At 63.9% G+C, this 54100-nt stretch carries 63 protein-coding genes (2 of these 63 only partly in view); 38 read left to right on the top strand and 25 right to left on the bottom strand.

The genetic code is table 11. The features are described 5' to 3' along the window. Both ACYJ11_RS06105 and ACYJ11_RS06100 read left to right on the top strand, forming a co-directional pair. On the top strand, positions 1-457 hold the 3' portion of the coding sequence (locus ACYJ11_RS06105; RefSeq protein ID WP_461647092.1) for a hemolysin family protein. Its footprint begins 932 nt before the window's first position; only the last 457 of its 1389 coding nucleotides appear in the window; its start codon lies beyond the left edge, outside the window; it ends in the stop codon at positions 455-457. A 50-nt stretch (positions 458-507) separates the two neighbouring features. Then, positions 508-879, top strand: coding sequence for a cupin domain-containing protein (locus ACYJ11_RS06100; protein WP_461647091.1), 372 nt, complete (start codon positions 508-510; stop codon positions 877-879). 54 nt (positions 880-933) lie between these two features. Here ACYJ11_RS06100 and ACYJ11_RS06095 read toward each other — a convergent pair whose 3' ends face one another. Further along, the gene (locus ACYJ11_RS06095; protein ID WP_050037233.1) at positions 934-1146 is read right to left on the bottom strand and encodes a hypothetical protein; all 213 of its coding nucleotides are present in this window, start codon (positions 1144-1146) and stop codon (positions 934-936) included. A gap of 123 nt (positions 1147-1269) precedes the next feature. Between ACYJ11_RS06095 and ACYJ11_RS06090 the strand changes: the two genes are divergently transcribed. The 3 genes from ACYJ11_RS06090 to ACYJ11_RS06080 all read left to right on the top strand — a co-directional run bounded on the left by ACYJ11_RS06090 (position 1270) and on the right by ACYJ11_RS06080 (position 2335). Continuing rightward, the gene (locus tag ACYJ11_RS06090) at positions 1270-1584 is read left to right on the top strand and encodes a hypothetical protein (RefSeq protein ID WP_188975580.1); all 315 of its coding nucleotides are present in this window, start codon (positions 1270-1272) and stop codon (positions 1582-1584) included. A gap of 30 nt (positions 1585-1614) precedes the next feature. Next, on the top strand, positions 1615-2028 hold the full coding sequence (locus ACYJ11_RS06085) for an SRPBCC family protein (protein WP_461647090.1): 414 nt from the start codon (positions 1615-1617) through the stop codon (positions 2026-2028). 100 nt (positions 2029-2128) lie between these two features. Next, positions 2129-2335: a hypothetical protein gene (locus ACYJ11_RS06080; protein ID WP_170096672.1), complete on the top strand. Its 207-nt coding sequence runs from the start codon at positions 2129-2131 to the stop codon at positions 2333-2335. Here the strand turns inward: ACYJ11_RS06080 and ACYJ11_RS06075 are convergent. Then, positions 2332-3588: a CobW family GTP-binding protein gene (locus ACYJ11_RS06075; protein ID WP_461647089.1), complete on the bottom strand. Its 1257-nt coding sequence runs from the start codon at positions 3586-3588 to the stop codon at positions 2332-2334. The two genes, ACYJ11_RS06080 and ACYJ11_RS06075, sit on opposite strands and share 4 nt — an antisense overlap. A 145-nt stretch (positions 3589-3733) precedes the next feature. Between ACYJ11_RS06075 and ACYJ11_RS06070 the strand changes: the two genes are divergently transcribed. The 3 genes from ACYJ11_RS06070 (at position 3734) to ACYJ11_RS06060 (ending at position 7045) form a co-directional block, all read left to right on the top strand. Then, a complete protein-coding gene (locus tag ACYJ11_RS06070; RefSeq protein WP_004959670.1) occupies positions 3734-4030 on the top strand; it encodes a hypothetical protein in 297 nt (98 codons plus the stop codon). Beyond that, a complete protein-coding gene (locus ACYJ11_RS06065; RefSeq protein WP_188852415.1) occupies positions 4030-5004 on the top strand; it encodes an ArsA family ATPase in 975 nt (324 codons plus the stop codon). The genes ACYJ11_RS06070 and ACYJ11_RS06065 overlap by 1 nt, the downstream gene beginning before the upstream one ends. Positions 5005-5179: 175 nt before the next feature. Beyond that, complete coding sequence (locus ACYJ11_RS06060) at positions 5180-7045, top strand: carbon starvation CstA family protein (protein ID WP_461647088.1); 1866 nt, start codon at positions 5180-5182, stop codon at positions 7043-7045. A 41-nt stretch (positions 7046-7086) separates the two neighbouring features. Here ACYJ11_RS06060 and ACYJ11_RS06055 read toward each other — a convergent pair whose 3' ends face one another. Together ACYJ11_RS06055 and ACYJ11_RS06050 are read right to left on the bottom strand one after the other, a co-directional pair. Continuing rightward, positions 7087-7686, bottom strand: coding sequence for a DUF6517 family protein (locus ACYJ11_RS06055; protein WP_461647087.1), 600 nt, complete (start codon positions 7684-7686; stop codon positions 7087-7089). After that, the gene (locus ACYJ11_RS06050; protein ID WP_461647086.1) at positions 7683-8366 is read right to left on the bottom strand and encodes a hypothetical protein; all 684 of its coding nucleotides are present in this window, start codon (positions 8364-8366) and stop codon (positions 7683-7685) included. Before ACYJ11_RS06050 ends, ACYJ11_RS06055 begins: the two co-directional genes overlap by 4 nt. 176 nt (positions 8367-8542) lie before the next feature. Here ACYJ11_RS06050 and ACYJ11_RS06045 point away from each other — a divergent pair, with 176 nt between their 5' ends. Continuing rightward, the gene (locus ACYJ11_RS06045) at positions 8543-8758 is read left to right on the top strand and encodes a hypothetical protein (RefSeq protein ID WP_170096678.1); all 216 of its coding nucleotides are present in this window, start codon (positions 8543-8545) and stop codon (positions 8756-8758) included. 4 nt (positions 8759-8762) lie between these two features. Here ACYJ11_RS06045 and ACYJ11_RS06040 read toward each other — a convergent pair whose 3' ends face one another. Next, on the bottom strand, positions 8763-9962 hold the full coding sequence (locus ACYJ11_RS06040; protein WP_461647085.1) for an inorganic phosphate transporter: 1200 nt from the start codon (positions 9960-9962) through the stop codon (positions 8763-8765). Between the two features lie 126 nt (positions 9963-10088). On the opposite strand from ACYJ11_RS06040, the gene ACYJ11_RS06035 reads away from it, so the two are divergent. After that, positions 10089-10370 (top strand): hypothetical protein, encoded by a 282-nt coding sequence (locus ACYJ11_RS06035; RefSeq protein ID WP_461647084.1) that lies wholly within the window; start codon positions 10089-10091, stop codon positions 10368-10370. Positions 10371-10449: 79 nt separating this feature from the next. Here ACYJ11_RS06035 and ACYJ11_RS06030 read toward each other — a convergent pair whose 3' ends face one another. Further along, entirely contained in the window at positions 10450-11148 is a 699-nt protein-coding gene (locus tag ACYJ11_RS06030; protein WP_188975560.1) for a DUF5828 family protein, read from the bottom strand. 258 nt (positions 11149-11406) lie between these two features. On the opposite strand from ACYJ11_RS06030, the gene ACYJ11_RS06025 reads away from it, so the two are divergent. From ACYJ11_RS06025 to ACYJ11_RS05990, 8 genes are all read left to right on the top strand, one after another. Further along, positions 11407-12099, top strand: a complete 693-nt coding sequence (locus ACYJ11_RS06025) for a type 1 glutamine amidotransferase domain-containing protein (protein WP_188975559.1) — start codon at positions 11407-11409, stop codon at positions 12097-12099. Positions 12100-12298: 199 nt separating this feature from the next. Next, on the top strand, positions 12299-13348 hold the full coding sequence (locus tag ACYJ11_RS06020) for a TAXI family TRAP transporter solute-binding subunit (protein ID WP_461647083.1): 1050 nt from the start codon (positions 12299-12301) through the stop codon (positions 13346-13348). 61 nt (positions 13349-13409) lie between these two features. Beyond that, positions 13410-13898 carry a DUF1850 domain-containing protein gene (locus ACYJ11_RS06015; protein WP_461647082.1) on the top strand — a complete coding sequence of 163 codons (489 nt, stop codon included), beginning with the start codon at positions 13410-13412 and terminating at the stop codon, positions 13896-13898. After that, entirely contained in the window at positions 13895-16696 is a 2802-nt protein-coding gene (locus tag ACYJ11_RS06010; RefSeq protein WP_461647081.1) for a TRAP transporter permease, read from the top strand. The genes ACYJ11_RS06015 and ACYJ11_RS06010 overlap by 4 nt, the downstream gene beginning before the upstream one ends. Before the next feature lie 40 nt (positions 16697-16736). Then, positions 16737-17414: a uracil phosphoribosyltransferase gene (gene upp, locus ACYJ11_RS06005; protein WP_461647080.1), complete on the top strand. Its 678-nt coding sequence runs from the start codon at positions 16737-16739 to the stop codon at positions 17412-17414. Between the two features lie 262 nt (positions 17415-17676). Further along, positions 17677-18114 (top strand): DUF2391 family protein, encoded by a 438-nt coding sequence (locus ACYJ11_RS06000; protein ID WP_170096686.1) that lies wholly within the window; start codon positions 17677-17679, stop codon positions 18112-18114. A 46-nt stretch (positions 18115-18160) separates the two neighbouring features. Then, the gene (locus ACYJ11_RS05995; protein ID WP_005536954.1) at positions 18161-18745 is read left to right on the top strand and encodes a DUF7090 family protein; all 585 of its coding nucleotides are present in this window, start codon (positions 18161-18163) and stop codon (positions 18743-18745) included. Positions 18746-18951: 206 nt separating this feature from the next. Next, a complete protein-coding gene (locus tag ACYJ11_RS05990; RefSeq protein ID WP_044952319.1) occupies positions 18952-19110 on the top strand; it encodes a DUF7563 family protein in 159 nt (52 codons plus the stop codon). Between the two features lie 104 nt (positions 19111-19214). On the opposite strand, the gene glmM is transcribed toward ACYJ11_RS05990, so the two are convergent. Together glmM and ACYJ11_RS05980 are read right to left on the bottom strand one after the other, a co-directional pair. Further along, a complete protein-coding gene (gene glmM, locus ACYJ11_RS05985; RefSeq protein ID WP_461647079.1) occupies positions 19215-20531 on the bottom strand; it encodes a phosphoglucosamine mutase in 1317 nt (438 codons plus the stop codon). 82 nt (positions 20532-20613) lie between these two features. Next, the gene (locus tag ACYJ11_RS05980; RefSeq protein ID WP_229727287.1) at positions 20614-20790 is read right to left on the bottom strand and encodes a hypothetical protein; all 177 of its coding nucleotides are present in this window, start codon (positions 20788-20790) and stop codon (positions 20614-20616) included. A gap of 58 nt (positions 20791-20848) precedes the next feature. On the opposite strand from ACYJ11_RS05980, the gene rpiA reads away from it, so the two are divergent. Then, positions 20849-21535, top strand: coding sequence for a ribose-5-phosphate isomerase RpiA (rpiA, locus tag ACYJ11_RS05975; protein WP_188975544.1), 687 nt, complete (start codon positions 20849-20851; stop codon positions 21533-21535). A gap of 48 nt (positions 21536-21583) precedes the next feature. On the opposite strand, the gene ACYJ11_RS05970 is transcribed toward rpiA, so the two are convergent. Continuing rightward, complete coding sequence (locus ACYJ11_RS05970) at positions 21584-21751, bottom strand: hypothetical protein (RefSeq protein ID WP_004517708.1); 168 nt, start codon at positions 21749-21751, stop codon at positions 21584-21586. A gap of 289 nt (positions 21752-22040) precedes the next feature. Between ACYJ11_RS05970 and larB the strand changes: the two genes are divergently transcribed. The 6 genes from larB (at position 22041) to ACYJ11_RS05940 (ending at position 27315) form a co-directional block, all read left to right on the top strand. Then, the gene (gene larB / locus ACYJ11_RS05965) at positions 22041-22805 is read left to right on the top strand and encodes a nickel pincer cofactor biosynthesis protein LarB (protein WP_461647078.1); all 765 of its coding nucleotides are present in this window, start codon (positions 22041-22043) and stop codon (positions 22803-22805) included. A 102-nt stretch (positions 22806-22907) separates the two neighbouring features. After that, on the top strand, positions 22908-23057 hold the full coding sequence (locus ACYJ11_RS05960) for a DUF7563 family protein (protein ID WP_420182198.1): 150 nt from the start codon (positions 22908-22910) through the stop codon (positions 23055-23057). A 27-nt stretch (positions 23058-23084) separates the two neighbouring features. Then, entirely contained in the window at positions 23085-23369 is a 285-nt protein-coding gene (locus ACYJ11_RS05955; RefSeq protein ID WP_188975540.1) for a GIY-YIG nuclease family protein, read from the top strand. A gap of 91 nt (positions 23370-23460) precedes the next feature. Then, positions 23461-24858 carry a phosphoglucomutase/phosphomannomutase family protein gene (locus ACYJ11_RS05950; protein WP_461647077.1) on the top strand — a complete coding sequence of 466 codons (1398 nt, stop codon included), beginning with the start codon at positions 23461-23463 and terminating at the stop codon, positions 24856-24858. Positions 24859-24901: 43 nt separating this feature from the next. Beyond that, positions 24902-25666: an ABC transporter ATP-binding protein gene (locus ACYJ11_RS05945; RefSeq protein ID WP_170096692.1), complete on the top strand. Its 765-nt coding sequence runs from the start codon at positions 24902-24904 to the stop codon at positions 25664-25666. A gap of 2 nt (positions 25667-25668) precedes the next feature. Further along, complete coding sequence (locus ACYJ11_RS05940; protein WP_461647076.1) at positions 25669-27315, top strand: hypothetical protein; 1647 nt, start codon at positions 25669-25671, stop codon at positions 27313-27315. A 38-nt stretch (positions 27316-27353) separates the two neighbouring features. On the opposite strand, the gene ACYJ11_RS05935 is transcribed toward ACYJ11_RS05940, so the two are convergent. The 3 genes from ACYJ11_RS05935 to samp2 all read right to left on the bottom strand — a co-directional run bounded on the left by ACYJ11_RS05935 (position 27354) and on the right by samp2 (position 28625). Continuing rightward, entirely contained in the window at positions 27354-27929 is a 576-nt protein-coding gene (locus tag ACYJ11_RS05935; RefSeq protein ID WP_461647075.1) for an RDD family protein, read from the bottom strand. An 84-nt stretch (positions 27930-28013) separates the two neighbouring features. Beyond that, positions 28014-28394, bottom strand: coding sequence for a GNAT family N-acetyltransferase (locus ACYJ11_RS05930; RefSeq protein WP_461647074.1), 381 nt, complete (start codon positions 28392-28394; stop codon positions 28014-28016). A gap of 30 nt (positions 28395-28424) precedes the next feature. After that, positions 28425-28625: a ubiquitin-like small modifier protein SAMP2 gene (gene samp2 / locus ACYJ11_RS05925; protein WP_461647073.1), complete on the bottom strand. Its 201-nt coding sequence runs from the start codon at positions 28623-28625 to the stop codon at positions 28425-28427. 79 nt (positions 28626-28704) lie between these two features. On the opposite strand from samp2, the gene ACYJ11_RS05920 reads away from it, so the two are divergent. The 4 genes from ACYJ11_RS05920 to ACYJ11_RS05905 all read left to right on the top strand — a co-directional run bounded on the left by ACYJ11_RS05920 (position 28705) and on the right by ACYJ11_RS05905 (position 33794). Beyond that, a complete protein-coding gene (locus tag ACYJ11_RS05920; protein ID WP_005536969.1) occupies positions 28705-29682 on the top strand; it encodes a replication factor C small subunit in 978 nt (325 codons plus the stop codon). Between the two features lie 92 nt (positions 29683-29774). Further along, positions 29775-30404: an archaellin/type IV pilin N-terminal domain-containing protein gene (locus ACYJ11_RS05915; protein ID WP_461647072.1), complete on the top strand. Its 630-nt coding sequence runs from the start codon at positions 29775-29777 to the stop codon at positions 30402-30404. A 64-nt stretch (positions 30405-30468) separates the two neighbouring features. Continuing rightward, complete coding sequence (gene alaS, locus ACYJ11_RS05910) at positions 30469-33252, top strand: alanine--tRNA ligase (RefSeq protein ID WP_461647071.1); 2784 nt, start codon at positions 30469-30471, stop codon at positions 33250-33252. 350 nt (positions 33253-33602) lie between these two features. Continuing rightward, the gene (locus ACYJ11_RS05905; RefSeq protein WP_005536973.1) at positions 33603-33794 is read left to right on the top strand and encodes a DUF7511 domain-containing protein; all 192 of its coding nucleotides are present in this window, start codon (positions 33603-33605) and stop codon (positions 33792-33794) included. An 18-nt stretch (positions 33795-33812) separates the two neighbouring features. On the opposite strand, the gene ACYJ11_RS05900 is transcribed toward ACYJ11_RS05905, so the two are convergent. After that, positions 33813-35675, bottom strand: a complete 1863-nt coding sequence (locus ACYJ11_RS05900) for a cation:proton antiporter domain-containing protein (RefSeq protein WP_461647070.1) — start codon at positions 35673-35675, stop codon at positions 33813-33815. Positions 35676-35757: 82 nt separating this feature from the next. Between ACYJ11_RS05900 and ACYJ11_RS05895 the strand changes: the two genes are divergently transcribed. The 5 genes from ACYJ11_RS05895 to ACYJ11_RS05875 all read left to right on the top strand — a co-directional run bounded on the left by ACYJ11_RS05895 (position 35758) and on the right by ACYJ11_RS05875 (position 38728). Then, positions 35758-36519 (top strand): alpha/beta fold hydrolase, encoded by a 762-nt coding sequence (locus tag ACYJ11_RS05895; RefSeq protein WP_461647069.1) that lies wholly within the window; start codon positions 35758-35760, stop codon positions 36517-36519. Between the two features lie 42 nt (positions 36520-36561). Next, positions 36562-37149: an imidazoleglycerol-phosphate dehydratase HisB gene (hisB, locus tag ACYJ11_RS05890; protein WP_461647068.1), complete on the top strand. Its 588-nt coding sequence runs from the start codon at positions 36562-36564 to the stop codon at positions 37147-37149. 74 nt (positions 37150-37223) lie between these two features. Beyond that, positions 37224-37727, top strand: a complete 504-nt coding sequence (locus tag ACYJ11_RS05885) for an ACT domain-containing protein (protein WP_188975520.1) — start codon at positions 37224-37226, stop codon at positions 37725-37727. Next, the gene (locus tag ACYJ11_RS05880) at positions 37727-38062 is read left to right on the top strand and encodes a 2Fe-2S iron-sulfur cluster-binding protein (RefSeq protein ID WP_461647067.1); all 336 of its coding nucleotides are present in this window, start codon (positions 37727-37729) and stop codon (positions 38060-38062) included. The genes ACYJ11_RS05885 and ACYJ11_RS05880 overlap by 1 nt, the downstream gene beginning before the upstream one ends. Before the next feature lie 63 nt (positions 38063-38125). After that, positions 38126-38728, top strand: a complete 603-nt coding sequence (locus tag ACYJ11_RS05875) for an IMPACT family protein (protein WP_461647066.1) — start codon at positions 38126-38128, stop codon at positions 38726-38728. A gap of 6 nt (positions 38729-38734) precedes the next feature. Here ACYJ11_RS05875 and ygfZ read toward each other — a convergent pair whose 3' ends face one another. The 4 genes from ygfZ to mutL form a co-directional block, all read right to left on the bottom strand. Further along, a complete protein-coding gene (gene ygfZ, locus ACYJ11_RS05870) occupies positions 38735-39820 on the bottom strand; it encodes a CAF17-like 4Fe-4S cluster assembly/insertion protein YgfZ (RefSeq protein ID WP_461647065.1) in 1086 nt (361 codons plus the stop codon). Between the two features lie 38 nt (positions 39821-39858). Next, the gene (locus ACYJ11_RS05865; RefSeq protein WP_461647064.1) at positions 39859-41031 is read right to left on the bottom strand and encodes a carboxypeptidase regulatory-like domain-containing protein; all 1173 of its coding nucleotides are present in this window, start codon (positions 41029-41031) and stop codon (positions 39859-39861) included. A 114-nt stretch (positions 41032-41145) separates the two neighbouring features. Continuing rightward, the gene (locus tag ACYJ11_RS05860) at positions 41146-42090 is read right to left on the bottom strand and encodes a sugar kinase (RefSeq protein ID WP_461647063.1); all 945 of its coding nucleotides are present in this window, start codon (positions 42088-42090) and stop codon (positions 41146-41148) included. Between the two features lie 79 nt (positions 42091-42169). Further along, the gene (mutL, locus tag ACYJ11_RS05855) at positions 42170-44323 is read right to left on the bottom strand and encodes a DNA mismatch repair endonuclease MutL (protein WP_461647062.1); all 2154 of its coding nucleotides are present in this window, start codon (positions 44321-44323) and stop codon (positions 42170-42172) included. Between the two features lie 134 nt (positions 44324-44457). Between mutL and ACYJ11_RS05850 the strand changes: the two genes are divergently transcribed. The 4 genes from ACYJ11_RS05850 to ACYJ11_RS05835 all read left to right on the top strand — a co-directional run bounded on the left by ACYJ11_RS05850 (position 44458) and on the right by ACYJ11_RS05835 (position 46872). After that, on the top strand, positions 44458-44601 hold the full coding sequence (locus ACYJ11_RS05850) for a hypothetical protein (protein ID WP_170096710.1): 144 nt from the start codon (positions 44458-44460) through the stop codon (positions 44599-44601). A gap of 138 nt (positions 44602-44739) precedes the next feature. Further along, positions 44740-46008, top strand: a complete 1269-nt coding sequence (locus ACYJ11_RS05845; protein WP_461647061.1) for an HAD family hydrolase — start codon at positions 44740-44742, stop codon at positions 46006-46008. Between the two features lie 92 nt (positions 46009-46100). Further along, the gene (locus ACYJ11_RS05840) at positions 46101-46607 is read left to right on the top strand and encodes a hypothetical protein (RefSeq protein WP_188975502.1); all 507 of its coding nucleotides are present in this window, start codon (positions 46101-46103) and stop codon (positions 46605-46607) included. 64 nt (positions 46608-46671) lie between these two features. After that, positions 46672-46872 carry a hypothetical protein gene (locus ACYJ11_RS05835; protein ID WP_050037213.1) on the top strand — a complete coding sequence of 67 codons (201 nt, stop codon included), beginning with the start codon at positions 46672-46674 and terminating at the stop codon, positions 46870-46872. Positions 46873-46886: 14 nt separating this feature from the next. Here the strand turns inward: ACYJ11_RS05835 and ACYJ11_RS05830 are convergent, their stop codons facing one another. The 8 genes from ACYJ11_RS05830 to ACYJ11_RS05795 form a co-directional block, all read right to left on the bottom strand. Continuing rightward, positions 46887-47336, bottom strand: a complete 450-nt coding sequence (locus ACYJ11_RS05830) for a hypothetical protein (protein ID WP_461647060.1) — start codon at positions 47334-47336, stop codon at positions 46887-46889. Positions 47337-47405: 69 nt separating this feature from the next. After that, positions 47406-47717 (bottom strand): DUF7521 family protein, encoded by a 312-nt coding sequence (locus ACYJ11_RS05825; RefSeq protein WP_005536991.1) that lies wholly within the window; start codon positions 47715-47717, stop codon positions 47406-47408. Position 47718: 1 nt separating this feature from the next. Continuing rightward, on the bottom strand, positions 47719-48090 hold the full coding sequence (locus tag ACYJ11_RS05820) for an ArsR/SmtB family transcription factor (protein WP_044952077.1): 372 nt from the start codon (positions 48088-48090) through the stop codon (positions 47719-47721). 361 nt (positions 48091-48451) lie between these two features. Then, positions 48452-49636, bottom strand: coding sequence for a LolA family protein (locus ACYJ11_RS05815; protein ID WP_461647059.1), 1185 nt, complete (start codon positions 49634-49636; stop codon positions 48452-48454). Positions 49637-49697: 61 nt separating this feature from the next. After that, complete coding sequence (locus ACYJ11_RS05810; protein WP_461647058.1) at positions 49698-50555, bottom strand: LolA family protein; 858 nt, start codon at positions 50553-50555, stop codon at positions 49698-49700. A 90-nt stretch (positions 50556-50645) separates the two neighbouring features. Beyond that, positions 50646-51491, bottom strand: a complete 846-nt coding sequence (locus tag ACYJ11_RS05805; protein ID WP_461647057.1) for an ABC transporter permease — start codon at positions 51489-51491, stop codon at positions 50646-50648. A 19-nt stretch (positions 51492-51510) separates the two neighbouring features. Beyond that, a complete protein-coding gene (locus ACYJ11_RS05800; RefSeq protein WP_461647056.1) occupies positions 51511-52527 on the bottom strand; it encodes an ABC transporter ATP-binding protein in 1017 nt (338 codons plus the stop codon). A gap of 99 nt (positions 52528-52626) precedes the next feature. After that, positions 52627-54100 carry the 3' portion of a sensor histidine kinase gene (locus tag ACYJ11_RS05795; protein WP_461647055.1) on the bottom strand. Its footprint extends 467 nt past the window's final position, so the window shows 1474 of its 1941 coding nt (coding positions 468-1941); its start codon lies beyond the right edge, outside the window — the gene reads right to left on this strand; its stop codon occupies positions 52627-52629.

Genomic DNA, 54100 nt, shown 5'->3' with positions numbered 1-54100 from the left:
CGTCCCCGAGTCGAAGAACGTTGACGACTTGCTGACCGAGATGCGGGCCGAACGCCTGCACATGGTCATCGTCATCGACGAGTTCGGGACCACCGAGGGGCTGGTGACGATGGAGGACCTGACCGAGGAGATCGTCGGCGAGATACTCGAAGGCGAGGAGGAAGAGCCGATCGAGTACGTCGACGACGACACGGTCACGGTCAAAGGCGAGGTCAACATCGAGGAGGTCAACGAGGCGCTGGATCTGGACCTGCCCGAAGGCGAGGAGTTCGAGACCATCGCCGGCTTCATCTTCAACCGCGCCGGCCGGCTGGTTGAGGAAGGTGAGACCATCACCTACGACGGCGTCGAGATCCGCGTCGAACAGGTCGAGAACACCCGTATCATGAAAGCTCGCGTCGTCCGCCTCGAAACCGGCGAAACGGAACCGGTCGATGCGGAAGAAGCCTCGGACTGAGTACTCGCGGGAGCAGTTGTTTTAGGTCGGTCGCTGTCGACAGGGATGACATGGGTTATCACCACCTCGCGGTCGACGACATCGAACCGACACCGGACCGACCGAGTATCCAGCGGTCGATAAGTGACGCAGCCGACCTCAAAAATGCGGCCGTGAACCTTTACGAGGTCGCCCCCGGCGAGGACATTCCGCTCGCGTACCACTATCACGACGACCAGGAAGAACTGTTCTACGTTCTCTCGGGAACGCTGGCTGTCGAGACGCCCGAGAAGACCTACGAGGTCGAGGAAGACGAGGCGTTCGTCGTCGAGCCGGACAGCCCCCAGCGGGCGCACAACCCTGAGCCGGCGACCGAACCAGTGCGGACGCTCGTCGTCGGCGCACCCGCGGTGGATGATGTCCATCCATACGACCCCGAGTGAGCCGAGGGTCGCAGTCGCTCCATCGAACCGCCACAGGAGCGTGACGCCGGACCGCTACTGGAGGGTGATGGCGTAGGTCAGCGCGAACAGGAGTATTGCGCCGGTCGCGACGTTGATCGCCGTGAGTTCCGCTGCGCCGATGACACTCAGCCCCCAGACGATCGTGGCTGCGAATACCGTCGAGAGTACGACGTTCATCGCGATGAGTACCCGCGGGTCGCCCTGTGACCCGCTTGCCCCCTCCTCGAACCCGTTCGCGTCGCTCATGCCCACGAACACGGACGGGACGGCCCTTAGCTCTTTGGCAGTGTTCGGTGGGTTCGACTCGCTCGCCATGGCTGGGCGCGGCCAAGTCGCGCAACTAAACACATTCGGAGCCCAACACAACGTATGAACGTTCCAAATCGTCATGGGGATCCGGTCGACCCGGTCCCGTTTCTCGTCTGCACTGCGATGGCGGTGATGCTGCTGTTTTCGGTCGGCCCGCTATATGGCCTCGCCTACGGGCTTCCCATCTGGGCCGGTCTGATCGTTTCGACAGCCGGGACCGTCGCTGTCGCCGCCGTTTCGTATCACCGACTGGTCTGGACTGCGCCGCCGCCCTCGGTACAGATCGCCCCGGAGCTTCGCTTTCAGCGCCTCATCTACATCGGTGTCGGCTTCGCCGTTTTGCTGGTCGGCATCTCGGCTCCGCTGGCCCTGTGATTTACCACCCCGGTGCGCATGTGGACTGGTATGCGCGAGGTCGAACGCTCTCGGTTCGTGATGGCGCGGCCGCCAGCTGTCCACCGCACGCTCTCGCCGGAAGCGGTCGTCGCGGCGGAAGGGACGTTCACAGTAACGGCCGTCGAAGAGACTGATACGGGAACGCTCGTTACCGCCGCTGGCCCGGGAATGTCTGTCCCGCTTCGTTTCGAATCCCGGGACGATGGGCTCCGGTACACCGCCGAGGGCGAGGTCGGCCCGTTCGACCATCTTGAGACGCAGATTACCGTAACCTCGGAAGAGAACGGGTCCCGGCTCACGATGCGGTCGACCGTCTCGCTGAACCTGCCACTCCCCTTCGCTGACCGCATCGCCGCCTGGAAGCGCGGCAACGAGATAGAGCGAGCGATCGAGGAACTGGCGGCCGACGTACCCGGGGGCTGACCCGGTCGATAGCTCGACCGTTCGGCTGATTCGTCGATGCCCGTGAGACGACTGCGCACAACCACGATACGTTTAGTAGCTGTAATCTAAATATACGATCATGAGCATCCTCGACAGCGTCAAGGAGGCACTCACCTCACAGCCGGAGACGAAGTCCCGCCCCGACGATGGGTCGAAAGGGGCGTACTGGTGTGACGACTGTGGCGTTCGCATCAGAGACGTCGAACTGGAGGGCGAGCCGGTCTGTCCGGACTGTGGCGAGGAGATGCGCTTCGAGCGCGCGGCCGGTCGTGACTGCGCCTGCTAGGGGCTCCGTATCACCGTCTCCTCGCCCTGTTCCGCCGGGAACGGTCCGGTGAGCGACTCGCTGTCCGTCCATTCCCCGTCCGTGACCAGCGCGTCGTCGAGCGCCGTCCGAAGGGATTCCTCGTCGTAGTCGGTTCCGATGAACACCAGTTCCGTCCGTCGGTCGCCGTGTTCGTCGTGCCAGTCGAGCCCCGGCCGGTTCGAGCGGTACATGTCCTGCTCGACTTCGGGGAGACTCGCAATCCAAGGCCCCTGTGCTTCCGCCCGTATCGAGGGGCCGGCCTGCCCGATGACGACCCGTAGCTCTGCACCCGCCAGCCAGACGGTCCCTTTCGAACGAACGACTCCCGACGGCAGACCCCGCAGCACGTCGGCGAGTCGATCGGGGTGGAACGGCTGACGGCGGCGATACGTGAAGGTGGTGACGCCGTACACCTCTTCGGGATGGTGGTGGTGGTCGTCGTGGCCGTGGCCAGTGCCGTCTGTATCGTCCTTGGCATCGTGGTCGTGACTATGCCCACTTTCGGCCAGTGCTCGCTTCCAGCCCGGCAAGTCGTTGATTTCGTTCTGATCGAACAGCGCGCGGTCGAACAGCTGGTCGGGGTCGACCTGTGAGAAGGTCGTTCGGATGGTCTCGGCGTCGGGCTGGAGCGCCCCCACCAGTTCCTCGGCTTCGTCCAGTTCCTCGTCCGTACAGAGGTCCGTCTTGTTCAGCACGACGAGGTTCGAGAGTTCGACCTGTTCGACCATGAGGTCCGACAGCGGGCGGTCGGCGTCGCTGTCTCCATCGGCGTTCGCTTCCACAGTCCCTCGGCGCTCGGGCGTCTCGCCAGCGAACGAGTCGAGAAACAGCCGGGTATCCAGCACCGTCACAAGCGTATCGACGCGATAGAGCGCCGCCACGCGCGATTCGGTTGTGAACAGCCGCGCGACGGGCGCTGGCTCGGAGATGCCAGAGGACTCGACAACGAGCGCGTCGAAGTCACGGTCGTCCGCCAGCCGGACGACTGCGGTTTCGAGGTCGTCCTGCAGTTCACAGCAGATACAGCCGTTCGATAGCTCCGCGACGCCGTCGTCCACGTCGAGTTCGGACCCCTCGGCGATGAGTTCCGCGTCGACGTTGACGGTTCCCATGTCGTTGACGAGGACGGCGATGTCGCGGTCGCCGGCCTCTGTCAACAGGTGATTCAGTAGCGTCGTCTTCCCGGCCCCGAGGCTTCCGGAAAGAATCGTGACGGGAATGGTGTCGCGCATACCTCCCGTTGTGGGCCGGCTCCCTTCAAATCGCGCCTCGTTTCCGGCGCTCAAACACGACCGCTGGCCCATCACCGCGGCTGGGTACTATCGACGGGTAACTGCGACAGCTTTTACTCCATGCCTCTCGCACACATGACCCACGATGGAACTGGCCGACCGAATCGAGCGCTTTCGCCGGACACTGCGGGAGTGGGCCCGCGGACTGTACCATGGTATGATAACGCACCCGGCCTACGAGAAGATCGAGAAGGAGGCCGAAGACATCGAGGACGCGTTCATGCTGGCCTGTTTCCCCGACGCCTTTGGCATCCCGTCGCCGGTGTCGTACTACACCGCCGAACTGCTGCCGTACCTCGAAGACACCTTCGAAGCTTGGGAGCGGCGGCTGTGGGACCGGGGGTCGTACATCGAACGCAAGGGCCAGCAGTACCACTTCTGATGGAGCCGTTCGTCTTCTTCGGCGGCAAGGGCGGTGTCGGCAAGACCACTGTCTCCTGTGCCTACGGCGTCAAATCCGCGCGAGCGGGCCTCGATACGCTCGTCGTCTCGACGGACCCGGCCCACTCCGTCACGGACGTGTTCGACCAGTCGTTCAGCGACGACCCGGAATCCGTCGAGGGCATCGACGGCCTCGATGCGATGGAGATCGACCCCGAAACCGAGACCCAGCGCCACCTCAACGGCATCCGTAACGACCTCTCCGAGCAGGTGTCGGCGGCGATGGTCAACGAAATCAACCAGCAGCTAGAGATGGCCCACCAGACGCCAGGGGCCTACGAGTCGGCGCTGTTCGACCGCTTCGTCGACGTGATGCGCAACGCCGACCCGTACGACCGGGTCGTCTTTGACACCTCGCCGACTGGCAGCACCCTTCGACTGCTCGGCCTGCCGGAGTTCCTCGAAGGATGGATCGACCGACTGATGCACAAACGCGAGAAGAGCATCGACCTCTTCGAGAAGGCCGCTATCGGCAACAACGAACCCCGGCGTGTGATGGACGGCGACCCGGTGCTGGCCCGCCTGCAGGACCGCAAGGAGTTCTTCGAGTTCGCCAGCGGCGCGCTGGAGGCCGACGCCGCCTTCTTCCTCGTGCTCAACCCCGACCAGCTCTCGGTCAACGAGACGCGGCGCGCTATCGCCGAGATGCGGGAGCGCGACCTCTCGGTTCGGGGCCTCGTCGCGAACAAGCTCACGCCCGAACCGGACCCCGACGAGGACGGCCGTGGGGCTCGCTATCTCCGAGACCGCGTCGCCACCGAGAACGAACGGCTACAGGAGGTCCGTGAGACGCTCGACCCGCCGCTAGTCGCGGAAATCACGACCCGCACGGCGGAGGTGAAAGGCGACCTGCTCGACGATGTCGCAGCCGAACTCGACGTCGAGACGGCCGCTGAGGTGCCGACGTTCGTCTGAGCCGGCGGCCAGCCGCTCATGTGTAGGCCGCGCATAACCGATAAGTAATCAGATATTAGATTTTTCGTTGATAGTCGAAGCCGTGTGACCGAGCGTATTCTGACGGACTTAAGATATGTAGGAAATATATAATAACTATTAATAGCTTGATGTTGGTTACCATTCATGCATATACATGACACAGGTAATCTGGATCGTCCTGGCAGTACTGGTGACGTTCAGCGTGGGGTATCTGGGGTATTCGAAGTACCTCGCGCGGTTCCTCGAACTCGACAACGACAACGAGACACCGGCACACAAGTACGAAGACGGGCAAGAATACGTGCCATCGAAGAAACCGGTGTTGCTGGGTCACCACTACTCAAGTATCGCGGGTGGGGCACCGATTGTCGGACCGATTACTGCGGGGGCCATCTGGGGATGGGTTCCCGCACTGCTGTGGATCGCCATCGGCAACCCGCTGATGGGCAGCGTCCACGACTTCGTCTCACTGTCGGGGTCGCTCCGACATGAGGGGAAGTCAATCGGCTACATCGTCGGTGAGTACGTCGGCGAGGGCGGGAAGAACATGCTGCTGTGGTTCGCGTTCCTGACGATTATCCTCGTCGTCGCAGTGTTTGCGCTGGTGGTCGGGATCGTGTTCAACGCCTATCCCGAGGTGGTGACGGCGTCGCTGGTCTACATTGCCCTCGCGCTGGCGTTTGGCGTGTACCTCTACCAGCTCAACGGCCCGTTCATCCTGGGGACAGTCCTGTTCGTTGCAGGCGTTTTCGCCGGCGTCTTCGCCGGGATTCAGTTCCCGATTGCCCTGTTCGAGCCGACGGCCGAACGGACCGCGGAGATGTCCGTCATCGTGTTGCTGGGTGGGAGCGGTTCCTGGGTGCCTGGTGCGGGCGCACTGGGCGGCAACACTGCGGCGTGGATCCCGGTCATCATGGCCTACGCCGCCGTCGCCAGCGCACTCCCGGTGTGGGTGTTGCTCCAGCCACGTGACTACCTTTCGTCGTTCCTGCTGTACACCGGCGTTGGCGGCGCGTTACTCGCTATCATCGTCGGTACCGTCCTCGGAACCTCGACCTCCCCGCTGGTCATCGATAGCTCTATCGGCGCGTTCAATGGGTTCTGGGGTGTCGAAGGTGCGGGCCTGTACCCGCTGTTCCCACTGCTGTTCATTACTATCGCCTGTGGAACGATCAGCGGTTTCCACTCGCTGGTCTCCTCCGGAACGACGGCGAAGCAACTCGATAAGGAGACCGACGCCCGGCTCATCGGCTACGGCGGGATGCTGGGCGAGGGCCTGCTCGCGGCCGTCGCGCTGTCGACGCTCGCAGTCGCCGGCTTCCCCGACCCCGCGGGCGGTATCGGCGCGGCGCTGCCGAACTTCGCGACCGGTGGTGGCATTATCCTGACGAGCCTCGGCCTCCCACAGAGCTTTGGCGCACCGTTCATGGCACTCGTCCTCGTGAGCTTCCTGCTTACGTCTACTGACACGGCTGTCCGACTCGGCCGCTACATGATGGAAGAAATCGTCGGCCTGCCGGCCGGCCAGACGTCGAGCGGGCTCAATGTGGGCGGTGGCATCCGTTCGACGCTGGGTGAAATCGCCCGCGGCCGGTACACGAACCCGATTATCCAGTGTGGCCTCGCGTACGTGATGGTTGTCTCCGGCCAGTGGGTCGTCCTGTGGGCGCTGTTCGGTGGCGCGAACCAGCTACTGGCCGCGCTCGCACTACTGACCGGGACGGTCTGGCTGGCTAACTGGGACAAGAGCAAACAGCTGTACTCCACGGGCGTGCCGATGGCCATCATGGTGGCGATAACCGTGCTCGGCCTCGGCTGGCTCGCGTTCTACCAGAACATCTACCAGACGATTATCGTGGGCGGTGCGAGCGGTGTGCAACTGTTCGCAACGATTATCCAGACGCTTCTGGCACTGACCCTCATCGGCCTCGCTCTGGCGCTGGTCAAGAAGGGATACGACAACATCAGCACCGTCCGCGAGAGCTACGGCGGCGGTGTCGTCGAACCGAGCGACGACTGACAGCGGCTCCTTCTCCGTTTTTTCACCGTCGGAAGCGCAAGCTACGCGTCCCGCGTGACCGCGCCAAACGGCGGTACGGTGTCGTCCGGGGCAGCCGCTATCGCCGTCACCGAGTCCTCACCGGCACGGACACGAACCCGAGCGATGTCCCGCTCGCTGCCGTCGACCGTTGCTGTCGCTGTCATCAGTGTCGTTTCGGTCCCCAGAAGCCTTGCCGAGTCGCTTTCGCGCCACTCCGAAACGGTGTCCACATCGGCATCCATCGCAAGCGAAACGACCCGGACGCTGTCCACTGCCGTCAACGGGTCGCGGACGACCCCGGGCTGGTCGACGACCTGGACAGCTGGGGCCGTCAGGAGGCCAAACAATGCCCCGCCCGCTGACTCGTAGACGCGCCGGAACACGGTCGCAATCACGTCCTGGTGCGAGGTCAACTGCACGTCACCCGAGAAGTCGACTGTCACTGTCGTCTCAATGGTGGGGCTGTCCTCGATAACGAGTGAGTAGTCGCTGGATTCGGGGAGCTTCGCCGGTGAGGTCGCACTGGCTTCGATCGGCTCGCTCTCTTCTGGCAGGACGCTACAGCCGGCCAGCGTCGCCACACAACCGACGACGAAGCCGCGCCGAGTCGGGAGCGTCATTTCCAGAACCGCTTGGCAAGCCGCGACAGCACTCCTTCCTCGGGCTGGGTCACGTCTTCCCAGAGGACGAACGCTTCGACCACGTCGGCGGCTTCGCCGGCGACAGCCTCCTGCTTGTCCGGAACGACGACGCCCAGATTGACCTCGTAGTGACCGTAGTAGCCGTATTTCAGTAGCGTGCGCTCGCGCTGGCCCTCAACGAACGACCGAACCTCGTCGGGTAGCTCGTCGGCGACGAGGACGAACGTGAAGTCAGTTCGGTAGTGCTCTTCGTTCGGCGTGACCCGTTTGTCGGCCAGGTCGTGGCCGAGTTCGACCAGCCGCTTCAGTTCGCCGATTGTCGGCCGGTCGACGCGGCGGGCGTAGAGGTACTCCTCGGACTCGTGGTCGCCGTAGGACAGCGCCGGGTGGAAGAACTGCTTCTGGTTGAGGACCCGCATCTCGCCGTAGAGGTCCCAGCGCTCGCCCCTGAGCTGGTGATCCCGCTCCAGCGTGTAGTTGTACATCAGGCGGTCGCTCACCCGGTCGAAGTACGGGTCATCTGTCCAGTGTGGCACCTCCTCGATAATTTCGTCGGGCAGCTCAGATTTCGGGACCGCCCCAGTGACGGGGTCCTCCCAGTCATCCGCGCCGTAGTCCGGCGGCTCCTCGCCCGACGTGGACTTGGATTCCTCGCTCATCGTCGTGCGTTCCGTGGGCGTTCAGTTCGTACTGCTCGCCTGCCGCGGTAAGTCATATCATGGCGATGCCGTGTCGGCATCTTAAGCCCGTCGGTCAGCCGACGGTCGTTCACGGGCCGTACACGACCGCCGCGGCAGGTTTTTGATGCTGGCCTTTCAATTATCCACTAACAATCATGGCGAAAGACACCGAAGCCTGCGGCCGCTGCTCGATGACCGTCGTCGTCGATGCCGTCGACGAAACCGAGGGCGAGAAACCTCACGACCCGTTCGGCGATGATCGCATCGAGGTCGACCAGCGCGACATCGAGCGCATCTCACCCGAGGCCTGGATGGGCCATCTTTCGACCAGAATGAACGAGGTCGTCAGTCGCTACGTCTGGGGTCGCTGACCGATCAGAGCACCGCGTCGATAACCCAGAACAGCCCGTAGCTCAGCCCGAACGCCAGTGCGAGCGACCCGACCCAGGCCAGCACTGTCTTGCCCATCTTCTCCCGACTGACCTCGCCGCCGCCGGCGGCTGCGCCGGAGCCGACGATGGCGGAGACGATGATCTCGTTGAACGACACCGGAATTCCGAAGAAGACGGCCGCCTGTGCGATAATGAAGCTCGGAATCAGCGCGCCGATGGAGCGCCGCGGCCCGAGCGAGGAGTAGTCCTGTGCCAACGCTTTGATCATCCGCGGCGCGCCTGTCCAGGACCCAATGAGGAGGCCGAGGCCGCCGAACAACAGAACCCCAGTGATGGGGATGGCTGCCGTCGGCCCCTCGCCAAGCAGGGGCACCAGCGGCCCCAGCGCCAGCCCGACCTGGCTCCCGCCGGCGGAGAAGGCCACGAGCCCGCCCATCACTAGCAGGAAGTGCCGCTGCCCGGCGGCCGCGTCCGCCCTGATATCTAGATACAGCAGTCCACCCGCGAGCACCCCGATAAGGAGCGTCACAACGACCATCGACGGGAATACTGGCGTCCCGACCGCCCTCGCGATGGCGCGGGCGACTGACGCCTGCTCGCTACCCGGTGCTAGCAGCACGAACTCGATGTTCGCCAGAATCACACCGACCAGCCCGCCCAGCAGCGGCACAAGCCGTTCCTCGGTCGTGGCCTCGTGTCGGAGCGACCACGCCGTCCCGAAGGCGATACCCCCGCCGATGAAGGGCGTCAAGACCCACAGCGAGACGATTTCGATGTACTTGGCCGTCGCCGGCTGGCCGCCCATCGCCAGTCCGACGCCGACCACCGCACCGGTGACCGTGAACGCCGTCGCGATGGGGTAGCCAGTGAAAATTCCGACGGCGACCAGTACCGCCGCAGTGAGGAGGGCGACGATAGCGGCGATCGCCGAGAGGCCGCCGCCGCTCGGGAACAGGACGAGTTCGCTGCCGACGGCCTCCGTGACGTTGGCCCCCTGCAGGACCGCGCCGGCCAGCCCGAGGATGCCGACGAAAAACCCGGCCCGCATCACCGAGATCGCGTTCGCACCGACGGCCGGCGCGAACGGAGTGGACCCGGACGACCCGGCACCGATAGCCCAGGCCATGAACAGACTCGCGGCTGACGCGATAACAAGCGTCACAATCGTACTCGTCGCGACCATCTGTCACGGCGTTTGCCCCGCCCTGCAATGAGCCTACCGTTCGCGCGCCCTTGTGAGGCCGACTATCAACTCGGAAACGGGCGTCACGGGCAAACGTTCAGGTGGTAGCGCGTGGTTCGGTCCCGTATGTCCGCCACTGAAGAGGGTGTCCGCGTCTGGCTGGTCGAACGAACCTACTCCGACGACGAACAGAACCTCATCATCCTCACGTACGCGACGCCCGACGGCGAACAGTACTTCCGCAAGGAGCGGGCGCTGACCTCGTTCTCTGATGTGCGGGAGACCACGGCCGCCGTCGATGCTGACCCGGACAACCTCGGGTCCGTCGACGACCCGGACCTGCAGGCACAGTACGCGGCCGAGGCGTCGCGGATGGCCGAAAAACACGATCCTGACGACGCTATCTGACCGTCTGTGTGGCCATGCTCGTGCTTCGTTCGCCTTCCCTCTCGGACGCAAAACCGATGCCGGCGGCAGGGACGCCGCCTTAGTTCGTTTTCGCGTCCGTCTCGTCCCCCGTCTCGACCGCATCAACACCCTCAGCGGCCTCGGCGGCCTCGGTGACCTTCTCGGTGTCGACGTGCCAGCGGTCGACGGCTTGCTCGAAGTCGGCGAGCTTGTTCGAGACGCGCATCTTCAGGTCGTCGTCGTTGACGTTGACCTCGAAAACGTACTCGGGGCGGTCGCCGTCACCGACGCGGCGGAGGTTCGCGCTGATGAGGTCGTTGTCGAAGTAGTACGGGGCGATCTGGGTCATCACGTTGCGGTAGACGGTGTCCTCGACCTTCCGCAGGGCCTTCCGGCTGGCGGAGTCAGCCGCGCGGGCGACGTAGTCGACGGACTCGCTCCAGCGCTCCATCGCCTCGTCCGGTTCGTCGAGGTTCTCGTAGGACTCGCTGAGCTTCTCGCCAGCGGTCTGGAGGTCCTCGTCCGGCCCCTTACCGGCCTGTTCTCCCTTGCCCTCGTCGACGCTCGCCTGATCGGCGGTCTTCTCGTTGACGTCCTCGTCCAGTCGCTCGTGGCTCTTGGGTCGCCACTCGTCGAACTCACTGAGGGCGTCCTCGTCGACGGCTTCGCCCGAAGCGATGTCTTTCAGCGCTTGTGTGATGCGCTCGCCGTGCTCGACGATGTCGACCCAGCCGCCTTTCGTCTTGAATCCTGAAACGCTCTCTTCGATGTCTGCCATGGTATAATAGATCGGTCTATGACAGCCGCGGGATCTGCTGCAGTGGGCTGTCCATCTGTACACAGCGGATTGCTGCTCAGTGGGGTTAAACGTTTCCGCCATGACGACAGACGTGATACTCTCCGGCCGTATTCCTCCCCAGCCCTCAATATCGAGACGCAGACGACGTATTTCTACTGCAGAGCCGCCTGCCTGTTGACCCTACTTCGCTCAGCACCGAACGGCCGTTTATAAGGATTGCACGCGAACGTACTTGTGATGACATCCGCACTATTCGTCGTAAGCGAGCACGGCTATTGGGGCGAGGAATGTATAGAGCCGCTGACAACTCTCACAGACGCCGGTCTAGATATCACGGTGGCGACACCGACCGGCGAGCCGCCGGTCCTTGACGAACGCTCCGTCGACCCAGAAGAAGTCGGCGAAGACCTCTCGGAGCACGTTCGAGAGGTCCACGAGACCGACGAGCGCCTGAACAACCCGATCCCACTGGCACAGGCCGACGCCGAGGACTACGACACCGTCGTATTCCCCGGCGGCCACGGCGCGGAGTGGGACGTCACGCAGGATGTCCACGCCCGTGAACTGCTGCGCGAGAGTGTCGCCGGCGACGACGGCAAGGCGCTCGTCGTCTGTCACACAGTCGGGATTCTGGCCTTCACCCGCAATAGGGACGGCGAGTTCCTCGCCGACGGCCGCTCGGTCACCGGTTTCCCGAACGCCTGGGAAGAAGGCATCGTCGACGAGAACGACCTGCTCCCCGATGGCCGGAAGCTCCCGTACTGGGTCGAAGACGAAGTGAAGGCCGTCGGTGCGGACTGGGACGCCGAACTCGATGCCGACACCAGCGTCACGGTCGACGGTGACCTCATCACGGCCCGTGGCCCACCGTCGTCGGCTGCGGCCGCTCGGACGCTGCTGGACGAACTCGGTATCGAGACGTCGGCGTGATGATCGGACGCCCGCCGATCACCGCAACACATCAATTCGGCTGAATTTCTCGGAAGCGAGTACGTCCGGCCTGGGTGCGTTTTCCCACGCAGTCGCCGTCCCGGAGAATACAGTGGCATACGCTATCGCACGATATAGTCAAATAACGACTGTGTACTAGCTAACCTTCTTGAAGCCCCCGTGCAACGTAGACATACGTATGACTAACAACTCCACGCGCAGGCGGTTCCTCAAAACAGCAGGCGTTGCAGGTGTCGCAGCTCTCGCCGGTTGTGGCGGCGGCGACGGTGGCGATGGCGGCGACGGCGAGATGACTGAAGGCGACGGCGAAATGACCGAAGGAGAGATGACCGAAGGGGAGATGACCGAAGGCGAGATGACTGAAGGCGAGACGGAGACTCGCCTCTCCTGGCACGCCGGCGGCACCGGTGGCACCTACTTCCCGCTCTCGAACGAGTTCAAGACGGTCGTAGAGGACAACACGGACTTCACGCTGAACGTCCAGTCGACCGGTGCGAGCGTCGAAAACGTCGGCAGCCTCGCCAACGGCGACGCCGACTTCGCGCTCATCCAGAACGACATCGCCTCGTTCGCGAAGAACGGCGAGGGGATCGATGCGTTCCAGGACAACGCCATCGAGAACCTCCGCGGCGTTGCGACCCTGTACCCGGAGACCATCACGGTCGTCACCCTCGCGGACACGGGCATCACGCAGCTCTCTGACCTCGAAGGGGCGACGATCAACACCGGCGACCTCGGGAGCGGAACCCAGGTCAACGCGAACCAGATTCTGGAATCAGTCGGTATCTCCGATTACAACGAGCAGAACGCCTCGTTCTCCCAGGCTGCCGACCAGCTCCGGAACGGCGACATCGACGCCGCATTCGTCGTCGGTGGCTGGCCGGTCGGCGCTATCGAGGACCTCGCGAACACCAACGACCTCGTCATCGTCCCGATCTCCGGCGACAACCGTACCGCAGCGAAGGAGGACGCCTCCTGGTTCGCTGACGACACCATCCCCGCCGACACCTACACCGGCGTTGACGAGGCTGTCGAAACAATCGCTGTGCAGGCGATGATCGCGACGAACGCCGAACAGCCCGAAGGGACGGTCGAGTCGGTCACCGGCGCTATCTTCGACAACGTTGACGCCCTCTCTATCAAGACGGACTTCATCAGCAAGGACTCCGCACAGGACGGGATGTCCATCGAACTCCATCCCGGCGCAGCGGCATACTTCGACGCGTAACGTCGTCGGCTGACGCTATCCGTATCGTTAACTAACCACCTTCTATTACTCATCAACTGGAATGAGACGACAATACGTCGCTATCGCGGTGTTCGTCGCCCTCCTCGTCATCGGGACAGTAGCAGCGCTCCCCGGCGGACGTGCATTGGTCGTTGAAGACGTCGAGACCGGTGAGCAGTATCTAACGGCTCCGGTCGAAGACGGCACGATCGTCGCGCTTGAATATATGCACAGTGTCGAAAAAACGCGCGTCTACGACGAGTACACGGTCCGTGGCGACCACCTCGAAATGACGCGCATGGAGTTCGAGTCGTTCGGCTGGGGGCTCCCGAGCCGGGCCAACGTCACTCGCGAGGACGGGATGTATGTGTTCGACCCGCCGGGTAACTACACGCGCGTGACAGTCTCTCCCGGTGATGTTGCAGGACATAAACTTCACGTCGGAGCCGAAACCTACGACTTGGTAGCCCGCACCAACGGCCGCTCGGTCCACCTCTACGTGACCCAACGCTCGGCGTTCGGTGCCGCGACAGACCAGCTCAACACATGACTGAAAACGCACAATCTGACGACGGCGGGGAGGCCGTATCGGACGAGGAAGTTGATGAAGTACTGCAGGAGATCGAGCGGAAACGCTCGCTGACAGGCTGGGCCGTTGTCCTCGTCGCGCTCATCGGCATCTCGTTTTCAGTGTTTCAGATGTGGCTCGCGGCGAAAGGATTCGTCCTTTCGATTTCGCTGCCCGGCGTCGGTGACATGGTGTTCGCGTCCCTGCAACTGCTCCAGATCAACGCCGTCCACGTCTCCTTTGGCCTCATCCTGACGTTCTTGCTGTATCCCGGCAGCACCGGCGATGGCCCGCTTTCCCGGCGCTGTATCGCGCTCGGGTCGCTGGTCGACGAGAAACTCGGCGCGGAGCATCCGGTGTCTCGTGTCGTTCACGCTATCGGGAGCGTTCTTGCTTGGGCGTTTCTCGACGCCGAGATGGACCGTGTGACGCCCTCGGATCTCGTTTTTATCGTCCTGTCTGTGCTGTCGGCCGCGTACTTCATTACTGACTTCGACGAGATCCAGCGCATGCGCGCCTTAGGCCTCGAACGCGGCCGTCCCATTCAGGAGGTGTTCACCTTCTTGGAGCCGATAGCGGGCCTACTCGGACCGCTCGCCGATACCTCCTACGCGTTCGTGCTGGGCGTGGTCGGTGTCCTGCTCGTCCTCGAAGCGACCCGCCGGGCGATCAGCCTCTGGCTGATGGTCATTGTCGCAGTGTTCATCGTCTACGCCCGCTTCGGTGTCCTCATCCCACAGGACGCAGCCTACATCGATGTCCTCTCTATCCCGCCACTGTCCTGGCCCTCTATCATCCAGAACCTCTGGTACAACACGGAAAACGGGGTGTTCGGGATTCCGGTCACCGTCTCCGTGCAGTTCATCTACATCTTTATCCTCTTTGGCGCGTTCCTCGAGATGTCCGGCGCGGGGCAGTGGTTCATCGACCTCGCGTACGGCGCGACGGGCACGCGGAAGGGTGGCCCGGCGAAAGCATCCATTCTCGCCAGCGGATTTATGGGGACCATCTCAGGCTCGTCCATCGCCAACACGGTGACGACCGGTGCGTTCACGATTCCGCTGATGAAGCGGTCGGGCTACTCGCCTGAGTTCTCCGGCGGTGTCGAGGCCTCTGCCTCATCGGGTGGTCAGATTCTCCCGCCGGTGATGGGGGCCGCCGCGTTCCTCATCGTCCAGTACACGGCGACGCCGTTCGCCGACGTCATCGTTGTCGCGACGATTCCCGCTATCGTCTTCTTCTTCGGCGTCTGGGTAATGGTCCACTTCGAGGCAGTCAAGGAGAACATCGGCGGCCTCGACTCTTCAGAACTGGTCAACCTCCGGAGCCACTTCAAAAGCGGGTGGTTCTACCTCGTCCCGCTGGGCCTCCTGCTGTACTATCTCATCATCGAGCGACTGTCTGTCGCCCGCTCGGCGTGGTTTACGCTCATCGCAATCGGGGCGCTCATCGCACTTGTGGCGGCCTACAGCGACGAGACGCGTGCCCGACTCGGAGTTACATTTGCGACCCTCTTCGGGCTCACGACGCTCACGCAGTACTTCACCGGCGAAGGTCTTTTCGGATACCTGTTCAATCGGTTCGTACAGGCTACTACAGCGTTCCCGACGCTGTTCGACCGTATCGATGGCCTTGTCGCGGCAGACCTGACAGCAGAGGGTGCGCTTGCACTGCCCGGCCCACAACCACTTGGCTCCGCGTTCTCGGCCGCAGTTGGCAACGTCGGCACGCTGATCATCCTCGCCGGCGTCCTCACCCTGATTACCCGTCCCCGACTCGACTCGCCGATACTGTCGTTCGACAGTGCCGTCGACGACACCGCCAAAACGACCGCTGACGCCGTTGGCCAGCCAGACCTGGCCTCGAACGGGCTGTACAAGCTCGGCGTCTTCCTTGGAAAATCTATGGAGAGCGGGGCCAGAACCGCGGTCCCGGTCGTCATCGCCGTCGCCGCCGCCGGCATCATTCCGGGCGTCATCAGCGTCTCCGGCCTCGGCCCGAACCTCGTCTCGCTTATCACGACCGTCGCCGGCGGCTCGCTGGTCCTGCTGTTGCTCGTCACCGCGTTCTCCTCGATTATCCTCGGAATGGGGATGCCGACGACGGTGACCTACATCATCCTCGTCTCACTGCTCGCGCCGGCGCTGACCGAGTTCGGCGTCCCGCTGCTCGCGGCGCACCTGTTTATCCTCTACTTCGGCGTCATCGCCGACATCACGCCGCCGGTCGCAGTGGCTGCCTACGCCGCCTCCGGCGTCGCGAAGTCCGACGCCTTCGAGACCGGTATCGAGGCGTTCTCGCTGTCGCTCAACAAGGCTATCGTCCCGTTCGCGTTCATTGTCACGCCGGGCATCATTCTGCTCCGGCGCAACCCTGACGCTGCCAGCCTCGACATTGGAGACAAATACCACGTCGTCGGAGTCGCGGACCTCCTCGATGTCGGCTACGCAATTCCCGAGATCCTGATCCCCGTGATCGGCGTCTTCCTTGGCGTCGTCGCGCTGGCCGCGACGGTTATTGGGTTCGCGTACGCGCCGGTCTCCCGAAGCGAGCGCGCGGCGTTTGCGTTCAGTTCGCTACTCCTGATGGCTCCCGGTCTTGCGGTGTCCGGTGTGTACGACCTCCTCGGACTCGTCGGCATCGCCGGCGGCGAGATGACGGTACTGCTCGACGTTGTGCTCCGCGGTGTCGGCCTGGCTTTGTTCCTCTTCCTCATGGCCAAGAACCGCCAGCGTGGCGGTGACCCTGCGGTACGGTCAAGCACGGCTGAGCCGGCGTGAGTGAGAACCGTTTAACCCATCGGGGGTCAACGGGCACGATATGCCAATCGAGCAGCGCGGCGACGCCTCCGTCGTCACGCACGCGCTGGCGCGAGACGAACTGACACGCATACGAAACGTCGAGACTGAACAGGTCGCGTTCCGGAAGGGGCTGGTCCGCCTCGGCCGTATCTGTGGCTACGAGATCATCGACGGCCGGATGGAGACCGAATATACGGAAATCCAGACGCCGCTGACCACGACGATGGGCGAGCGCGTCAAAGGACTCGAAGACGTGGTCATCGTCAACGTCCTTCGCGCTGCGACGCCGTTTGTCGAGGGACTGCTCAAAGCGTTCCCCCGCGCCAGACAGGGCGTCATCTCCGCCAGCCGCGACGAGGAAGCCGGGATGAACGACGACGGCGAGTTCCCGATCTCGGTCGAGTACGTCAAACTGCCCGAAATCACCGAGGACGACACCGTCATCATCGCGGACCCGATGCTTGCAACTGGGTCAACGATGGCCACGGTACTGGACTACATCACCTCAGAGAAGACAGAGCCGGAGAATCTGCTCGTCCTAGCCGCGGTTTCCGCGCCGGAGGGTATCGTCCGGGTCTCTGAAGCCCAGCCGGATGCTGATATCATCAGCGTCGCTATCGACGACGAACTCGATGATGACGGGTTCATCGTTCCGGGGCTCGGCGACGCCGGCGACCGCGCCTTCCGGACGACGTAAGCCGTCCCGGCCCGCTCGACCTGTCGACAGAGGGGCGAAATATTTTTATATCCGGGCCGAATCAGCCGATGATGTCGCGATTTTCCATCCTTCCACAGCTACTGTACCCCCTTACTTCACCTGGAAACCGAGGGACGGCAGCATATTTTCCGTCCAGTTGAAACGAGAACGACGGCCGTGAACCGCCCTGCGGGACTGGACGTGGTCCTGCTGGGCAGTGGCGGACCGGGAGGCTTTCCTGCTGACGGGACAGCAACCCAGTATGGTTCGACGCCGATACCGGGTCGCGGACACCGCCCAGCAACTCGTCGGTGGGTTCCTGCTCGCGGGACCGTTCGTCGTGACCGAGGAGGTGTGGGTGCTGGCCGAGAACATGTCCTGGTATCACGCGGTGCTCGTCGTGGGTATCGTGTTCGCTATCGGTTACGGGGCGCTGTACAAGGCTGACGCGGGCCGGGACGTGGACACCGAGGCGGAGGTGGCCGGTATCCCGATCCGGTTCGTCTCGCTGATGGGTGTCGCGTTCGGGTCGGTTGCCATCCTCGCGGTGGCGCTGACCGCCCCTGACACGTTCCTCGTCAACGGTGGCATTCTCCCGGACCCGACGCCGATGGCCGTCTTCCTGACGACACTGAAGGCCATCACTGTCGGTGCTATCTTCAGCGTCGTCGGGGCTGCGACGGCAGACAGCGTATTCTGACCGTGACCCGCACACTTAATTGGGTGCCACCCCCCTTGATGTGCATATGGAGTACACGCTGGCTATCGACAACGCGCCGGAGACTGTTCCGGGTGGCACAGGGATACTGCTCCTGCACCCGAGTACCGGCGAGACGGACAGACTGGACACGGATTTCCTTGCGACCGACACGGACTCGATGCTCGTCATCTCGACCCGGACCACTGCCCGGGAGGTCAAGCAGAAGCTGGAGTACTACGAAGTCGACGAGTCGAAGGCGACCATCCTCGACACGCTGTCGGTTGAGCGGGGCTATACCCGCCGCCAATCCGAAAGCGTCCGATACGTCTCCGCGCCGGACGACCTCTCCGGTATTGTCTCGGAGGCCGAGACGTTCCTGCAGGAACACGACGGAAAACTCCGTGTGACCTTCGATTCGCTGACGGAACTCATCTACTACGCCGACGAGGACGGCGCGCTGTCGGCCGTCGAAGACATTCTCGACCTGCTGGACGAGTACGACGCCGTCGGGATGTTCCACCTCGCCGACGAGGTCCACGACGAGGAGACGGTCGCGGCGTTCCGGGAACTCTTCGACGGTGTCATCGAACTGTCTGAGGACGGAACCATCACCAGTACCTTCGAGGCGTAGCCCGACACACTCTGTCCGGAATCCACCGCTCCTTCGACCGATTTGTGGCAGCCGATCGACACTACTTCCCCAATCGAGTACCCTGATGGCATTTCGCTCTTTCGAACGAAATGGCGTTTTCACCGGGTAGCGACGCCAACGCCCCGTATGAGAACTCTTACCAAACCAATAACAATTAAGAGGGTATAACCCACATACAGGGTTGTATGCCGGAATGCCAGAACTGCGGTAATTTTGTAACGGCTGACTACGCGCGTGTGTTCACGCCGAACGGGGTCGAAAAGCCCAGAGTCTGTCCGCAGTGCGAAGACAAGATTCGCGACGGGGCAGACGTCCGTGAGGCCCGGTCCACACGTCGCGGATAGAACCGGTCAGGAACTGCCGCCCTGTGACCTGACGGTTGCGGGGACGTTTTCCTCGCCGGCTACACTCGCTACCAACCGCTGTTTTCCCGGTATTCTCGCTTCATCTATACCAGCGCGTCCGTGAGGCGTGTGCGTGCCTCCTCGAACACCGCATCTGCACGGTCTGGGTCGCGGGCTTCGGCGGTAATCCGAACGAGCGGCTGTGTGCCGCTGGCCCGCAAGAGGAACCACGCGTCGCCGAGGTCGACACGGACGCCATCGAGCGTCGTCACGTCGTCGTAGGCATCGGTCACTGTCCCCCGAACGCGGTCCATCACCGCTCCCTTCTCGTCGGTTTCGACGCTGTCCCGGCGGATGGGGTACTCCGGTACGTCGGCGGCGCGGTCGCCTAGCGGGCGCTCGCTGTCCAGTGCCGCGGCGGTACAGGCCGCCAGCGGACCGTCCGGGCACAGCGTTCGCTCGGGCCAGATCCACGCACCGCTTGGTTCGCCACCGAAGACGACCCCGTCCTCGCTCGCGGCCTCGGCGACGTACACGTCCCCGACCGGGGTGTACTCGACAGAGACGTCGATGTCGTCGAGGTAGTCCTCGACGGCGAGGCTCGTATCGACCGGGACGGCGACCCGCTCGCCCGGTGACGCTGCAGTACGGGCGAACACGGCCAGCAACACGTCGCCGGAGAGAAAGGTCCCGTCGGCCGCAACCACCCGCATCCGGTCGGCGTCACCGTCGTGGGCGATGCCGAGGTCGGCGTCGGACTCGGCCACCAGCGTCGAAAGCGACTCGCAGTGCTCGGCTTTCGGTTCCGAGGGGCGACCGGGGAACGCGCCGTCGGGCTGGCCGTTGAGCGTCTCGACGGCACAGCCCAGCTCGGTGAGGGCGTCGACGCTGACCCGGCCCGCGCCGTTGCCGAGGTCCACGACGACGTGGCTGTCGAGGTTCGTCTCATTGACTTCCGTGACCAGCGCGTCGACGTGGCGCTGGCTGGCATCCCAGGATTCGATATCGCCGCCGTCGTCCCAGGCTGCTGGCTCGAACGCATCCTCGGCTAGTCGCTGCTCAATCGTCGCCCGCAGGTCTGAACCGAAGGCTTGTCCGCTGGGCTGCCAGAGCTTGATGCCGTTGTCTTCCGGGGGGTTGTGACTCGCCGTCACTGCGACGCCGGCGTCGGCGTCCTGCCACGTCACTGCTCGTCCAATGGTGGGCGTCGCCGCGCCGCCGAGGTCGACCACGTCGACGCCGCTCTCCCGGAGCCCGGCCACTAGCGCCGCCTGCAGGTACTCGCCGCTCGCTCGCGGGTCCCGGCCGACGACGACTCGCTCGCAGTCGATGCCAAGCGCCCGGCCCACCGAGAGCGCCAACTCGGCCGTGACCGTCTCACCGACGGGACCCCGAATCCCGCTCGTTCCGAACTGTGTCATTACTGGTTTCTGGTCGGGCCGCCCCTAAAACCCATCTGGCATCGGACAGGTGTTGTGGGCCGATGGTTCCGACACCGCGCCGCTACCCCGTCGGCGACCACTCACAGGCCGTCCCGGTCGTCAGGTCTGCGTCGTCGATGTGCGCTGACAGGCAGCCGTAGTTGCAGAACTGCGCCGTCGGTTTCCCGTCCGGCGTCTCGCTGAGGAAAACGGGCTCGTGGGCCTCTACCGGACAGCCGCAGTACGTGCACTCTGCCATACGGACGCTTGCGGCCGGGAGAACAAACGTTTTGTCCGCGTCTGTCGACCCACCGCACATGAAACAGGGTGGCTCCGACGCGGCGAAACAGGCAGCGGGTGAATCGGCGGCCGAAGCAGTCGAGGATGGTATGGTCGTCGGCCTCGGCACGGGGTCGACGGCGGCTCATGCTATCCGCGCTATCGGCCAGGCGGTCGACGCCGGACTCGATGTCGTCGGCGTCCCCACGTCGTTTCAGTCCCGTCAGCTGGCCCGGGACTGTGGCATCCCGCTGGCGGATCTGGACGATGTGTCGGTCGACCTCGCCATCGATGGGGCCGACGAAGTGGCTGGCGGCAATCTCATCAAAGGTGGCGGCGCGGCGCACGCCCGGGAGAAGATCGTCGACGCGAGTGCCGACCGCTTCCTCGTCGTCGCCGACCCGACGAAGGAGGCGGACGTGCTCTCACACCCTGTCCCCATCGAAGTGCTTTCGATGGCCCGCTCGACGGTCGCCGCATCAGTCGAGAGTCTGGGCGGCGATCCGGCACTCCGCCGTGCAGAGCGCAAGGACGGCCCCGTCGTCACCGACAACGGGAACCTCGTGCTCGACTGTAACTTCGGGCCTATCGACGACCCCGCCGCGCTCGCCAGCGATCTCGCCGCACTCCCCGGTGTCGTCGAGCACGGGTTGTTCGTCGACATGGCCGACGAAATCCACGTCGGCACTCCTGACGGCGTCACCGTTCGACCGCTGTCGGAATAGCTGTCGCTAGCCGGCTTGCGTCAAAAAAATATGCTGCCTGAAACGATCTTACAGGTCGCGCGGCTGGACCGTCTTCCGGTCGTTCTCGTCAGCTCGTCGGGCTGCGTCCTGAAGCAGCTCCTCGACTTCCTCGTCGAGTGCGTCGTAGAAGTCGGACGCTACGTTCATGTCGTTGAGCTCTTCCTTAACGGCGGCTTTGACGATTAGGTCTGCCATACAGACGAGGTATCGACGGGGGTTACTTATATACTTTCTCCAATTAGTTCGCTCTAGACCCTATTACCGGCAGTTTGAGGCATTATACGACACATAACCCCTTATAAATCGCCGATTGTGTCCGACTGAATCCATCAGAATACGTCCTTTGGCCTGCCCCAGACGGCTATTGTCGCGTTACGCCGGCCGAGCGTCGCTCACGCGCGCTCCGACAGGACCGACCCTGATTTGGGCACTACGCCTGTCCCGGACCGACGGATAGGAGTGGTCGTATCCCTGAATGAGTCCTATGCGCGATATACTCGATTCGGTTGCGGCGGGCGACCTCTCTCCGGCGGAGGCCGAGGCGGCGCTTGCGGGCTATGCGACCAGCGGGGCCGGTCGGTTCGACGCTGCTCGGGAGGACCGCGCCGGCGTTCCCGAAGCCGTCCTCGCGGACGGGAAGACCCCAGCGGAAGTGGCGGACCTGGCGGCGACAGCTATCGAAACGACAGACCGGGCTATCGTGACGCGGCTCGACACGTCCACTGCAACGGCCGTTCGGGAGCAACTGGACGAGACCGCCCCGGATGCGACAGTTCGCTGGGACGACCGCTCGAACTGGCTGGTGGCGACGACACCCGCGTTCGAACGTCCGTCGCTGGACGCGTCAGTGGGTATCGTCACCGCCGGAACCTCCGACGCCGTGCCGGCCGGTGAGGCCGCGCTCATCGTCGAGGAGATGGGCGCGACCGTGACCCGTATAGACGATGTCGGTGTTGCGAGCCTCGCTCGGACGATCGATGCAGTCGATGGCCTCCGAGACCAGGACGTCCTCATCGTCGCGGCGGGCCGCGAGGGAGCGCTCCCGACGGTCGTCGCCGGTCTCGTCGACGTGCCGATCATCGGTCTGCCCGTTTCGACCGGCTACGGCCACGGCGGCGAGGGCGAGGCGGCCCTTTCGGGGCTGCTCCAGTCCTGCACTGCCCTCTCCGTCGTGAACATCGACGCCGGCTTCACTGCCGGAACGCAGGCCGGCCTAATCGCCAGACAGCTCGACAATGCACGGTCGTAGGAACTCTCCCGAACCGCAGCCATACCCAAGTATTTGGGTAAAGAGCTATGAGAACAACGCGCGTACGCGTATACGTCGGCGGTGGTGTCGCCGACGAACACGATGCCTGAATGTGATCATTGCGGCGCGCACGTCTCAGACCAGTTCGCCCGAGTGTTCGCGGATGAACGTGGACACATCCGGGCGTGTCCCAACTGCTCGGCAAACGCTGGCATTGCCGAGGTATCGAGAGAGCGCGCCCAACAAGTGTGAGGCCCACTGGGCCACCAGCATCGTGCGATGACTACCGCGCGGAGCCCTTACCACGTGTACGTCCTCCGTTGTAGCGACAACACGTTTTACACTGGCTACACGACCGATGTGGAACGCCGCGTCCGCGAGCACGACGCCGGCGACGGCGCGAAGTACACGCGCGGCCGAACCCCGGTCGAACTCATCCACGTCGAGTCATTCGATTCACAGTCCGACGCGATGAGCCGTGAGTACGAGATCAAGCAGTACTCCAGAGCGGAGAAGGAACGGCTCGTCGAATCTAGCGACGCCGAAGCGGAGTTCGATATCTGAACTGCCGCTTGCCGCTCGCCGTTGATGCCGGCAACATGACAGCTTGCCGATGAGGCGTGACTTTTTGTCTGGGGGCCGAGAACCGCGAGATATGGACAACGACGCGGATGTCGACGCAAGTGCAATCGCCTTCGGGACGGACGGCTGGCGGGCAACGCTGGACGTGTTCACGAAGCCGCGGGTCCGGATGGTCGGCCAGGCCGTCGCCACGACGCTCGCCGAGCGCGGGGCGACCGGGACCGTCGCTATCGGGTACGACGCTCGCGAGACATCGCCCGGGTTCGCCGACGAACTCGCACACGTCCTGCGCGCGAACGGGTTCGACGTACTCTTGCCGGACCGGGACACGCCAACACCGATCCTCGCCTGGACAGTAAAAGACCGCGGGCTGGCTGGCGCGCTCCAGATCACAGCCAGCCATAATCCGCCGGAGTACAACGGTGTGAAGTTCATCCCTGGCGACGGGTCGCCGGCGCTGCCCGACTGGACGGCCGCCTTCGAGGAGAACCTCGCCGTCCTCGACCCGCTGCCCGAAGACGAGTGGGGCGACCGGATGGAGGACGACCTCATCAGCCCGTTCCACGACCACGCGCTGGATTTCGTCGACACCGACCTCGATGGCCTGCCGGTCGCCTACGACGCGCTGTACGGCAGCGGCCGCGGCGTTACCGACGCCCTGCTCGAAGCGGCCGGAGCCGACGTGACCCGTCTCAACTGCGAACAGGACCCGGAATTCGGCGGCGGGTCGCCCGAGCCGTCGGCGGAGAACGCTGAGGGGCTCGTCGGCGAAGTCAGCGAGGGCGATGCCGCGCTGGGGATCATCAATGACGGCGACGCCGACCGCATCGGCGTCGTCACACCTGACCGCGGCTATCTGGACCCTAACCTGTTCTTTGCCGCGATGTACGACTTCCTGCTGGAGGACGAGGCGGGCGATGTCGTTCGGACAGTCTCAACCTCTAGCATCGTCGACCGCGTCGCCGAGGCCCACGGCCAGGATGTCCACGAGGTCGCCGTCGGCTTCAAGTGGGTCGCCGAGGCGATGGCCGAGCACGACGCGCTGTTCGGTGGCGAGGAATCGGGCGGGTTCGGCCTGCCGGACCACCTGCGGAACAAGGACGGCGTGCTGGTGGCGCTGGTCGCCGCCGCCGCCGAGCGCGAGGAACCGCTTGACGCTCGTGTCGACCGACTGCTGGACGAACACGGCGAAATCCACCAGGACCGGATTAGCGTCGACTGTCCGGACGGCCGAAAGGAGCCGGTCCTCGACGATCTCGAAACCGCACTGCCAGACGCGCTGGCGGGGGTCGCCGTCGACGGTATCAACACGGTCGACGGGTTCAAGATCAGACTCGAAGACGGGACGTGGGTGCTGGTCCGCCCCTCGGGCACGGAGCCGAAGCTCCGCGTCTACGCCGAAGCGTCGAGTGCGGAACGCGTCGAGGAACTACTGGAAGCGGGTCGGGATCTGGTCGAACCGCTGGTCTGACAGAAGCCAAATCTTTTCGTCGGCGTTATTCAACTGCTACCATATGTGCGAGCCCTCCTCCGCAGTCGTCGCTAAGTCCCTGACAAAGCGCTACGGAACCACAACGGCTGTCAACGAACTCGACCTCAGCATCGAACACGGCGACATATACGGTTTCCTCGGCCCGAACGGCGCCGGGAAGACAACCACCATGCGCATCTTCACCGGCCTCATCGAACCCAGCGGCGGCGAGGCACGCGTCGCAGGCATCTCCTGTGTCGACCGGCGTGCCTTAGTCGAGCATATCGGCCTCATGCCGGAGACACCACCACTGTACGACCAACTGACCGGGCGCGAGCAGTTGCAGTTCGCGGCCGACCTGCGGAACGTCCCCTGGGATGCCGTCGTTGACACCGCTCTGTCACTGTGTGCGTCGCTCGATCTCCGTGCAGACTTGGACCGCCGCATCGACGGCTACTCCAAGGGGATGAGACAGAAACTATCGTTCATTCAGTCCGTCCAGCACGACCCAGCCGTTATCTTTCTCGACGAGCCCACTTCCGGATTAGATCCCCGGGCAGCGAAGACACTCCGGGAACTGATCACTGACCTCGCGGACGGGGACACGACAGTTCTTCTTTCAACGCATATTCTGCCAGTCGTCGAGGACATCGCTGATATGGTCGGGGTCCTCCACGATGGTCAGTTGGCGGCCGAAGGATCGCCGGCAGAACTGCGCTCGGCCGCGGCGCGCACCGAAGGTGGTGGTGCTGATCTGGAAGACGCGTTCCTGGCACTGACTACCGACGACGACACCGCCTGGGCCTGACGATGCGTGACAGTGCTCAGACACCGGAAGAACGCGGTGATCGGTATGTCCGGAGTGACGCACGCGATGCCTGGGTCGTCGTCCGGACCGAACTTCGCGCCCGCGTCCGCCAGACACTGGAGACGCCCCGACAGCTCATCAGCGTCGCGATGCTGCTCCTGCTGGTCGGCATCTTTCTCCCGCTGCTATGTGCTGATATGGCGCTATCCTATGGTGCATCGCTGACGAGCGGATCGCCGCCGGTCGGACGGACCGGGCTGCTCGTCGCCGCAGCCATGGGTGCCGGGCTGTATCTCGGCTTCTCGACCGCGACCCAGCAGCTCCAACTCGGAACACTAAGCCCGCTCGTCAGAACCGCAGTTCCGCCGAGAGCTGTCGTCTTCGGGCGGCTCACGAGTGAATTCACCCAGACGATAGTGTTCGTCATCCTGCCCGCGGTGTTGTTGCTGCCGGCCGTCGCCATTGGTGCCCGGAACCCCATCCCGGCGGTCCTGTTGCCACTGGCGCTCGTGCCTCCGTTGCTTTCGTCGGCGTTTGCTGGCCGTCTGCTGGGCGAGGGGCTCGCGTTCGCAAACCGGTGGCTCGGCGTCAGTACTTGGACCAAGGGAGTGGCGCTTCTCACCGCCACTGCAGCGGCGTATCTCGGGATGCAGCTGTGGCTAGAGTCCGTGTTTCCCGACTCCTCTATGACGGCGACAGAGGGGGGCTTGCAGACGATTGTCCCTGGGGCACCTCTGCAGGCGTACGCGAGTGTCGTCCTCGCGCCCTTTGGCGCACAGGCACGGCCGCTGGGACTCGTCGTCGGGGCCGGGCTGGTCGCCGCTGTCCCGCTCAGTCTCGCCGCGACTGTGCGGTTCGAATCGTGGCTTCTCCAGCGCGAACCCGAAGCGGACCGCGACGAAACCGCACACGCCGACGAAAGCCGATCCGTAGCCGCACCGTTTCGCGCCACGTCATCGACCCGGGTCGCCTGGCGGTACCTGCTCCGGACTCGCCGCGACCCCGCGATGCTGGCCCACCTGTTCCCGGTCTTTGTCGGCAGCCTGGGTATCCTGTCGACGGCTGTTACAGACCCAGATACGGTCCTGTGGTTGGCACCGGGGACGGCCGTCATCGTCGGGGCCGCCCTCGCTGGCGGTGCGTACTGTCTGAACCCGCTGGGTGACGACCGCGACCAGTTACCGCTCGTGCTGACCAGCACCGGGTCGACCGCGGTGTTGCTCCGCGGTCGCGCACTTGCTGGCCTCACGCTCGGGATGCTGTTTGCCTGGGGTCTCGCCGTGCCACTCGAACTGGCCGATGGCTCCGGCAACCACACCGTCGCTCTGGCGCTCTTTGCTCCCGTCCTGCTTCTGGCCGGCGCTGGGACGGCACTCGGGATGGGCGCGTTGTCACCGAAATTTAAACGGAATGAGTACCTCAACGTCGAGCGAGCCCACCCCTCGCTGATAGTCTCGATTGGTTACATGTTTGGGTCGATACCTGTCGGCATCACCGGAATGGTGTTGTTTCCCGCCGCGGTTGGCGACCCGTCAGCTGTCAATCTTACGGCAGTCAGCATCTATATCCTCGTCATCGGAGCTATCAGTTGGGGCGGCTACGCCGCCGCTATCCGTCGGTTCGACCGGCTGACGCTCGATGACATCTGAGAACCAGTGCGGCTGGGTACGAAGTCGCAACTACGGACTTACTCGCCGGCGCTGACGACGTACGTGCCAGCCACGCGGTCACCGAGGCGCTGTGCGTCGTCGCTCACGAACATGACGGCCGCTTCGACGAGGAGCCAACCGGCCATGAGAACGAGCGCGAAAATGAACCCGAACCCGCCGAGAATACCACCGAGCAGGAGCATGATCGGGAACGGGGCGAGCAGCACTGCCGTTCGGAGCAGGCGGTCACGCTGGCTTGGTTGCGACCCGGTCTCATCGACGACGGCGATGTCCTGCGATCGTTTTCCGACCGTCTCGTTGTCCATTGCGTAGTACCCGAAGTAGTAGACGAGTACCGCACCGATCGCAATCCACAGGACGAAGTTGAGAACCATCCCCAAGAGCCCTGCAGCCATCATTGATCCGCTGCCCATCGCGCCCGGATCTCCGGGAGAGGTGGCGGCCATCGCGCCTACCGAGAGGACCGTGTTGAGAACGAACGTGACGAGCCACAACCCGAACGCGACGGCGCTCAGGATGGCGAAATCGATGAGGTATGCGACGAACCGGTCGCTCCTCGCCTCGACCGCGTTTTCAGGGACAGTTGCTGCCATTGTCTTAAAATCGTTCTCAAAACCATCTAAAAAATGTTACGACGCTGTGAGAACAGTTCTGGTCTCTCTGCGGAGTTGCCATTCCTACTCAAGCTCGCCACGATAGCGGCCTGGGTCGTCCAGTGGCTCGGTGTCGAACCCCAGCCTCTCGTAGAACGGCTGCACGTCCGCGTCAAACTCCGCGGTGAGTTGGTCCCGACGGTCGAGTGCCGCCTCGACGAGCGCTGTCCCGATGCCCTGGCCACGGCGACGCCGACGGACAGCGACGGCCTCGATGTGGGTCCCGTCGAGTACGAGTGCACCGAGAACGCGCCCATCCGCCTCATTGTCACCGGACATTGCGACGAGCGTGTTACCGTCTTCAGCACCCGTTCGCACGGTTTCTACGGCTATCGAGAGGACCGCCCCGTCGAGGACGTTCATTACGGCAGGTACTTCGTCAGGGTTCGCTGTTCGGACGTACATAGCTGTGCTAGAGGGCCGTCGCTCAGTGGCTCACCCGCCTTTGATGAGCCTGACGACCCGAACGTAGTCGTGCTCGACGGGCTGGTCTGTCGGCACGTGCTCGCCGTCGACGAGGACTGACACCTCGTGGGGACTCAGGTCGACCGGTGCGAGCAGGTCGCCGTAGGTCGCGTTCGCGTCCACCTCCAGTTCGTGGGTGTCTTCGCCAGCAATCTCGACGGTGACGTGCATGCCCGGCCGTACTCCGCCGACGCACCTGAGACTGTCGACTCTCGCGGGGTTTAAGACCGGCCCACGCCTCCCATCGTCCATGAGTGAGGCCGAGTCCGAGTCGCGGGCGGGACGCGAGGAGGTCTGGATCGAGAAGTACCGCCCGCAGACGCTCGACGACGTGATGGGCCACGAGAACATCGTCGGGCGGCTCAAGAGCTACGTCTCGCGCAACGACCTGAGCCACATGCTGTTTTCCGGCCCGGCAGGGACGGGGAAAACGACGTGTGCGACGGCTATCGCCCGCGAACTGTACGGCGATGACTGGCGCGAACACTTCCTCGAACTGAACGCCTCAGACGAGCGCGGTATCGACGTGGTGCGGGACCGCATCAAGAACTTCGCCCGGACGAGCTTCGGCGGCGTCGAGTACCGTATCATCTTCCTCGACGAGGCCGACGCGCTGACCAGCGACGCCCAGTCAGCGCTGCGCCGGACGATGGAGCAGTTCTCGAACAACGTCCGCTTTATCCTCTCGTGTAACTACTCCAGCCAGATCATCGACCCGATCCAGTCCCGCTGTGCGGTCTTCCGGTTCTCGCCGCTGGCAGACGACGCCGTCGCCGAGGAAATCCGAAACATCGCTGCTGAAGAAGACATTGAACTGACCGAAGACGGACTCGACGCGCTCGTCTACGCCGCCGACGGCGATATGCGGAAAGCCATCAACGGCCTGCAAGCTGCATCGGTCAGCGGCGACACGGTCGACGAGTCAGCGGTGTACGCGATCACTTCGACGGCCCGCCCGGAAGAGATTCGGACGATGGTTCAGTCGGCGCTGGACGGCGACTTCACCGCCTCGCGGGCGACCCTCGATAGACTGCTGACTGAGGAAGGCATCGCTGGCGGTGACATCATCGACCAACTGCACCGTTCAATCTGGGAATTCGATATCGGCGACGACGCAGCCGTCCGGGTGCTCGAACGCATCGGCGAAACCGATTATCGGATCACCCGCGGTGCGAACGAGCGCGTCCAACTGGAAGCGATGCTGGCCTCGCTCGCACAGGACGAGTAAGGTTCGCATACCGCACCACTCCAATTTTTCACACCTGATAACTGGCAGGTGAGGTTTATGATGAAAGCGTTCTAAGAATATCAACAACTGAAATGCAACGTTTACGACCATCTACGGAGGGGACGGGTGAGGACCGCGGACAGGTCGGGATCGGGACACTCATCGTTTTTATCGCGATGGTGCTGGTCGCGGCAATCGCAGCGGGCGTGCTCATCAACACTGCGGGGTTCCTGCAGAGTTCCGCGCAGGCGACGGGCCAGCAGTCCAGCGATTCGACGACGAACCGAATTCAGGTAGTGGGTATCACCGGGGACCACTTCACTGGCGACAGCGAGGTCGGCGTGGTTGATATTGTTGTCAGGCGGGCACCAGGGGCAAGCAACGTCGACCTAGACAAGACAACGATCCAGTGGATCGGCCCGAGCGGCTCGTACTACCAGCTTGCGGCTGGCGGCGCAGACGGCAACCCCGACGGTCGGTTCGCCATCTCCACCGTGCAGGACAATGACGGCTCCCAGCCAGTGCTGAACGACGTTGAAGACCGTTTCAGAATAACGCTTGATCTGGGCGGTGACGACAGTGTTGGTGCCGTGCCGTTCGGCGAACCCTTGCCTGAAGGCGAGACCGCGACACTTCGTATTACCTCGCCAGCGGGCGGGATGACGACCGAGGAAGTCGTCGTTCCGAAGACCCTCTCCGGGGAATCCTCAGTTACGCTCTGACGGTCAGGGAGACCGCCGGCCCCTTCGGAACAGTTTTAGGCGAACGTGGGCCAACTGAACACCAATGAGCGACCTCGACGAGGCCTACCAACTCGACTACTTCGAAGAGGAAGGCTTCCACAGACAGGAGTGTGTCTCCTGTGGCGACATGTTCTGGTCCCGCATCGAGCGCGAGACCTGCGGCGAACCGCCGTGTGCGGAGTACGACTTCATCGACAACCCCGGCTTCGACGAGTCCCACTCGCTGACGGAGATGCGCGAGGCGTTCCTCTCCTTCTTCGAGGACCGTGACCACGAGCGCATCGATCCGTATCCGGTCGCAGCGAACCGCTGGCGCGACGACGTCCTTCTCACGCAGGCGTCGATTTACGACTTCCAGCCGCTGGTCACCTCGGGGACGACGCCGCCGCCGGCGAACCCGCTGTGTATTAGCCAGCCCTGCATCCGGATGCAGGACATCGACAACGTCGGCAAGACGGGCCGGCACACGATGGCCTTCGAGATGATGGCCCACCACGCGTTCAACGCGCGTGAGGACATCGAAGATCCCGAGCAGTACGCCTACGAGGGCGAGGTGTACTGGAAGAACGAGACGGTTCAGTACTGTGACGAACTGTTCGAGGAGATGGGGGCGAACTTGGACGAGATCGTCTACATCGAGGACCCATGGGTGGGCGGCGGCAACGCCGGCCCGGCCATCGAGGTCATCTACCGGGGGGCCGAACTCGCGACGCTCGTGTTCATGTCGATGGAGCAGGACCCCGACGGCGAGTACGAAATGAAAGACGGCAACCGGTACTCGCCGATGGACACCTACATCGTCGACACCGGCTACGGGCTCGAACGCTGGACCTGGATGAGCCAGGGGACGCCGACGGTGTACGAGGCCGTCTACCCCGACATGATCGCCTTCCTCAAGGACAACGCCGGCATCGAACTCACTGACGAGGAGGAGCGAATCGTCCACGAGGCCGCGAAGCTCGCGGGCCGGATGGACATCGACGAGGCCGAAGACATCGAGGCCGAACGCGACACCATCGCCGCCGAGGTCGGCGTCGAGGTCGAGGAGATGCGGGACCTGATGGCACCACTGGAGGACATCTACGCCATCGCCGACCACTGCCGGACGCTCGCGTACATGCTCGGCGACGGTATCGTCCCGTCGAACGTCGGGACGGGCTATCTGGCCCGGATGGTGCTGCGCCGAACGAAGCGGTTGGTCGACGGTGTCGGCGTCGACGCGCCGCTCGACGAACTCGTCGACATGCAGGCCGAGCGCCTCGACTACGAGAACCGCGACACCATCCGCGACATCGTCCGCACCGAGGTCGAGAAGTACCGCGAGACGCTGGACCGGGGTGGCCGGCGCGTCCGTCAGCTGGCCGACGAGTACGCCGAGAAGGGCGAGCCGATCCCGACCGCAGAACTGGTCGAGCTGTACGACTCCCACGGCATCCAGCCAGACATGGTTGAGGAGATCGCCGCCGAGAAAGGCGTCGCGGTCGACGTACCCGACGACTTCTACGCGGTCGTCGCACAGCGCCACGGCGGCGACGACACCGCCACCGAGGAGTCACAGACGCCCTACGAGGACCGACTCGAAGAACTGCCAGAGACCGACCGGCTCTACTACGAGGACCAGCAACGGACCGAGTTCGAGGCTGTCGTTCTTGAGGTGTTTGACCGCGACGACGGGGCCTACGACGTGGTGATCGACCAGACCATGTTCTACCCCGAAGGCGGTGGCCAGCCGCCGGACGAGGGGACGCTGTCGACCGACGACGTCTCTGCCGAGGTATCCGACGTCCAGCAGTACGGCGACGTCATCGTCCACACCTGCGACGACGACCCCGGCAAGGGCGAGTTCGTCCGCGGGCAGGTCGACGCCACCCGCCGCCAGCGGTTGATGCAACACCACACGGCGACACACATCGTCATCCACAGCGCCCGGCAGGTACTCGGCGAGCACGTCAGACAGGCTGGTGCCCAGAAGGGCACCGACTCCGCCCGCATCGACATCCGTCACTACGAGTCGGTGAGCCGCGAGGAGGTCAAAGAGATCGAACGCCTCGCGAACGACATCATACAGGACAACATCGCCGTCTCCCAGGAGTGGCCCGACCGCAACGAGGCCGAGGAACGGTACGGTTTCGACCTCTATCAGGGCGGGATTCCGGCCGGTGAGCAGATCCGGCTCATCACCGTCGGCGACGACGTGCAGGCCTGCGGTGGTACCCACGTCGCCCGAACCGGTGACATCGGGGCTGTCAAGCTCCTGAACACCGAGCGGATTCAGGACGGCGTCATCCGGCTGACGTTCGCGGCGGGCAACGCCGCAATCGAGGCCACCCAGCGCACCGAGGACGCGCTCACCGAGGCCGCGGACATCCTCGATGTCGCGCCCGATGCCGTCCCGGAGACCGCCGAGCGGTTCTTCGACGAGTGGAAGGCCCGCGGCAAGGAGATCGAACAGCTCAAAGAGCAACTCGCCGAGGCTCGCGCCAGCGGTGGTGGTGATAACGAGGAGGTCGAGGTCGGTGAGGCGACCGCCGTTGTCGGGCGTATCGACGCCGACATGGACGAACTCCGCGCACAGGCGAACGCTATCGTCGAGCAAGGCAACATCGCGGTGCTTGGCTCAGGGCTGGACGGCGCGCAGTTCGTCGTCTCTGTGCCCGACGGTGTCGACGTCGACGCCGGTGAAGTCGTCGGCGAACTCGCCGGTCGCGTCGGCGGCGGCGGTGGCGGCCCGACGGACTTCGCACAGGGCGGTGGCCCCGACGCGGATGCGCTGGACGACGCGCTGGACGACGCGCCGGAGATCCTCCGAACTGTCGCAAACGCCTGAACTGTTCCTGTTTTCTCTCGCCGCTGGTCTTGTTTCCCGCGCCGTTGCTTCGCACAGTTGTCCGATTACGGATCGACGTTCTGCCCGAACGATTCGAATGCACCTAATGGATACAATTACATTTAGTTGTATTAGGTATATTTGGATGAGTTTCCAAAAGTGTTTTTAGTAACTGCCCATCTATAGCAGATATGAGCGGAAACCGTGACATCGCACACATTCAGTCCCACACCGAATACGTACGGTCACAACGGACGTGTCGGCGGTGTGGGAGCAGTATTCCCGCTGCCAGCGGTCGTGCCCCCGACGAACTGTGTGAAAACTGCAGTGCTACCCACGCTACCTGACTCATGAGTGCTACCACGTCACCCCTGTCGGACACTGATCTGGACGAAACGCCGGAGTTCGAACTGGACTGCCTGTACGACGACCCCGAGAACCCATCGGAACTGACTATCTTCCCTTCGGACTGTCAGCAGTCCGTGACAGAGTGGGTTACCGCGGACCGTTCGGCGACCGTCTCGCTTGAGGAACTGCGCTGAGCGGCACGCGTCGCCCGGCTATCCGCCCTGACACAGTCTTCTGGCGTCCTGCATTGCCTCGTTAGTCTCGCAGACGAGTGTCAGGTGATCGCCGTTCGCGAGGCGGAAATCGCTGTCGGGGACTCTGTCTGTGCCGTTGCGGCTCACCATTGCGACCAGACAGCCGTTTGGAAGCTTTTCCGCGGTTTCCTCTATGGTCCGGTCGACCAGCGAGTCGTTGCTGAGTTCGACTTCCAGTACGTCCCCTGTTCGGCCGGAGTCCGACAGCCAGTGGGCCAGCGCTGGTCGCTCGACCGCGTCATCGATTGCGTCGGCGACGGCGAAGCCGGCGGAGATGGTCTCGACGTCGAGATCCTCGAAGGCCTCGACGTTGTCCGGCTGGTTCGCTCTGGCGACCACGGTGTCGACGTCGAACCGGGTCGTCGCCAGCTGTGCCACGAGCAAGTTCACGTCGTCGTCTGCGGTCGCAGCGACGACGACGGATGCCCGATTCGCCCCTGCTTCTTCGAGGACGGTCGCGTTCGTCGCGTCCCCGTGAACGACGCGGTGGCCGTCGGCCCGGGTCCGCTCGACGGTGTCCTCGTCGCTGTCGATGAGGACGACCTCCTCGCCGCGTGACTCGTACCGGACTGCCAGTTCCCGGCCGACACGACCGCCACCGACGATGAGTGTTTGCATAGGAAGGATATCAAGCGCTTGCGCGAAGTGACGGGCCAGCCCGCCTTGAAACATGACGGTCGCGAAGATGACGAGAAAGACGGTCCCGACGAGAACCGTCGCGGCTTCGGGGTTCTCGGGACGCAGTTCGATGGCAAACAGCGTGGCGACGCTGGCCGGGACGATACCGCGCGGCCCCATCCCGCCGACGAACATCCGCTCTCGAACTGTCAGTCGGCCACCCAGCGTCGAGAGGAACACCCCAAGCGGGCGGACGAGCGCAGCGACGACGATGACGACGACGAGCCCGCCGACCCCGAGCGCACGCAGGTCGTCGAGTGAGAGCTGTGCCGCCAGCACGATGAACACGAACGAGAGCACAAACAGCGTAATACCGCCCTTGAACCCAGCAACCTCCTCTTTGTGGGGGATCTCGGCGTTCCCCAGTACGATACCGGCAACGGCGGCGGCTGCGATACCGGCCTCAGAGAGCCACATACTCCCGAGCGCGTACGCCAGCAGTGCCGCGGTCAGGACCACGACCCGGGCGTTCTGAAGGGCATTGTCCGCCGACAGGTGCCACCGCTTGAGCAGTAGTGCGGTGCCGCCGCCGACGGCGATGCCGACGACGTGGCCGACGGCCAATCGGGCGACGAACGCCTCGATGACGACGACCGGCGAGGACTGGCTCGCGATGACGAACTCGAACGTCGCCACCGCGAGGATGGCGGCGGTCACGTCGTTGATGATCCCCTCCGTCTCCAGCGCCGCGGCGACCCGGTCCCGTACTGGAACCACCTGCATGATCGGCGTGATGACCGTCGGCCCGGTGGCGATAAGCAGGCTCCCGACGAGGACGGCGACCGGCCACGTCGTCCCGAACACGACTTTGACGGCGACAGCGGTTCCGACAAGCGAGACGAACGCGCCGATTGTCACCAGCCCAAGCGCCTCTCTGGACGCTTCACGGACTCGATCGACAGTGAGGTGGAACGCCCCTTCGAAGACGATGATGCCGACGCTGAGGCCGACGATAGCCTGCAACCCGGCCTGCCCGAATATCGCGGGGTCGACAAGGTCGAGCGCCTGCGGGCCGACGAGGACGCCGGCGACCAGCAGGAACGCGACGCTCGGGATCTGGAGCCAGTCGGCGACCAGTTGTGCGGCGACCCCCAGACTCACGACCAACACGACGGCACCGATAAGTGATTCTGCTCCGGACACAGGGCTGACGGTCCTTCGACAGCCAGCGCTATAGACCTATTCACCGAAAGAGACACACCCTCGGCGAAGGAATCGACAGCCAATGCCGACCGCACGCAATTGTGACGTGTCTCTCTACTACGAAGCCGACGGCGACGGCCCGACCGTCGTGTTCATCAACGACGTGGGGTACGGCGCGTGGCTCTGGGGCTGGCACTACGACGCCATCGCCGGCCCCTATGAGACGGTCGTGTGGGACCTCCGCGGGGCCGGCCGGTCGGACGCGCCCGCGGGACCGTACGATATGGAAACGCTGGCGGCCGACCTCGAAGCCGTGTTGGCCGACCACGGCGTCGGAAGCGCACACCTCGTCGGGGCCGGCCTCGGCGGGATGATCGCGCTCGAATACGCACACCAGTACAGCCGCGCCCGCTCGCTGACGCTGTACTGTACGGCCGGATCGGGGGACGCCGTCGACCGTGACGCGCTCGATTCGCTTGCGCTCGATGCTCCGTCGTCGCTCGACGGCGCGTTCTCGCTGGCGTTTCGTGAGCACGACCCGGACCTCATGGAGCGAATTGCAGACTGGCGCGCCGACGAGGACGCGACTGGAGAGGCCCGTGATGCACAGGCCAACGCGATGACGACCTTCGACGCGCCGCCGCTGTACGAGATCACCCAGCCCGCCGAGGTGTACTACGGGCTGGACGACCCCGTCGTGTCGCCGGAGGCCGCACAGTCGCTGGCGGTCGATCTGCCCCGTGGAACCGCGGAGGCTGTTGAGGGTCGCCACTGCTGTTTCGTCGAGCACGCACCGGCGGTGACCGACCGATTACTGGCGCTGCTCGACGAGCAGACCGAGTGACCGGACGCAATCCACAAATACGCGGCCTGATACGTGTGAAGTATGACTGACCGGACGGCAGCCGTCACGCGGACGACGGCCGAGACAGACATCGAGGTTACGCTCGACGTCGACGGCGACGGCGACAGCACCATCGACACCGGCATCGGCTTTTTCGACCACATGCTCGACTCGTTCTCGACGCACGGGCTGTTCGACCTGACCGTGCAGTGTGACGGCGATCTGGACATCGACGACCACCACACCGTCGAGGATGTCGCCATCACGCTGGGCGAGGCGTTCACCGAGGCGCTGGACGACAAGCGCGGCATCCGCCGCTTTGCCGACCGCAAGGTCCCGCTTGACGAGGCCGTTGCGAGCGTCGTCGTCGACATTTCTGGTCGACCGTACTTCGCGTTCGACGGCGAGTTCTCGCAGGACTCTGTCGGCGGGATGACCAGCCATATGGCCCAGCACTTCTGTCGCTCGCTGTCGATGAACGCCGGGCTGACACTGCACTGTGGCGTCGACGGCGAGAACGCCCACCACGAGATCGAGGCGCTGTTCAAGGGACTCGCCCGGGCGCTTGACGACGCAACCCGGATCGACGAGCGCCGTTCCGACGTGGCGAGTACGAAAGGCGAACTGTAGTCGACTGCAACGCGACTCCCTCCTGTTTCAACTGCTGCCGGCACCGATTAGTGGCCTCACGTCTACCACTCCGTATGTTCGACGAGATTATGCAGAAATTTGAGGACTCTCCCGGCCAGCAGGATGTCATCCGGTTGCTGCTGGAACGAGGGTTCTCCGTCAACGAGGACGGCCGCGTCGTCTCAGGCGGCATCGAAATCCCGAACACGGGTATCGCTCGCGAGGCCGATGTCGACCGCCGGGTGGTCAACGCCACAACAGACGCGATTCTCGACGACGACGACCTGCGGCGTATCTTCCGCAACATCTCCTCTGTGCCGAGCCTGCTCGACCTCGCCCCGGTGCTCGACCTGCACGCCGTGACCGTCACCGTCCGCGCCGCCGACGAGTCCGGCATCGTCTCGACTGTCACGTCGGCTATCGCTGACCACGGTATCTCTATCCGGCAGGTCCTGAGCGAAGACCCCGAGTTCACCGACGAACCAAAGCTGTACGTCATCACCGACGAGGAACTGCCTGGCGACCTGATCAATGACATCCGTCGGCTGGCGTTCGTTCGGACTATTGAACTGGCATAATGCCGGCAATGCTCACCGTCGAGACGCCCACCGGCGAGACCCACGAACTCACTGCCGAACGTGGGGCCGTCCTCCGTGACGTGCTGCTCGATGCCGGCCTCTCGCCGCACGGCCGCTACGCCGAGCGGGTCAACTGCGGCGGCCGCGGCATCTGTGCCACCTGCGGCGTCCGGCTCGCCGAACCGCCCGACCCCAACCACTGGCACGACGACCTCGCCGACCGATTTGGCTACCCCCGGCTCTCCTGTCAGCTCCGGGTCCGCGATGGGATGCGGGTCAAACTGCTCGACAAGCGAGTCTGGGGGTCACGACAGGCCGGCGACGGCATGGAGTAACTCGATGCCGTACGCAGGGAGCGAACGACAAACGCTATTCCGCCGCCGGGCGTACCCCGGTCCGTGACGGACAGCTATCGGACCGTTCCGGGCCGCGGCGAGGCGCGCTTCGAGGTTCGGGGTTCGGAGTTCATCGGCCACATCGCCCCGGTGACGACTGTCGAAGACGCCGAGGCGTTCGTCGACGCCATCACCGAGGAGTACGCCGACGCGACTCACAACGTCCCCGCCTACCGCGTCCGGTCCGACCCTTTCCGGGAGTATTCCAGTGACGATGGCGAACCAAGCGGCAGCGCTGGCGACCCTGCGCTGAACGTCCTCCAGCAGCGCGAGATCGAGAATGTCGTCGCCGTCGTCACGCGCTATTACGGCGGGACAAACCTCGGCGTCGGCGGCTTAGCCAGTGCCTACTCCCGAGCGGTGAAGGAAGGCGTCGACGACGCTGGTGTCGTCGAGGAAGTTCCCCACGAGCAGTTCACCGTGACCGTCGCCTACGACGACTCGGGCAGCGTTCGAAGCCTGCTCGAATCCGCGGCTGTGGAATTCGAGGCTGACTACGAAGCCGAGGTTGTCTTCGACGTTCGAGTCCCTACTGTTGAGGGCAGCGAACTGCGGGACCGGATAAGGAGTACGACCAGCGGGCGGGCCGCTATCGAGCTGGAATGACCCGCGCTACTCGTAGGTCGGCAGCCGCGCCGACTGCGCCGAGCCGTCGATAAAGGGCAGGTCGACCTGCTGGGCGCTGACCGGCTCGCCGTCGATGCGGATTTTCAACGCTGCTTCGGGCCGTTCCCAGCTGAGATTCGCCAGTGCAATCGGGGCTTCTCGCATCGGACTCTGCGTGGCGCGGGTCACGTCGCCGACGTGCTCGTCGCCGGCGAACACCGCGGCACCGGGGTCAGGGCACGCCTCGACGGCGAGGCCGACCAATCGCTGCGTGGGGTGGCCGCGGTTCTCGATGCGGGAGACGACCTCCTGACCGACGTAACACCCTTTCTCGAAGTCCAAGGCGTTTCGAAGGCCCAGATCGTTCGGGAGTGCGCCCTGGATTTCGCTGTCGAACAGCGGCGTCCCGGCCTCGAGCGTCAGCGTCTCCCAGGTCTGGTAGCCGAAGGGGACGGCGTTGAGCCCGCGGTTGACCAGCGTGTCGAAGACCGGTTCGGCGTCGTCAGCGCTACAGACCACGTCGTAGCTTTCCTCGCCAGTGAGGTCGTCCGTCCGGATGACGGAGACGCCTGCGTCGCCGAGTTCGCCCCGCTCGAAGGTCAGCGGTGCCGGCGGGGTGCCGGTCTGGTGGAGGACGCTGGCGATTTTCTCTGTCGCTTTCGGCCCGTGGACGCCGAAGACGGCGAAGTCGTCGGTCGCCACCTCGAACTCGACGTCCTGAATGAAGGTCTTGTCCGCCCACTCTCCGGCCAGTTCCTCGGCTTTCTGGGGCGGTGTGAACACGAGCAGGCGCTCGCCGGCGTTGTACACGTACATGTCCGTGTCGACGCGGCCGTCGGGGTCGAGCAAGAGCGCGTAACAGCCCGCACCGTCCTCGTCCGGGACGCGGTTCGAGACGGCGTTGTCGACGTAATCGACGCGGTCCTCGCCGGTGACGACGATGACGCCGTAGCCGTACTCCATCGCGCCGACGACGTTCCGAACCGCGCGGTGGGTCCGCTCCGGTCGCCCGTAGTTGTCGACGACCCGCCGACCACCGACCTCTCTGAACGTCGCTCCGTGGGCCTCGTGAACGGACTCGAGAACAGTCATTGTACAGGTGTGCGGCCCTCGCGGGGAAAAACGTCCCGTTAGCGCCGTCGGCGTGCGAGGGCAGCTACTGCGAGCAGTGCGGCCATCGTCAGAGCGACGGTGAAGCCCGGACCGCTGCCATCCGTCGTTTCTGTCGCCGTCTGTTCCGGCGTCGGGGCCGCCCCTCCTGTCGTCGATTCCTCACCCGGTCTGAACGCGGTAATGTTCGTCGTCGTGGTGAGGTCTCCGGCTGTCGCGGTGAACGTGACGTTGCCGGCTGTGGGGACCGGTGCCGTTATCTCGCCGTCCGGGTCTGTCTGTCCGACCTCGGTCCCGTTCCGGGTCACTGTCGCGTTCGCCACCGGCTCGTCGTACTCGTCGGTGACCGTGAGCCGGACGGTCGCATTGACGACGACCTGTCTGTTGTCCGGCGTGAGCGTAATCTCCGGGGTGCGCCGGATGTCTACGTCGATCGACGTTTCGTCTTCAGCCACGCTAACGCGTCTCTCGACCGTGTCGTAGCCTTCCTTTGTTACTGTGACGTCGTAGCGGTCGTTGACCGGCACGCTGACCGACGCTGTCCCGTCGGAGAGCGTCGGCACGGTACCGTCGAACCCGCTGCTCGATTCGACCCGGACGCTCGCGTCCCGGATCGGTCTGGAGTCGTTGAAGTGGTCGTCGACGACCTCGGCCTGCAGCAGGACTGACCCCTCGCTGATCCGGACTGTCGTCGTCGTCTCGTCGGTGATAGACACGGCGGTCAGGTTGCGGTAGAACCCCGGTTTGGTGACGATGACGCTGTACTCCCCCTTCTCGACAGGCTGTGTCGTGACGGTCCCGTCACTGCCTGCAGTCCTGTCGACCACGTAGTTCCCGTCCCGATACAGCCGGATGCGAGCGTTCTCGGCCGGCTGACCGTCCGCCGTCACCGCGTTGACTGTGGCCGTCGCTGACTCCGAGACCGCTACCTCGATGGACTCCGCCTCGGCATCTTCGACGGCGTAGGGGACGTTTCGGACGTACTCGTCGTCATCTATCTGGAGCATGACGTCTGCTCCCTCGGGAACATCGATAAGTGCCTGCCCGTTTGCCCGTGTCGTCTCATTGGACGGCCCGCCTGCGCCGTCGTCCCACGTCGCCGAGATATCGATCCCGCTGAGCGGGTCACCGTCCTGGTCGACCACGGTGACGGAGAGCGTCACCTGCGACTGTGCACCAGCTGTTCCCGCCACTACTCCGGCCCCTACCAGTAGTGTCAGCACTACAGTTGTTAACATGGCACGGTGACCGAGCATACCTGATTAATAAAAGAGTGGACGTAAATCAGTACTGCCGGTAGGGACTCCCTACGGCCGCCTAGACTGCTGTGAATCGACGAGCCGCTCGACTTCGGACGGTTCGAGCGGCGTCAACGGTCCGGACAGTGTTCGAGAGAGCGCTGCCGCCGCAACACCGTGGAGCAGCGCTTCGTCCGTGTCGGCACCGGCGGCCAGTTGCTGGAGCGTCGCGCCGATGAAGGCCTCGTGTTGTCCCGATTCGTCCACTGCCGACGTCTCGATGGCATCCTGCTCGTGAATGACGCCGTCGTGGTAGGCCACCGCACCGTACTCGCTCCGGGTGAGAATCACGCGGGTGAGATCGTACTCCGTTGCGAGCGTGTGCACGACTTCGCGTGGACTCCCTGTCGTATCAAACACCGCGGATACCTGCTCTTCGGCGGCAAAGAGGGTATCGACGGCCGGCAGCAGGTCTGCAAGCGCGTCCTGGGCATCCTCGGCGTCCCACAGCCCGGGATGGAAATCGAGATCGAATGCCCGCATCCCTGCGGCCGCTCTGAGCAACGCGCCCGTCGTATCGGCGGCTGTGTCAGACAGTGAGAGGGTTGCGCCCGAGGTGAACACCACGTCCGCGTTCTGTATCTCGCCCATCGGCAGCTCGCCGGGGGTCAGCGTCGCCATCGCGGTGTTGCTGCGGTCCTGTAGCAGCCGCTCGGCACGGGGTGGGTCCGCGTCCTCGTGGAACGTGAGTCCCTGCCGTCCGGCGTCTGGGTCTGCCCAGACAACGTCCGTCTCCAGCCCGAACTCGTGGAGCTCCGCGACGACGCGCCGCCCCAGTGGTGTGTCCGGAACCTTCGATAGCCATCGTGCGTCAGCCCCGAGTCGGCCGGCTGTCGCCGCGACACCGCTCGCGGTCCCGTCGACGCGAATCGACGCTTCGCGGGCCGTCTCGAATCGCTGTCCGTCTGGGGGTGCAAATCTGAGAGCGGTCTCGCCGAACGTTACGAGTGACATACCGCGTGCATCGGGAGACGGAGGTTTAGTTCAATCGGCTGTATCGACTGCTGTGTCCGGCACGGACCGGACTCCCTCGCTATCGCCGCCGACCGCCGTGTCCGGGATAATCACGCTCGAACCGGTCTTCGAGTTCCTGCCGGTCGATGTGAATGATTGTCGGTCGTCCGTGGGGGCACGCGTAGGGGTTCTCACATTCGTCCAGTGCGGCGAGTAACTCCCTGACGGACCCCTCAGTGAGCGACGTGTTTCCGGTCACGGAGGGGTAACACGCTAGGTCGCCGAGCAGTTCGTCGGCCGCCGCTTCGACCGTCGCCGCCGCTTCGTCGTCTCCGGCAACGAACGCACCAAGCACGTCCCTGACGATGTCCGGCCCGGCCGCATCGGCGATAACGCCCGGGAGGGTTCGGACCTCGACACTTCGCTCACCCGTCCGCGCCGTATGAAAGCCCAGACTCGCCAGCGCGTCGCTACGTCGGTCGAATACCTCGGCTTCGCGGGCGGTCAGTTCCAGCTCGACAGGGGTAGCAAGTGCTTGTGTCGTCGTTTCGCCCTCAAACTTGGCCTTGAGCCGTTCGTAGTTGACCCGCTCGTCGGCTGCGTGCTGGTCGACTAACACGAGGCCGTCGTCTGTCTCCGCGACGACGTAGGTGTCGGCTAACTGCCCGAGAATCCGCATCGATGGCAGCGACTCATGGCTCGCCTCCGGTTCGTCGCCGAGACGTGCCTGCTCCTGACCGCCGGTGAACTTCCGTTCCCCACGCTCCGTCTCTGTCTGGCCCGCTGCGGACGCGTCGGGGCGTTCACTGTCGCTATCTCCACCCGAAACGCTACCCCTTGTCTGTCGCGCCTCGGATTCGCCCGACACGTCGTCTTTCGCCTCGGCTGGGGAGGCCCGTTTCGTATCGACTGACCGATCTGATGAGGTCGTGTCAGTGGACCGGTGACCCGTTGTCTCGGTCTGGGAACCACTAGGTCGCTCTGTGGGATCAGTATCCGACTCCTGTACTGTCGTATCAGCACTGCTCTCTGCTGTTGTGCCGTCCGTCCGCGCTGACGCTTCTGTTTCGTCCGTGGTGTCTCGGCCGTCCGGATGCGACGGCTGCCGCTCGCTGTCGCTCGCTCCGTCCGACTCCGGCGTTATCTCTGTCTGCTCGGGTGCCGACCGACCACGCGGTGCTGTCGAGCGTAGTAGCCCTTCTCGTAACAGCGCGTCTTCGACGGCGGTCCGGACCTGCTCGCGAACGCCCTCGTCGTCGGCGAAGCGGACCTCCATTTTCCGGGGGTGGACGTTCACGTCCACGTCGCCCGCGGGCACGTCCAGAAAGAGGACGGCGAAGGGGTAGCGGTCCGGCGCGATTTGGGTGCCGTAGGCATCGATGACGGCGTCGCGAACGGTACCGGCCCTGACGTAGCGACCGTTGACGTACGTCGAGAGGTACTCGCGGCCGGCACGGTTCGTCTCGGGATGGGAGACGAGGCCGTGGACGCCGTCGAGCGGTCCGTCTGGGAAACTGTCTCTCTCGTCGCCCTCCGCGTTCGCTCCCGACCCCGCACCGACCGAAATCATCGACTCGGCCACTTCGCGGCCGTAGACAGACATCACCGTCTCGCGCAAGTCGCCCTGGCCGGTCGTCGAGAACGTCTCGCGGTCGCCGTGGGTCAGCGAGACGGCCACGTCCGGGTTCGCCAGCGCGTAACTGGCGACGACGGTGTTGACGTGTGCGAACTCCGTCGACTCCTGCTTGAGGTACTTCCGGCGGGCCGGGACGTTGTAGAAGAGGTCTTCGACCGCTATCGTCGTCCCCTCAGGACAGCCCGCGGGGCCGACCGACGTGACGTCGCCGCCTTCGAGCACCAGTTCGGTTCCCACGTCGCCGCCGCGGGGTCTGGTCTGGATCGTCAGCCGCGACACTGCGCCGATCGCGTGCAGGGCCTCGCCGCGGAACCCGAGCGTTCCCACGCCACCTTCCAGATCCGCGATGTCGCGGATCTTCGAGGTCGTGTGTTTCTCGACAGCCGTCTCGACAGCCTCGCGGTCCATTCCGACGCCGTCGTCCGTGACGCGAATCCCGTCGGTACCCCCTGCCTCTACGACAACCTCGACCCGGTTCGCGTCGGCGTCGATGGCGTTCTCGACCAGTTCCTTGACGACGGAGGCCGGCCGCTCGACCACCTCGCCGGCCGCGATGCGTTCGACGGTCCGGTCGTCGAGTCGCTGGATATCGGTCATACGTGCCTCCGCATGTGATTGCCACCGGCTAACGGGCGAAGCGACTTGATACTGTCTGCCCTCGCCGCGCCTATCAGTCTGATCATGAAAATAGTTAACACAAAACAGGCCTGACCCTCGCATGGTGACGACCCATGTGCCACCACACAGAACGTTCCTGGACCGAAGCGACGGCGGACGACGAGGCAACTGACGAGGACGAGGAGGAACTGCCATCCTTCCTCAACGAGGAGGCGCCCGAAACCGAGGTGCTGACCGACGGCGGCGACGAGGCGTAGCAGGGTTTCCCCTCGGCAGCGGTGTTGGCAAACCAGCTTTTTTATCCTGTGTGAGTACCGCAGACCCGCAAGTTAGTCGTGTGTGAGTATCGCAAACCCGATAGCTAAAGTACGCCCGCCGTCAGTCGCCACTATCCTGTGGATATCGACATGGAACAATACGACCAACTCTACCGGCTCTACAAGAGCGTAGACACGACGACGCTGCGCGGCTATCAGGAGTTCGTCGACCTGTTTCCCCCGCTCAGCTCGACCGTCGCGCTGGAACAGTGGGAAACCGCCAGTGACCGCCTCGATGCCCTCAAATCGGATATCACTGCCGAGTTTCCCGGGACCGGCGAGACCTACGCAGAAATCGCGGCCCGGCTGACCCGTGACGAGGCCTTTACCGCGCTCGATCTCTACTCGAAGTACGACCGGTCGGTGAACGTGCTCGTGCTGGACGTCGACGAGACGCTCCGGTCGGCCGGCGACACCGACAACGAAATCCCCCGCGATACGCTGTATCTCCTGACGCAGTTCCACGAAGCGGGCGTCCCCATCGTCGTCTGTACCGGCCAGACCCTGGAGAACGTCAAGGGGTTCATGATTCAGGGGTTGGGCAACGACCTCGTTTCCTCCGGACAGATGAGCATCGTCTACGAGTCCGGTAACGGCGTGTTCACGCCCAAACACGGCGAGGACACCAAGCGACTTCTCTATGAACGCCTCGACGGCGCGGTCGTGGACGTGTTCGAGACCGTCCGCCGGCGGGTCCTCTCGGAGGCTCCCGAGGCTGTCGGCAAGCGCTGTCACCTCCAGGGCAACGAATTCAACGTCACGCTGAAACCCAACGCCGAGGTCGGCAGCGACAACGCCGTCGAAATCATCGACGAGTCCCTGCGCTACCTCTGTGGGTTGGTCGGTGACGCCATCGCCACACAGGTGGACGACGCGGTTGACGACCCCGCAGGCTACGCGCGGGCCTACTTCAGCCGCGACCCTGAGATTCTCGATGTCTTGGAGGCGGGCGACCTCTCGACCGACGCCGACATCGACGACGCGCCCGCGGCGTTCCGCGACATCCTCGAACGCGTCGACCTGGGCTACTACGAGGGCGATGCGGCCGAACTCGTGAGCCTCGAACTCGACAAGTCCGCCGGCGTCGAGGAGGCTTTCGACGTGCTGGGCATCAACGACCCGTTCGCACTCGTGATGGGCGACAGCAAGAGCGACCTGCGGGTGATGCGCTGGGTCGACGACAACGACGCCGGTATCGCCGCCGCCCCCGCCCATTCCTCGCCCGACGTACTCGATCACGTCAGTTCGCGAGACGATCTGGTGTACGAGGCCGGCGATGCCAGCACGGTGCTGCGGACTATCTACGGTATCAGCCTTGTCGAACAACTGGACGAGCAGGGCGAGTGAGCTACGACTCCCCGCTTTTTGACGGTCTCGACCGATTGAGTCCCACGGGCTACCCACCCAACAATTAGGCGTCTCCCGACCGAACTGCCCCCATGAGTCTCGATAACGTGTTCGGGCAGGTGCCGGACCCGCAGTCGTACTCCTTCCCGGACTACTCGCTCCCGCAGGGCGACCCCGTCAAACCCATCGCGCTGACCGACGACGAACTGACGGCGCTGCTCGACCTGTACGACGCCTTTAGTGCCGTGGACCCGACGGGTATGGATTCGAACCCCTTCCTGCGGGCGACGAGCGAGTTCCTCCAGCAGACGCTCGGTGCGCCGCTCACACGACCCGATGAGCAACTGAACGACGATATCGCCGGTCTGCTCAACGACTTTTCGGACGACATCGGTGGGCAGTCGATGGGCGTCGTCGATGCGACGCCGGCCCATCACCGGACGCTGTACTTCTTCCTGACAAGCTGTAAAGCGTATCACATGGCCCCGCATCTGCGGTTCGACCCCGACCCGGCCGCCGTCGAGACGCTGTACGCGGTGTACAAACGAGTGACCGATCAGGCGTTCTACCTCAAGCGGCCAAAGAGCGTGCTTGAGTGACTGCCGGCGCATGCCCAGCGGACGCTCCGGTCCGTTTATCGGGGAGCGAGGTAAACTGCCGCCAATGACAACCGACCAGCCCGAGATTCCGGTCGTGTGCGAGGAGTGCGGGACGCGGACATCGGTCGCCTTCGAGGACGTCGAGGACGCCGTCGCGCGCCACAACGAGCAGCTTCACGACGGCGAGCCGGTCGCTGAGGTCGACCCCGACGTACTGGAGGAACTCGCCGATCGTCTGGCAAAAGACATCGGCTTGCTGGAATAGTCCGCTGTCCAGCGTCAGTCGTCCAGCGGGAGCCGCTCGTAGGCTTCGCGGTCAGCACCGGCAGCGAGCGTTCGCGACCGCAGTCGGCAGACGTTCTTCACGGTTCGCGGGCCGAGCACGTGGGGCGAGACGAACCGCGGTCGCCCCGACTCAGTTCCAGGGCCGTCACCCAGTGCGAGTACCGCGCCGTTGAGGTCGGCAAGCGGGATACACGCCAGGTCGCCGTTCGCCGATTCGAACTGGATGTGGGTCGTATCGCCGGGCATCGACGCCGCCTCTAACAGCTCGAACACGGCGATACCGGTGTACTCCCGTTCGATACGGTCGCCGGAGGCACACTCGAACGCGACCGGCCCGCGGACGACATCGAACGGGAGCTGTTCGGGTGCCACGTCCCAGGGGACCAGCAGTGGGTCAGCCCCGTCGATGCGGACCGTCGGCCGCTCCTCCGGTGTCTGCGTCATACGTATTCTTTCCGCCTGAGGACCTTCAGCGGTTCGGGACGGCTGTGATTCGCCACCCACATCCGACTCTCACTCCCGGGAGTGGAGCGAGTACGCGATAAAGAGAACGCCGACGAACTGGAAGGCGCGAGTGACGAGCGTCAGCGGTTGCTGGAACTGACTGGAGAGCAGGTCCTGACGAAGGAGGACCGAGCCGGTGAACGCGACGACGAAGGCCACCGCTGTGAGGCAGAACAGCCCGACAGAGAGGTACTGCATCGCACGGCTATTGTGTCGCCGATACCCTCGGTAGGCCTGGTAGCCGACGTACCCACCCAGTACTGTCGAGCCAAACGCCAGGGCGGTGATGAGCCAGTTCATGAGCGTCTCGATGGCGACCATGTCAGAGATTCTCCCACATCTTTGTGAATCGGTCCGCAGTGTCCTGTTCGTCCTGTCCCGGGAACGCCGGCGGTTCGGTCCGCTCGATTTCGGTTTCGAAGTCACCGTCAGCAAGCGCCAGCGAGAACTCCGAGAGCGTGGCAGCGAACACGCTGTAGTCGTTGCCGCCCGTCTCTATCTGGGTCTGCTCCTCGATGAGGCCGTACTCCTGAAGCCACTCGACCCGTCTGTACACGGTCGGTTGTGACATCTCACACTGGTCGGCGAGCTGTTTCGCGGACATGGGTTTGACACTCGTTGCTGCGAGGATGTCCCGGGCGTACTCGTCACTGAGCAGGTCGAGGATGTCGCCCACGGCCGGGTCCTCACTCACGTACTGGACCAACGCCCCGTCCCTGAATAAAAGGTCCTGTCAGTTTCCGAGTCAGAAGTCAGCCACGTCAGAGAATGGGGCAGTGTCAGCGGAGACCGGCGCGGGCAGGGCATTGCCTTCGGGCGAAGGTGGGGCGAGGGAGGGGACCAGTTCACGGGCGGCTTGGCCCACATTCCTTCCCAGAGTGGCACTCCGGGGAACCTTAGGGCAGTGGTGGACAGACAGCGGCCATCGCCGGAGGGCGCTGGTGGCACGGTGTTGTTAGGGCCGCTGCACTCGAATTGAGGAGGGGTTCCATAATATAACGTGCAGTCGAACTTCTGGCCCAGAAAACGGCGGCTTGATATGCCAGCGTGGGCGTTCACTCGCCGCTGGGACAGCCGATCGACTGGCCAATGATGACGAGTCGGTCCGCGGACACGCCTCTACCACGAACCTTGTACCGGTAGCGCTCGCAGTTCCACGACACTGATGTTGTCAGCCCGTAGCTGACCTGCGCCGGTTGCCCGTCGATTGTTATCCCCTCGCTGGCGTTCTCTTCGTCAGCCAGCCGGTCGTACTTGGCAACAGTGATCAGACTGGTTCGGTTCATGTAGCGGAGGCCGACGCTGTGGACCCGTCCCCGTGTCTGGGTCGCATAGGTCAGTTCGTACCCCGGCGGGATGTCGGGCTTCGGAACCTGAATCTCGGTGTCGGCTTCGAGCGCCCCGACCGATTCGTAGGTCTGTTGGTCCGGCGTCTCTGGGACCCTGACAGTCGTGTTGTCGGGGAAGTTGGGGGTAAACACGTCCTCGGACACGCCGGTGTCGTAGGTGACGTTCGTGTACGTCGTCGTCACGACTGTTCGCTCATCGTCGGCTGTCCACGCAGTGCGCTTTTTCACCGGGAAGAACTGCTCTGTGTCCACCCAGACCGTCTGCTCGTAGGCCGCTGTGTCGTCTTTCGGTGCCACGTGAATGACGTAGGCTTCACGCCCGTCGATTGATTCAGTACCGCGGTAGCTGACGGTCATCGTGCCGGCAGAGACGGTCGGCCGCTGCTCGCCGCGGGGAACAACGGGCAACGGCTCAACCGACGGTGAGTCGGTCGTCGTGTCGGTTGCCGTCTCCATGTTGAGATTCGCAAACAGACGCTGCAGCCGCTCACCCTGGTCTGAATCGGTTCTGCTGAGAGAGATACGTGTGGCGTTCGTGCGGCGCTGGTCGTACAGCCACAGCATCGATCCGTTCGACACCCGTCGGTCGTATCGCTCGACAGTGCTGTTGACGACCGCCAGCCGTTTCTTCTGGGTCCCCGGCCGGAGCGCGGCGTCGTAGGTCGTCCGGCTCGCAACTGTCCCGTTCCGGGTAATCGTCGTCGTCTGTGTCGCGTTCACGCCGTCTATCGACTGGTAGCGTTGTTGCACGTCCGCATCGATCTGGGGCTGATCGGCGGTCCCGGGACTCGCGAACGCAAGCGACCAGATCGAAACAGCCAGTACACCAACAACGACTACCGTCGCGATGGTAAGAACCAGTCGTTCCGATGTGAGGTGTCGAGTGACCATATCTCGGGCTATCGGGCGCAGGGGACTGTCTGGCTACGTTTGATCTGTCTGAGCGACAATATTATGTAGCACATAACTGGCAGCGCAGGTAAAACCTCCTATCTGATCGTTCTGGAACGCTGACTGCTGTGTCCTCCGGGAAGTCGGGAGAAAACACGTCGTTGGAAACACCGGTGTCGTACGTGACGTTCGCATACCTCGTCGTCACGACTGTGTGCTTCTCATCTGCCGTCCAGGCGGTCCGCTGCTTGGCCGGGAAAAACCGCTGTGTGTCGACCCAGACTGTTTGCTCGTATGCTTTTGTCTCGTTTCTCGGCGTCACATGGACGACGTACGCTTCGCGGCCGTCAACCGGTTCCGTGCCCCGGTAGCTGACGGTCATCCCCTCGGTAGGGTTGACCGGCTGCCGCTCGCCTCGAGGGACAACGGGTAGTGGTTCAACTGACCGGGGAGCCGCTGTCGACTCGTCGAGTTTCGTAAAGACGCGCTGTAACCGCTCACCTCTGCCGGACTCCGCCTCGGAGTGGGGGATTCGTGTTACACTTCCACGACTGTCATTGTACAGCCACAGCACTGACCCGTCCGAGATCCGCACATCATTCGCCTGTGACGTACTGTTGATGAGTACGAGCCGTTTCTTCTGGGTCCCTGGTTGGAGCGTCACGTCGTAGGTTGTTCTGCTCGTAATTGTCCCGTTCTGTGAGATTATCGTCGTCTGGGTCGCGCTGACGCCGTCTATCGACTCGTAGCGTTGCTGTACGTCCCCGCCAATCTGGGGCTGGTCGGCGGCGCTGTCACTCGCGAACACGAGCGACCATGTCGCAACGGCTAGCACACCAACGACGACCACTGTCGCAATGGTGGGGACCAACCGTTCCGATGAGAGATATCGAGTGACCATGTGTTGGGTGCAGGCCAAGGGACCCTCCGACGCTGTGTGCACAGCCCGAGTGAGAGTGTTACCTATCACATAACCGGCATCTCAAGTAAAACCTCCTGTCTACCGCCGTCAGTAGTCGCCGAGTACGCCGAGTCGTCTGGCCCGCCGAGTCGTGTACTGAAACACGACGTACCCCAGCAGTACGTAGCCGGTTGGGACTCCGACGAGGAGCCCCAGGTCGACGGCGGAGAACTGCCAGAGCCGGGTCCCGTCGACCATCGCCCGCTGGAGAAGCGCGCTTCCGTGGGCCAGTGGCAGGACCCGCGTCCAGCCGAGTTCGAACACGGGCGCGGAGATGAGGACGATGAACCCGAACTGGAGCAGATTGAGCCAGTTCCCGATGCGCTTGTACAGCACCGCGACACCACCGGCAGCGAACCCAAGCCCCAGCACGGAAGCGATAGTCAGGGACGCGACGACGACGACAGTAAGGACGTTCAACTGGAGCGTCGTGCCGGTAATCGCAAGCATCACTGCCAGCACCACGGTCGAGGTGATGAACGTCCGGACGACTTTTGCGACGCCCTTGCAGAACGCGACCGGCGCGAAGCCAAACGGCGTCATGACGTGCCGTTCGAGCGTTCCCCACTGGGCCTCGCTCCCGATATCGCTCGAGATTGACTGGTACGCACCGACGGAAAGCGACCACAGGAAGTAGCCAACGATGATTCCCTCGATGGAGTCCGTTATCGCCTGTCCGGCAAGCATCCGGCCGCCGTAGAACAGCAGGCCGAAGAAGAACACCGAGATGACGATGCCGCCGACGGCGTTGGCCGGATAGCGGACGAAGATGAGGTACTCGCGGTACAGCACCGCCCGTGCGAGGTCGAGATAGCCCGCCTGCATGTCGGCACTGACAGTCTGGCCACTGGCACCGTCACTGTCGTCCGTGTGCGTGTCGGTGCTCGCGGTCATCTGCCTGATTCCGCCCCCATCATCGTTTCTGTCCCGTAATTTCGACGAACACGTCCTCCAGATCCGGTTCGACCGTGCCGACGCCAGTAAGTGTCACGTCGTGGTCCCGGCACAGGGCCAGCAGGCGATAGAACCCGTCGCTGTCGGTCGCCACCTCGACGCGCCGACCTCGCTCGACGGTCGTCACGTCGGCCACCTCGAAGCGGTCCCGGATCGTCGCGAGCAGGTCGTCGGTGATGTCGGGACTGGTGACGGCGAACGCGTTCGCGGTGAACTGGTCGAGCACGGCCGCCACGCTGTCGTCTGCGATAATCTCTCCGTTGTTCATGATGATGACCCGGTCACAGACGTCTTCGATGACGTCCATGTCGTGGCTGCTGACGACGGCCGTGAGGTCGCGCTCGTCGACGATGCGGCGTAGTTCCCGCCGTAGCGTCAGCGAGCTTTCCACGTCCAGTCCCAGCGTCGGCTCGTCGAGAAACACCAGATCGGACTCGCTGGCCAGCACACTCGCCAGCGACACCTTCTGTTTCATCCCGCGGGAGAGGTCCCGGACCGGCTCGTCGGCCTTCTCAAGGAGATCGAGTTTCGCCAGCAGGCGCTCGTGACGGTCGGCGACAGCGTCTGGCTTGACGCCCTTGATGGTCGAGAAATAGCGCAGGTTCTCCCGGACGGTCAGCCGCCAGTAGTCGTTTCGCGCCCCTTCGAGCATCCCGTCGACGTGACGGTAGGCTGCCCGCGGGTGCTCGCTCATGTCGATACCCTGTATCCGAACACTCCCGGAATCAGGCAACACCAGCCCGAGAATTGATTTTATCGTCGTCGTTTTGCCCGCGCCGTTGGGTCCCAGCAGGCCGACGACCGTGCCCTGCTCGATGCGAAACGACACGTCGTCGACGGCCGTCACCGCGTCCGCACCGCTGCCGAACTGCTTCGACAGCCCCTCGACGGCGAGTGCGGGCGTCGCTCCGTCCCTCGGCGCAGCCGACTGCTCGGCGGTCCGCGAGCCCTCCCGAGGAGGGCGCTGGGATGACATTACCATCACTGAGGGCTTCAGAACCAAAAGGTCAGTCACGTCCCGTGGCGGGTCTGCCGTCGGTGTCGCTGTCCCGCACTCGGCGACTGGCCTGTCTGCTCAGGCCGGTTCGAGACCCGTCACCTCGAACCGCGCGCCGCCGGCCTCGCTCTCGGTGGCTGTGACCGTCCACCCGTGGACCTCGGCGAGGCGCTGAACGATTTTGAGTCCGAACCCGGTCCCGTTCTCGCCGGTCGAGTAGCCCTCTTCGAACACCTGCTCGCGGTCGTCCTCCGGGATGCCCGGCCCGTCGTCGGCGACATAGAAACCGTGTCGGTCCGCGTCCTCGACGGTCCCGACTCGCACAGTTATGCTCTCCCCATCCTGCTCCCTGGCGCAGTCGGACGGTGCCTGAGCGCCTGTGGAACCGTGTTCCACACTGTTCCGAATGAGGTTCGATAACAACCGGCGAAGCTTTGCCGTATCCGCCCGAATCTGGCGGTCGTCCTCGACGACAAGCGTCGCCTGGGCTCCCTCAACGGTCTGCCAGCAGTCCTCGACGATGTCTGTGAGCGTGACGGATTCGAGGTCGGTCACCGTTTCGCCGGCTCGTGCGAAGGTCAAGAGGTCGTCTATCAGCGCTCGCATTCGCTCGTGGGCGCGCGATACTTTGTCGAGTGCGTCGCTGTCACATTCTGTTCTGGCCAGTTCCAGGTTCCCCTCCGCGACCGTCAGCGGGTTCCGGAGGTCGTGGCTGACGATGCTTGTAAACTCATCGAGGCGCTCGTTCTTTCGCTCCAGTTGCCGTTCGTACGCCCTGCGCTGGGAGATGTCCCGGCCGATACCCACTGTCCCGGCTGTCGTTCCGTCAGCGTCGGTCAGCCGGGTTCCGGCAAACTCGTACGGGATCCGTTCCCCATCGGCAGTCAGGATTTCCGCTTCGACAGTGACCCGGCCGCTAGTTTGCGTCTCAGCTATCGCTGCACCGATTGTCTCGTGCTCGTCACCCGGGAAGAACTCGGAGACGGACATCTCGTCGATCTCGTCGTCGCTGTATCCCGTGACTTCGGGGATGCGCTCGTTCCACCGCCGAAGGCTACCGTCCGTGTCGATGACGTAGAACAGGTCGTCAAGCGTATCGAGCGCCTGATCGATGAACTCGCGTTCCTCGCGGAGCTGGCGGTCACGGTGGAGGCGGTTAAGGGCCGCTGTCGCGTGGACCGAGAGCGTCCGCGCGAGTGTGACGTCCGTGTCATCGAACGCAGCTGTCTCGCACGATCCGATGAGGAGGACACCGTGGTCCCCGAGCGGGAGGATAATCTCGCTGCGGATATCTGTCTCCGGATTGTACCGGCCCGGGATCGACGTGATATCGTCGTGGACCCGCGCTTCGCCGGTCTCGAAAGCCTGCCACGCGAGCGATTCCCCGGCCTCGAACGCCGGTGGCGTGCCGAGGAGCTCCTCGACCTGTGCGGTCCAGGCGACCGGATACAGGCTGTCGTCGTCGGCGAAGTGGACGCCGTTAGCTGGCATATTGAGAATGGCTCTGGCGGTGTCCACTGTGATCTGCGCAACCGCATCCTCAGTCGTGGCC

The sequence above is a fragment of the Haloarcula sp. H-GB5 genome, from assembly GCF_054850705.1.
The sequence above is the reverse complement of the archived record's forward strand: the minus strand, read 5'-3'. Positions and strand labels throughout refer to the sequence as shown.

Bases quoted from the DNA above. Each gene is read 5' to 3' on its own strand.
- ACYJ11_RS06020 (WP_461647083.1), top strand. From the start codon at position 12,299: ATGACTAACAACTCCACGCGCAGGCGGTTCCTCAAAACAGCAGGCGTT.
- ACYJ11_RS05930 (WP_461647074.1), bottom strand. From the start codon at position 28,394: ATGTACGTCCGAACAGCGAACCCTGACGAAGTACCTGCCGTAATGAAC.
- ACYJ11_RS06075 (WP_461647089.1), bottom strand. From the start codon at position 3,588: ATGCGCGACACCATTCCCGTCACGATTCTTTCCGGAAGCCTCGGGGCC.
- ACYJ11_RS05920 (WP_005536969.1), top strand. From the start codon at position 28,705: ATGAGTGAGGCCGAGTCCGAGTCGCGGGCGGGACGCGAGGAGGTCTGG.
- ACYJ11_RS05940 (WP_461647076.1), top strand. From the start codon at position 25,669: ATGCGTGACAGTGCTCAGACACCGGAAGAACGCGGTGATCGGTATGTC.
- ACYJ11_RS06000 (WP_170096686.1), top strand. From the start codon at position 17,677: ATGGTTCGACGCCGATACCGGGTCGCGGACACCGCCCAGCAACTCGTC.
- ACYJ11_RS05825 (WP_005536991.1), bottom strand. From the start codon at position 47,717: ATGGTCGCCATCGAGACGCTCATGAACTGGCTCATCACCGCCCTGGCG.
- hisB (WP_461647068.1), top strand. From the start codon at position 36,562: ATGACTGACCGGACGGCAGCCGTCACGCGGACGACGGCCGAGACAGAC.
- ACYJ11_RS06055 (WP_461647087.1), bottom strand. From the start codon at position 7,686: ATGACGCTCCCGACTCGGCGCGGCTTCGTCGTCGGTTGTGTGGCGACG.
- ACYJ11_RS06080 (WP_170096672.1), top strand. From the start codon at position 2,129: ATGAGCATCCTCGACAGCGTCAAGGAGGCACTCACCTCACAGCCGGAG.
- ACYJ11_RS06070 (WP_004959670.1), top strand. From the start codon at position 3,734: ATGGAACTGGCCGACCGAATCGAGCGCTTTCGCCGGACACTGCGGGAG.
- ACYJ11_RS05840 (WP_188975502.1), top strand. From the start codon at position 46,101: ATGAGTCTCGATAACGTGTTCGGGCAGGTGCCGGACCCGCAGTCGTAC.
- ACYJ11_RS05980 (WP_229727287.1), bottom strand. From the start codon at position 20,790: ATGGCAGAGTGCACGTACTGCGGCTGTCCGGTAGAGGCCCACGAGCCC.
- ACYJ11_RS05800 (WP_461647056.1), bottom strand. From the start codon at position 52,527: ATGTCATCCCAGCGCCCTCCTCGGGAGGGCTCGCGGACCGCCGAGCAG.
- ACYJ11_RS06085 (WP_461647090.1), top strand. From the start codon at position 1,615: ATGCGCGAGGTCGAACGCTCTCGGTTCGTGATGGCGCGGCCGCCAGCT.
- rpiA (WP_188975544.1), top strand. From the start codon at position 20,849: ATGAAACAGGGTGGCTCCGACGCGGCGAAACAGGCAGCGGGTGAATCG.
- ACYJ11_RS06015 (WP_461647082.1), top strand. From the start codon at position 13,410: ATGAGACGACAATACGTCGCTATCGCGGTGTTCGTCGCCCTCCTCGTC.
- ACYJ11_RS06090 (WP_188975580.1), top strand. From the start codon at position 1,270: ATGAACGTTCCAAATCGTCATGGGGATCCGGTCGACCCGGTCCCGTTT.
- ACYJ11_RS05895 (WP_461647069.1), top strand. From the start codon at position 35,758: ATGCCGACCGCACGCAATTGTGACGTGTCTCTCTACTACGAAGCCGAC.
- ACYJ11_RS06060 (WP_461647088.1), top strand. From the start codon at position 5,180: ATGACACAGGTAATCTGGATCGTCCTGGCAGTACTGGTGACGTTCAGC.
- larB (WP_461647078.1), top strand. From the start codon at position 22,041: ATGCGCGATATACTCGATTCGGTTGCGGCGGGCGACCTCTCTCCGGCG.
- ACYJ11_RS05915 (WP_461647072.1), top strand. From the start codon at position 29,775: ATGCAACGTTTACGACCATCTACGGAGGGGACGGGTGAGGACCGCGGA.
- ACYJ11_RS06035 (WP_461647084.1), top strand. From the start codon at position 10,089: ATGTCCGCCACTGAAGAGGGTGTCCGCGTCTGGCTGGTCGAACGAACC.
- ACYJ11_RS05885 (WP_188975520.1), top strand. From the start codon at position 37,224: ATGTTCGACGAGATTATGCAGAAATTTGAGGACTCTCCCGGCCAGCAG.
- ACYJ11_RS05990 (WP_044952319.1), top strand. From the start codon at position 18,952: ATGCCGGAATGCCAGAACTGCGGTAATTTTGTAACGGCTGACTACGCG.
- alaS (WP_461647071.1), top strand. From the start codon at position 30,469: ATGAGCGACCTCGACGAGGCCTACCAACTCGACTACTTCGAAGAGGAA.
- upp (WP_461647080.1), top strand. From the start codon at position 16,737: ATGCCAATCGAGCAGCGCGGCGACGCCTCCGTCGTCACGCACGCGCTG.
- ACYJ11_RS05970 (WP_004517708.1), bottom strand. From the start codon at position 21,751: ATGGCAGACCTAATCGTCAAAGCCGCCGTTAAGGAAGAGCTCAACGAC.
- ACYJ11_RS05805 (WP_461647057.1), bottom strand. From the start codon at position 51,491: ATGACCGCGAGCACCGACACGCACACGGACGACAGTGACGGTGCCAGT.
- ACYJ11_RS06040 (WP_461647085.1), bottom strand. From the start codon at position 9,962: ATGGTCGCGACGAGTACGATTGTGACGCTTGTTATCGCGTCAGCCGCG.
- ACYJ11_RS05850 (WP_170096710.1), top strand. From the start codon at position 44,458: ATGTGCCACCACACAGAACGTTCCTGGACCGAAGCGACGGCGGACGAC.
- ACYJ11_RS05905 (WP_005536973.1), top strand. From the start codon at position 33,603: ATGAGTGCTACCACGTCACCCCTGTCGGACACTGATCTGGACGAAACG.
- ACYJ11_RS05815 (WP_461647059.1), bottom strand. From the start codon at position 49,636: ATGGTCACTCGACACCTCACATCGGAACGACTGGTTCTTACCATCGCG.
- ACYJ11_RS05830 (WP_461647060.1), bottom strand. From the start codon at position 47,336: ATGACGCAGACACCGGAGGAGCGGCCGACGGTCCGCATCGACGGGGCT.
- mutL (WP_461647062.1), bottom strand. From the start codon at position 44,323: ATGACCGATATCCAGCGACTCGACGACCGGACCGTCGAACGCATCGCG.
- ACYJ11_RS05835 (WP_050037213.1), top strand. From the start codon at position 46,672: ATGACAACCGACCAGCCCGAGATTCCGGTCGTGTGCGAGGAGTGCGGG.
- ACYJ11_RS05960 (WP_420182198.1), top strand. From the start codon at position 22,908: ATGCCTGAATGTGATCATTGCGGCGCGCACGTCTCAGACCAGTTCGCC.
- ACYJ11_RS06030 (WP_188975560.1), bottom strand. From the start codon at position 11,148: ATGGCAGACATCGAAGAGAGCGTTTCAGGATTCAAGACGAAAGGCGGC.
- ACYJ11_RS05995 (WP_005536954.1), top strand. From the start codon at position 18,161: ATGGAGTACACGCTGGCTATCGACAACGCGCCGGAGACTGTTCCGGGT.
- ACYJ11_RS05945 (WP_170096692.1), top strand. From the start codon at position 24,902: ATGTGCGAGCCCTCCTCCGCAGTCGTCGCTAAGTCCCTGACAAAGCGC.
- ACYJ11_RS06100 (WP_461647091.1), top strand. From the start codon at position 508: ATGGGTTATCACCACCTCGCGGTCGACGACATCGAACCGACACCGGAC.
- samp2 (WP_461647073.1), bottom strand. From the start codon at position 28,625: ATGCACGTCACCGTCGAGATTGCTGGCGAAGACACCCACGAACTGGAG.
- ACYJ11_RS05935 (WP_461647075.1), bottom strand. From the start codon at position 27,929: ATGGCAGCAACTGTCCCTGAAAACGCGGTCGAGGCGAGGAGCGACCGG.
- ACYJ11_RS05955 (WP_188975540.1), top strand. From the start codon at position 23,085: ATGACTACCGCGCGGAGCCCTTACCACGTGTACGTCCTCCGTTGTAGC.
- ACYJ11_RS06050 (WP_461647086.1), bottom strand. From the start codon at position 8,366: ATGAGCGAGGAATCCAAGTCCACGTCGGGCGAGGAGCCGCCGGACTAC.
- ACYJ11_RS06025 (WP_188975559.1), top strand. From the start codon at position 11,407: ATGACATCCGCACTATTCGTCGTAAGCGAGCACGGCTATTGGGGCGAG.
- ACYJ11_RS05950 (WP_461647077.1), top strand. From the start codon at position 23,461: ATGGACAACGACGCGGATGTCGACGCAAGTGCAATCGCCTTCGGGACG.
- ACYJ11_RS06045 (WP_170096678.1), top strand. From the start codon at position 8,543: ATGGCGAAAGACACCGAAGCCTGCGGCCGCTGCTCGATGACCGTCGTC.
- ACYJ11_RS06095 (WP_050037233.1), bottom strand. From the start codon at position 1,146: ATGAGCGACGCGAACGGGTTCGAGGAGGGGGCAAGCGGGTCACAGGGC.
- ACYJ11_RS06010 (WP_461647081.1), top strand. From the start codon at position 13,895: ATGACTGAAAACGCACAATCTGACGACGGCGGGGAGGCCGTATCGGAC.
- ACYJ11_RS05880 (WP_461647067.1), top strand. From the start codon at position 37,727: ATGCCGGCAATGCTCACCGTCGAGACGCCCACCGGCGAGACCCACGAA.
- glmM (WP_461647079.1), bottom strand. From the start codon at position 20,531: ATGACACAGTTCGGAACGAGCGGGATTCGGGGTCCCGTCGGTGAGACG.
- ACYJ11_RS05860 (WP_461647063.1), bottom strand. From the start codon at position 42,090: ATGTCACTCGTAACGTTCGGCGAGACCGCTCTCAGATTTGCACCCCCA.
- ACYJ11_RS06065 (WP_188852415.1), top strand. From the start codon at position 4,030: ATGGAGCCGTTCGTCTTCTTCGGCGGCAAGGGCGGTGTCGGCAAGACC.
- ygfZ (WP_461647065.1), bottom strand. From the start codon at position 39,820: ATGACTGTTCTCGAGTCCGTTCACGAGGCCCACGGAGCGACGTTCAGA.